This is a genomic window from Micromonospora inositola, assembly GCF_900090285.1.
Classification (GTDB): Bacteria; Actinomycetota; Actinomycetes; order Mycobacteriales; family Micromonosporaceae; genus Micromonospora; species Micromonospora inositola.
The window spans coordinates 4265693-4322320 of record NZ_LT607754.1 but is presented as its reverse complement, the minus strand read 5'-3'; the positions used below and the strand labels follow the sequence as shown (position 1 = coordinate 4322320).

Sequence of the window (56628 nt, the reverse complement as noted above, 5' to 3'; positions counted from 1 at the left end):
GATTCGGTTTCTGCCCGCGCATATTCGCCAGGAGCAGTACCGGCGGCAGCGATTGACTGCTTGAGCGCGGCGTATCGAGCGGCATCTTCTGGGTGCTCACGCAGGTAGTCACGCAGTATTCGCTGATTACGCGTCGGCCAGCTGGCCAGCGTGACCACATGCAAGATGTGAGTCCTGACGCCGTCCGTCGCGCGAACGCATAGCAGCCGGTCCAGCATACCGTTGAGGTGAGGGCGGTAGCCGAGCCCACCCAGCGATTCTTCATGCTGCTCGACGATGCCGAGGTCCTCCACCGCGGCCATCAGATCGACGATCGGCTTCGCCCGCCAAGTCGAGCCGATGTGTTCGACCTCGTGGGCCACTTCGGACAGGACTTCCCGCACTTCTGCGATGGCGGCGGCGGCGAGGGCTGGCCAGGTGGGGTCGTACGGAACGATCTGGACAACCTGCTTGTCGCTGAGCTGCACAGGGAAAGTATGCGACGGCTTTCCCTGTCGCCCTGGGCTGCCGTAGTCCGGGACCCCGTCTCCGCCGATCGCGCGGACGGGACTCGCCCTCTGCAAGCCACACGATCCGCGGCACGACAGGGCCGCGCTAGGCCGCCTCGACGAGTCTGGCGAGGTTCGCCAGGGCAATGCGCGTACCCGTCTCGTTGTCTTCGGCCGGGATCGCGTCGGGAATGCCGTCATGAACGACGACGACTTCGGTGCCGCCGTCCACGTCGGTGAGCGTCGTGGTCATGGTCATCGCGCCGCGGAGCGCGGGATCGTCGGTCTCGAACTCGACGACCTCGACCACCTGCTGGTCGGGCACGATCTTGACGAAGTGGCCGTGGTAGCTGTCGGTGTGTGCCGTCGACTTGCCGGTGTTGTCCGCCGCCTCGTAGGTGAGCGAGACGCGCAACGAGCCGCCCTCCCGCGCGTCGAACTCGTGCACGTGGCCGCTCATGCCGGTGGGCACCCGCCACTTGGCCACCGCGGCCGGGTCCAGCAGTGCCCGATAGACGGCCGAGCGCGGTGCCTTGACGAGTTGGGATACCTGGGTCGAGTACATCGAGTAAATCTAGTGTCCGGCGCTCGGGATGGCATCGAGGCGCACTCACATCGGAACCCGTCGTCGTTTCCGCAGGCTGGGAAATCGACCGCTGGGCGGTCGCCGCCCGCGGCGCCAACACCTGACCACAAACGCGGGATGCGTCGGAGGCCGTGCGGTGCGTACAGTTCCGGGTCGGACTTGGGGTGGGCCGGGTAGATCCGGCGCAGGGAACGGGATGAGACAGCGGCGGCATGACGACGGACAACATTACGGAAACCGGTCAATACGGCATTGACCGCGGCCGGCTGGAGACCTGTCTCAGCGTCTTTGAGGCGTTGGAGGACCTGCCTCCCGATCATCCCGACGTGGTGCGGGTGCAGCGGGCCACCGCGAAGCTCTACAAGGTGATCAAGCAGCGGCGACGCGAGGAACGGCGGGATGCCATCGCGGCGGCCGACCGCGCGGTGACGGCGGCCACCGCCACCGGCGCCCCGGGCCGGATCGACGACGAGACCCAGGGCATCCCGCTCGCCTCCCCCACCGTGGGTGCCACGGCCGGCTTCCTGCACAATCCGCGCGGCTGCTACGTCTGCAAGCAGCGCTACCGCGAGGTGGACGCCTTCTACCATCAGCTCTGCCCGCCCTGCGCCGCGCTCAACCGGGAGCGCCGGAACGCCCGCACCGACCTGACCGGCCGGCGCGCGCTGCTCACCGGCGGCCGGGCGAAGATCGGCATGTACATCGCGCTGCGACTGCTGCGCGACGGCGCGCACACCACGGTGACCACGCGGTTTCCGCACGACGCGGTCCGCCGATTCGCCGCGATGCCGGACAGCGGGGACTGGCTGCACCGCCTACGGATCGTCGGGATCGACCTGCGCGACCCTGCCCAGGTGATCGCCCTCGCTGACTCGGTCAGCGGCCAGGGACCACTCGACATCCTGATCAACAACGCGGCGCAGACCGTCCGCCGCACGCCCGGGGCGTACGCGCAGCTCGTCGCCGCGGAGGCGGCGGCCCTGCCGGACGGCCCGCTGCCGGAGATGATCACGTTCGCCAAACCGGCCGGCCGGGGCGACCCGGCGGGCAGCCTGATCGCCTCGCCGCAGTCGGCCGCGATCACCCCGCACGCGCTCACCGCGCTGGCGCTGACCAGCGGCTCCGCCTCGCCGGAACGAATCGCGGCAGCCACCGCCATCGACGCCGGTGGTCTGGTGCCGGACCTCGACCCGGTCAACAGCTGGGTGCAGCGGGTGCACGAGGTGAACCCGGTCGAGCTGCTCGAAGTGCAGCTGTGCAACGTGACCGCGCCGTTCGTGCTGGTCAGCAGGCTGCGACCGGCGATGGCCGCAGCGACCGCCCGTCGCAAGTACGTGGTGAACGTGTCGGCGATGGAGGGCCAGTTCGCCCGCGGCTACAAGGGGCCGGGGCACCCGCACACCAACATGGCCAAGGCCGCGCTGAACATGCTGACCCGGACCAGTGCCCAGGAGATGCTGGCCGACGGCATCCTGATGACCAGCGTCGACACCGGCTGGATCACCGACGAGCGGCCCCACCCGACGAAGATGCGGCTGGCGGACGCCGGCTTCCACGCCCCGCTGGACTTGGTCGACGGCGCGGCCCGGGTCTACGACCCGATCGTCCGCGGCGAACAGGGCGAAGACCTGTACGGCTGCTTCCTGAAGGACTACGCGCCCTGCGCCTGGTGATCAGCGCGCCCACCCCGCCGACGACGCCAATGACGCCTCGGACGACTCACACCCATCGGGTTTGAGACAATCAACAGGCACGCACGCGAGGCCTGAACCACTCAACGCCGCGAGTCAACCAAGCCCGGGGCAGTCCCCCACTCGACGAGGAGGAGGTGCGTATGCCACTCGACCATGACCCGTGGCCGACGCTGGAGGAGTTGCTGCGCGAGGAGGGCGAGCTGGAGCTTCCGGCCCTGTCGGAGTCGGACGCGTACGAGTTGGGGATGCTGGCCGTCGCCGCAGCGAGGGAGCAGCGGCTACCGATCTCGGTCGGGGTGTGGCGGGCCGGGCGCCAGTTGTTCCACTGCGGCCTACCGGGCTCGACGCTGGACAACGACGGGTGGCTGCGTCGCAAGGGACGGGTGGTGATGCGGTTCGAGCACTCGTCGCTGTACATGGCACGGCTCTGCCAGGACAAGCAGGTGACGCTGGTGGAGAGGTTCGGACTGCCGGCCTCAAGGTACGCGGCCGCCGGGGGTGCGGTGCCACTGCGCGTTCGCGCCACCGGCGTGGTGGGATGGTTCGGCGTTTCCGGGCTTCCGCAACTGGAAGACCACCGCTTCGTCGTTGATACGCTTCGCGCGATCTCGCGATAGTCCTGCGCCGGTGCCGTAGCCGACGCCGACCCAGACCGGCACTCATGAGCCGCCGACGATGCAGGACCTGACGCCACCCGCGTTGTCCCACCACATCGGCGGCTTACTCACGCAGATCAGCCCCGCCCTGGGCGGGCCGTGATCACGGCCCGCCCAGGGCGGTTTGCTACCCCCGACTCAGTTCGGGCCGGTGATCGTGAAGGGCAGCGCGACCCGGGTCGCCGAATCGGCGCCGGCCAGCGTGATGCTGGTCGAGCCCGGCTTCGCCGTCCCTGGAACGCTGATGGTCGCGTCGGAGACGACGCCGTCACCATTCGCGCGCACCGTGCTGGAGGCGAGGCCGGCACCGAAGCTGATCGTGACCGCCTCGTTCGGCGCGAACCCAGAGCCGTTGACGACAACTGACGTACCGCGCGGTCCGGAGGTGGTCGACACAATCACCTGCGGTTGGTACGTCGGCACTGCCGGCTGCCCGGTCACCTGAACGGTTGCCGTCGCCGGTGTCCGCGAGGACGCGCCGGCGGCGGTGACGGCGTACCGGCCGGGCCGCGTGTCACGGGACGCCGCGATGGACGCGTGTACCGCTCCCGAGGCGGACGCCACGACCGTCACGCTCCGCGCCGGGCTGGTACCGAGCTTGACGGTCACCTGCTCGCCGGCGGCGAATCCGCTGCCGTTGACGGTGATCGTGTCACCGGCGGCGACGGTGCCGGACGCGGACACCGCGATCGTCGGCTGGAGTCCGCCACGCGCCACGGTCACGGTGAAGGTCTCAGTGCTGCTCGACAGGGTGTCCCATGCGGTGACGTGCACCGTGTACGTGCCCTCCTGCGCGTAGGTGTGCTGTCCGCTCATCGCACCGGCCGGGCCGACCGTGACGTCGTCCGGAACCGTGCCGTCACCCCATTGCACGCGCGCGTGGTAGCCCGTCGTGTCGGGAACGCCGCCGGTCACCGAGCCGAGATCCGCCGAGAAGGCCTGCCCGGCGGTGGCCGTCTGGTCCTTCGGCGGGGTGGTCGCCAGCGCGGCGGCCGGCGTGCCGTCGTCGGCGATGGCGAACACGTGGATCCGGCCCGCCGAGCCGGGGTCGCCGGTCTGCGTCGGCAGGGTCACCGAGATGAGCGTCTTGCCGGCCGGGATCTGGTACGGCGTGGTGGCGAACAGGAACGGCTGTGCGCTGTCCCGGCTCGTGCCGAGGAGACGGTACGCGGCCTTGGCGACGACGATGTTGCCGTAGGACGGGGTGCCGTTGGCGTTGCCACCCAGCGTCCAGTCACTCATCTGGATCGGGATGCCGGCGGTGCTGCCGTCGCTGAACGTCGCCGTGCCGGTGGTGCTCTGGTCGCCCTGCGTGCCGGCGCCGATGAACGAGATGCTCTTGGCGTCGGGCGGAAGGTTGAGAACCACCGCCCTACCGTTGCCGGTCGCGTCGTCCGGCTGCCCCGCCGGGATCGCCGGCAGCGTGAAGTGCAGCGCCGTTCCGGGTACCTGGTGCTGCTGGCCCTGGGTCACGCCGGCCGCCGCGAGGGCCGCACGCGAGTACGCCCACGACTTGGCGTCGCAGTTCGCCGCGAGGGCGCCTTCGTCGCCGATGCAGACGGTGTCGAATGCGGCGGCGAGGCTTGAACTCGGCGCGTAGGCCACGTCGACGCCGACCGTTGCCGCGCTCTGGCTGGTGCCGTCGGTCACCGTGACGCCGGCCTGGTAGTAACCCGGCTTGGCGTAGGTGTGCGAGCCGCTGACGCCGAATACGGCGCGCGAGCTCACGGACAGGGTGCCTGCGGTGGCCGGCGAGCCGTCACCCCAGTCGATCGTGGCCTGGTAGCCGGTGGCGGTGCCCCCGGTGACGGTGGCCAGCGCCACCGACACGGCGGCACCGGAGGTGGCGTGCACGCCGCTCGCGGCGGTGACCGCGACGGCGCCGCCACCAAGCAGGACGTCGCCGCCGGCGAGCAACTCGATCTCGGCGAGGTTCGTCTGCGCGGCGCCGGCCGTCTTCGTCACGGCCAGGCGGAACTGCGCGAACTGCCCAGGATGGCTGATCCTGAACGGCCGGGTCTGGTCGCGCCACGGGAACGCCTCGCCGCTGCGGGAATCGACGGTGGTCCAGGTGATCCCATCGTTGGAGCCCTGCAACCGCCAATCCGTCGGATCGCCCGCGCTCGCCCCGGAGGTGAGGGTGTAGTAGGTCGGCGTCTGCTTGCCGCCGCGGAACACCCAGGTTATCTGCGGCGTCCCGGCGGCGAAGGTCAGCTGGGTGGTCGAGGAGTCGTCGAACAGCTTGGCGGCGTCCTGCCCGCCGTTCGCGGTGGCGGTGCCGAGACCGGGGCCGGTGGTGTCCTGCAACGGCTCGGGCACGGAGTCGCCCTTGGTCAGTGACGGCGGTGCGTCGTTAGCGCCGGTGCCCCAGGACGACGGATTCGGGCCCATCTGGAAGTCGATGGTGCCGCCACGGGCGAGGACCGACGAGTCGATGGACACCCCGCGCTGCGACTTTCCGTTGACCTCCACGCTCTGCACGTAGACGTTCTTGATGCTGTTGTTCGCCGCGTTGACGACGATGTCGCCGCTCTGCCGGTGGACGGTCATCCTGCTGAACTGCGGTGAGCCGATGGCCCAGTTGGACAAGCCGGCCTGCAGCGGATAGATGCCCAGCGAGCTGAGGATGTACCACGCCGACAGCTCGCCGTTGTCCTCGTCGCCCAGGTAGCCCTGGCCGATCTCGCTGCCGACGTAGAGGCGCTGCAGGATCTCCCGCACGATCGCCTGCGTCCTGGCCGGCGCGCCGGCATAGTCGTACATGTAGGGGATGTGGTGCGACGGCTGGTTGCTCATGCCGAGCTGGCCCATGCGCACCGCACGCGCCTCGAGCATCTCGTGGATCGTTCCGCCGTACCCGCCCGGATGGTCGGCGTTCTCCGGGGTGGCGAAGAACTCGTCGAGCTTCTGCTCCAGCGCCTTCCGGCCGCCGTACAGGTTGGCCAGCCCCTGGCCGTCCTGCTGCGCGGTGAATGCGTAGTTCCACCCGTCGGTCTCGGTGTAGACGCCACCCCAGTCCAGCGGGTTGCTGACGAGGAAGTTGCCGGCGGCGTCGCGTCCCTGGAAGAACCTGGTGTTCGCGTCGAAGAGGTTGACGTAGTTGCGGGCACGCTGGAGGAAGTACCTTGACTCCTCCTTGAGCCGGTCGCGCTCCGATTTCGGCGTGGCCGGGTCCTTGGCCAGGGCGGCACCCATGTTGCCGATGCCGTAGTCGTTGATGAAGCCTTCCAGCGCCCAGGACACCGACTCGCCGGTGGAGGTCGGCGTGTAGCCGAGGAACAGCGAGGTCTCGATGCCCTTGCGGCCGACCTCGCTGCGCCCGGACGCCACGGTCGCGTCCTTGACCGCCGCGTCGTACGCGCCGAGCGGGTCGGGCAGCTCGACGCCGTTGAGGTAGGCCTCGGCCATCGCGACGTCCGCGCTGGTGCCGGTCATCAGGTCGGCGTAGCCGGGTGACGACCAGCGGGCGATCCACCCGCCGTCGCGGTACTGCTGGACGAACCCGTCGGCGATCCTGGCCGCGATGTCGGGGTACAACAGCGAGTACGCGGGCCACACGGTGCGGTAGGTGTCCCAGAACCCGTTGTTGACGTAGATCTGCCCGTCGACGATCTTCGCGCCGGTGTGCGTGGCGGTCGACGTGCCGGTCGGCGCCGACACCGGGCTCGCGTACTGCCAGTGCGGGGCGGTGGCGGTGCCGGTGTTCTCCGACTGCGAGTTCGGATACAGGTTCAGCCGGTACAGGTTCGAGTACAGCGTCACCAGCTGCGTCTCGGTCGCACCCTGAACGTCGATCCGGCCGAGCCGGTCCTCCCATGCCGCGGTGGCGGCCGCCTGGACCTGGTCGAGGCTGTTGCCGGTGACCTCCAGGTCGAGATTCCGGTGTGCCTGGTCGACCGAGATGAATGACGTCGCGATGCGCAGCGTGACCTGCCGGTTTTCGGAGGTGTCGAAGGTGGCGGACGTGGCGGCGGACGTCCTCGGCGCCCGGTCGAAGGTGCCGGACACGAACATCCGGCTGCGACCGGCCGACAGGCCGCTTCCGTTGTCGACCCAGCCGCTGAACATGCCGTCCGTACCGATGGCGAACGTGCCGTTGTAGAAGACGAGGCTTCCGGTGGCCTGCCCGGACGGGAAGGTGAATCGCATGATCCCGCCGTGGTCGGTGGGCGACATCTGCGCGATCAGGCCGTTCTGCAGTGTGACCTGGTAGAAGTCCGGCCGCGCGAGCTCGTCGTCGTGGCTGAAGGCGAGTGCCCGACCGCTGGGCGCTCCGGTGAGCGATCCGCCGGCCGGCACCGGCATGACAGACATCTGGTTGCGATCGCCCATCCACGGGCTGGGCTCGTGCGAGATCGCAAGTCCCTGCAGCGTGGGCAGATTGGCCGCGTTGTTGTTCCGCTGGTAGTCGTACTCCCACGAGTTCGAGGTGGCGTTGGTGACGGGCGTGAAGAAGTTGAAGCCGTTCGGCATCGCCGAAATCGGCAGGTTGTTGCCGCGCGAGAAAGAGCCCGATGCGTTGGTCCCGCGCCGGGTATCGACGTAATTGTTCAGGCTGGAGCCGTCGATCGGTGTCGGAGCGCCCGCCAGGGTGATGTCGTCGAGCCAACCCTGGAAGCGGGTCGAGGCCGCCGCCTCGGGATCGTCGTAGGCGAGCAGGATGCGGTCGATCGTCCTGCCGTTCGCGACCGCCCCGACCTCAGACTGCACCGCGTTCCACTGATCGGCGTAGAGCACCTTCGACGCGCCCTGCCCGGCGGCCGTCAGCGGGTATCCGTGCTGGTCCACCGGCGAAAGCTGGCTGAGGTAGTTGCCGTCGGTGAAGTGCAGGTCGACGGCCGCGTAGGTGGACGGATACCGGCTGTCCTGGCCGGTGAACTCAGGGAAGATCTTGTAGGACAACCGGGTCTTTGGCCCGACCGGGATGTCGACCTCGAACACCTTGTTGGTCGCGTACGAACGACCGTCGTCCACGGCGCCGCCCGAGTATCGCAGCGAAGCCAGCCCGGTGAATCCGGCCCTGGGCTTCATGTTGTGGCCACTGACCGGACCGGTGCCGACGACACTGACCATCGGGGTGGCCGGCGGCTTGGCGTTCGAGCCGTCGCTGATGTCCCAGTCGGCGAGCTGGACGAGCGAGTCTCCGGAATTCGCGGAGATGTTCAGGCGGTAGTAGCCGTAGGCGGTCGTGTTGGTGAAGCTGTAGGTGTTCGTGGCGAACCGCCCGCTGAAGCTCTGCCCTGTCTGACGGTTCAGGTCGGTCCACGTGCTGCCGTCGTTGGACCCCTGCACCGTGAAGTCCCTGGGGTCACGGGTCGGGGCGTCGTTCGCGGAGGTCAGCGCGTACCGCACCACCGTCGCCGGCTTGGCCAGCTGGTAGGTCACCCAGCCGGTCGGGTTGAACGCCAGCCACTTGGTGGAGGGGCTGCCGTCCTTGAGGTTCGCGGCGGTTTCGTTCGGCGGGTTCTCGGCGCTCGCGGTCACCGCGTTGACCAGACCCAGCAGGCTGCCGGGCAGTCCGGTGGGGCTCGAGCCGCTCAGGTTGGCCTGGACCGGCTTACCGCTCGCGTCGACCTCGACGGTGCTCGCGGCGGGCTGCGGGTCGGCCGACTCGAACGAGGAGCTGAAATTGCCGGGCGGCGCGGGCGCGGCGCTGGCCGGAGCTGCGGCGACGAGCAGTCCCGCCGGCAGCAGGACCGCAGCTGTCGCGGCGACCAGTCGGGCGGACAAGGGGCGCGCAAGGGGCGGGTACGACATGGGGGCAGGGGCCTTTCGACTCGATCCGGTCGAGTGCGTCGAACGTTTGGGCTGAGAAGATGGTGGGGTTGCTGCGGTCGATCGATCGCGATGGAGCGCGAGTGTGCTTAACGGCGCTCAGGCCGGGCGAGCCGTCCGTCGGCGTGGGCGTCAACGCCGTCATCGGCCGGGACGACCTGCTGGCTCGCCTGTCCTGCTCCGTTGGCCGCTTTGGGGGTGATGTCGAACAGGTGTAGCGCACCACCGTCCGAGGTGGTCGACAGCACCACTTGTGCGACCGTCTCGCCCCGGCCGGCCGGTAACGTCGCCGGAAACACGCGGGCCTCGTCGACGCAGTCACGGCGCCACCCGGCAGGACGCTTGCACCCGTAGTGCCGAACCGCCGATCTCGGCCATGCACTCTCCTTCGGAGGTCGCACCCCGCACCCTGACATCGTTGTCAACAGGACCGTGACCCACGAAGGCAGGAGCCGTGGACAGTCGCTGATGGTTCCGGGCAAACCACGGCCGTGTCAATGGGTTCACCAGCGGGCTTCCCCCTGACGGCGCCGGGAGCCCCAGGCGCTTCTACCACTCGCTGATGTCCGCGCCAACGGAGTGCCGGTGACGTGATCTCAGCGAGGAACGCCGGCGGGACAAGCGACCCAGGGCGTCGCCTGGTTCAGGGCCGAGCGCGCTCGTCATCCGGACAATCCCACCGCGCACGACCTGGCCGACCGCGCCAACGACTACCAGGAGATCGCGGAGGCCGCCCGCCTGGGCATCCCGATCGTCTTCACGTCAAACCCGCGCAACCACATCAGCACCAACCTGGAATTCGGAATCGTCGAGGCGACCGGCCAGTTCTCCACCTGGCCCGGCACCCTCGGCCTGGCCGCCGCGGACGACCCGGCGCTGGTGCGGGCCCAGGAGATCGCCGACTCTCCCGAACCGCAGGCGAAGGCCGACGAGGCACACCGCCGGTCCATCGTGCTCATGCGCAACGACCGGAAGACGCTGCCGCTGGCCGATGCCGACGTCGCCACGACCCGGCTGTACGTCGAGGTTGTCACCGGGAACAACGCCGACGTGCAGACCGAGGCGCTGAAGGACGTCATCAGCGAGACTGACCCGTCCGTACGGGTCGTGGACAATCTCGAGGATGCCACGGCGGCCCTGGTGTGGGTGCGGCCGAGCACCTACGAGATCTCCGACACCGAGGGCGTCTCGGTGGAACTCGACGAGAAGACGGGCGTGGACGTGGCGCGGGTCAAGTTGATCGAAGCCACGGTCCCGACGATCCTCGCGATCAACATGGTCAACCCGTGGGTGATCAACGAGATCGAGCCGGCTGCCGCGGCGGTCGTGGCCACGTTCAACGTCAAGGCCGAGGCTCTGGTGGACGTGCTCCGCGGCCGTAGTCCTTCGTCACCCGTCCTGGTGATGGGCGCTGCGGTGCTCAGCGTGCTCGCGGTGCTCGTGACGAGGAGACCCGCGACCAGACCCTTGCCGACGTGTCCCCCGAGCCGCGCTCGGACGAGCCGCTGGCGAAGGTCTGAACGTTCCCATCCCGACGAGCCGTGGTCTGCCGACCACGGCCCGTCGGCGTTAGCTCTGTCCGTCGTGAGCACCGATCGGCATCCCTCGTCGACACCCGTCCGTACTGGGCGAGGCGGTGTCGGTGCTGTTCGCGTTCACCGCCGAAGACCACGGCGTCAGCCTCGCCGAGCTGGCACGCCGCACCGGCCTCGCCAAAGGCACCCTGCACCGCGTCGTAGGTGACCTCGTCGATGCGCGCCTGCTGGACCGGACCGACCAGGGCTACCGCCTGAGCAGCCAGGTGTTCCAGCTGGGCATGCGCGCCTCGGTCGAACGGGGCCCGCTCGAGGTGGCGACGCCATTCATGGAAGACCTCTACGAACGCACCCACGCCGCCCTGCCGGGCGACCAGCCTACGGGCGCCGCGTCGTTCCGGTGTCGTCGGGCTCGCCACCCGGAGTGAGGATTGCGGTCACCGCCGCGCCGCGATCGAGCAGGGCCTTGCGGTTCACCACGGCCACCACGACCGCCGTCGCGACGAACAGCCACATGTCCCACGGTTGGGCATCGGGCCAGACCGGGTTGTTCATCTGCGCGTGGAACAGGAACGACACCAGCAGGCTTCCCCGTGCGGCGTTGAACATCGGCGTGAGGACGACACCGATCGCCACGACGCCGAAGAAGAACGGCCAGAACGCCCACGCGGACTGCTTTGTCCCACTCAGCAGGAACGACGGCGTGTGCCAGACCGCCACCACCAGGCCGAGCAGAAGCCCGGCCCACAGCGGCGAGAACCGCCGCTGGAGCAGCGGCAGCGCCACGCCCCGCCAGCCAAGCTCCTCGATGGGGCCGATGAAGAGCATCGGCAGCAGGGCCGGCAGCCACGGCGTACCACGGTGAGAAGGGGAACGGGTCGGCCAGGTTGCCCGTGATCGCCGCTCCGGCGTAGAACACCGCAGGCATGCCGACGAGCAGCACGAGCCACCACGACAGCGACATCCGCCACAAGGTGAAGCGACGGAAGAAGGCGCCCAGGCCCGATAGCCCGTAGTGGCGCGCCGAGGCTGGACGTTCTACCCGCAGCACACGGTCGGGTTCTGGCGCCGGCGCCGCTGCCTGGAGACGCTGGTACACCGCTGCCAGTTGCTTCCGACCGGGCTCCCCCGTTGGGCCAGGCCTCAGCGTTGACTGGTGCAGGGTCCCGAGCGGGCCGTCCCGCCAGCAACCGATAACCGCGGCTGCAGGCCGGTGAAGGCGGCGACCAGACCGGGCGTACGGCTTGTCGGCCACGCCGACGGGCTCTGTCGCATCGAGCGTGGGCAGGATCGAGGGCTGCTCTACCCCCGCCGCATTCCCCACGTGACCGAGAAACGACGCTCCGTGCCGGGGGTTTTCATCGTTGTGCCGCGCCGGTACGGTGCCCGGATGCGACATGTCGGAACCTTGATCGCCGCGATCGTCATCGGTCCGCTAGCCTGGATCCTTCTCGCCATCGGCCAGGACCGCTCAGTCCAGGCTTTCACCACGGCGCAGAGCAGCGGCGCCTTCAACACGGGTGACTTCGTACGGACCGCGCTGCTACTGGCAGCGGCTGGAGTCCTGCTCGGGCTCATCGCCACACTGCGATTCTCCCCGCTCGGCGCCGTGCTGACCGGCCTCGTGTACGCGAGCAGTTATCTCGCCATGCTGACCCGCCCAGCATGGCTGCTGCGGCTCCTCGGCCACAAGCTGACGGTGGCCGGCCAGCACGCCGACCTGGCCACCCCGGTGCGGACCGGCACGACGCTGCTGATCGGTGCCGCGATGCTGGTCGCCGTGCTCAGCGCGCAGCGCTGGCGGCGCTGGCCAAATCCAGCCGCCGAGGCACCCGAAATGGCAGCTCTGGAGAGTCCTTCTTCGCCTTTCGCTTCAGCACAGGACCGCCCACTCGGTGCCGAAGGGCTCGGCCTCACGGCAGGCCAGACCCGCCAGCCCGACGCGACCACCGTGAACGACACCGGACCGCAGCGGACCGGGGTCGGTGCCGGTCACTGGGCGAACACGCTGCGAAACAACTCCGAGGCGCGGCGCTAATCGCACAGCACCGCCGGCTGCCCGGATGAACAGCCTCGCTGCGGGCTCTCATCGCCGCTGCGGGTGGCGCACCCACCCGCAGCGGCGATCCTCCGCCGTGGGGAAGCGGCGCTGACACCAGTGCCCCTGGATGATTCTGCTCGCGACTTCGGGCACCACCTGTTGGTCGGTTTCGACTCCAACTGCCGCAGCTTCGCATGATCAATGTCGGTGAGTTCTGGCACCGCTTGTCGATCATGGTTCGGTCGTGGAGTGTTCGCCGCGGGCGCGGTTTGGGCCATGCGGTTTGGCCGTCGCCGGTCGGGCTAGGTGTCGAAGGCTCGGACCGTGCGGAGCAGGAAGCCGAGCAGAACGAGCTCCCGGCCGCCCGTCTCCGCGGCCACGTCGATCTCCTCGACCTCCGTGTCGACCCACTCCGGCTCGGGGAACCCCGCCCGCAGCAACTCCTCGGTCACGCCCCAGCCATGGCCCGCCTCCAGCGACACCGCCAGTACGAAGACGGTCGCGCCCGGCGCGGCGAGGCCCGGCAGTAGCGCGAGGTAATCGTCCACCTCGCCACCGCCGCGGCGGCTGAGGCTGTGCAGCAGACCGGAGTCGAACACCGAGTCGAACGGCGCCGACGGCAACGACAGGTCCGTGGCATCCTGGACCTCGAAGTGCACCGTCAGGCCCTCGCCGGCGGCTTTGGCGCGGGCCATGTCGATCGCCACGCGCGAGATGTCGATCGCCGTTACCTCGTAGCCGCGGCGGGCGAGGGCGATCGCGAGATCACCTGTGCCGCAGCCGACGTCGAGCACCTTCGGGCCCTTCACCCCGTCGTCGAGCACCTCCGCGAGTGCCGGCTGTGGACCGCCGATGTCCCAGGGCGGCCCGCCCGAGTCGGCAGTGTCGCGGTAGAGCTCGTCGTAGTCGTTGCCATCGGGCTCGTCGCCGTCGACCTCGACGTTGCGTTCGCTCACCGCAAACCCCCTGGACAGCCAGCTCGCCGGCATGAACCTGAGCTCGACCCGCACGGTCACACTGTCGGCATAACACGTGTAGGAGGCGATCCTACGTCGCGGATGGTGAAGCAGCCTGCCGCCTTGGTCTCCGACGCCCGCCGGTGGTGTCGAAACTGACTGACACGAGACATCAGCGAGTCTGTGGCCGCCGTCGCGCCGACCGGCCACGCCGCGCGAGCGGGGGCCGCGCCGGCCGGGTCCGTTGCCGGGTTTGAACGGTGACGCCGGGCGCCGAACTGTCCCTAGTGGTCGGTCGGCCCGGCGGTCGCCGCCTGGCGCAACGCGTCGAGCAGCCCGCGCAGCGCCGGCTGGACCGGTGACGACTCGCGCACGGCCGCGTAGATCGCCCGGACCGGCACCGGGTTGCGGACCTTGCGGACGACCACGCCGGGATGGCGGCCACCCAGCCCCAGCTGTGGCACCAGGCTGACGCCGAGACCGGCGGCGACGAACCCCTGCGCGGTGGCGTAGTCCTCGCTCTGAACCACGGTCCGTGGGCTGAAGCCGGCCGAGTCGCAGGCGTCGAGGATGGCGTCCAGGCAGGGGCCCGGCCATTCGCTGCCAACCCACGGCTCGTCGGCGAGGTCGGCCAGGTCGAGGACCCGCTTGCCTGCCAGCCGGTGTCCGGCGGGCAGCACGGCGCGGTAGCCGTCGTCGAGCAGGTGCACGAACCGGATGCCGTCGGTGGGCAGCCGGTCCGGCGGCCGGACCACCAGGGCCAGGTCGGCCCGACCCTCCTTCACCTCCGGCAGCGGGTCCTCGGGATCGGCCAGCTTGAGCTCGACCCGTACGCCCGGGTGTTCCTGGCGCAGCCGGGCGAGGGCGGGGGCGACGAGGCTGGCTCCGGCGGTGGCGAAGTAGGAGAACGTGACCCGCCCGGTCCGCCCGGCGCGCAGGTCGGCGAGCGCGGTTTCCGCCTCGGCGACGTGTTTGCCGATCCGGGCGGCGTACTCGGCGAGCAGCCGGCCGGCGTCCGTGGGCCGGACCCCCCGGCCGGTCCGCTCCAGCAGGGCGATCCCGGCCTCCTTCTCCAGCGCCGCCATCTGCTGGCTGACGGCGGAGGCGGTGTAGCCGAGCTCCCGCGCCGCCGCGGTGACCGAACCGCTGGTGACCACCGTCCGCAGCAACTGCATGCGCCGCACATCAAGCATGTAGCACAGCTTAACGCTGCCTCCAGATCTTTTCGCTTGTCTTACAGCCGCCGGCCGCGACACGGTAGGGAGCAACCCCACCCGTACGGAGGATCACGTGCAGAGCGGCGCAGGTCGAACCCTCATCCGGATGGCCGTCCTCGCCCTGCTGTGGGGATCGGGCTTCCTCTGGATCAAGATCGCCCTGACCGGTGGCCTGACCCCGCTGCAGATCACGGTGATCCGCTGCGTGCTCGGCGCCGCCGTACTCCTGGTGCTGGCCGGTTCGGCCGGCCAGCGGCTGCCGCGCGACCGCCGGACCTGGGGCCACCTCGGGGTGGCCGCCCTGTTCTGCAACACCCTGCCGTTCTTCCTGTTCAGCGTCGGCGAGCAGACCGTCGACTCCGGGGTGGCCGGCGTGCTCAACGCCACCACGCCGCTCTGGTCCCTGCTGATCGGCCTCGCCCTCGGTACGGACCGCGGCCTGCGCCCGCTGCGCCTGACCGGCCTCCTGCTCGGCTTCGCCGGCACGTTGCTCATCTTCGCCCCCTGGCAACAGAGCGGACTGACCAGTTGGGGCGCCCTGGCGCTGCTCGCCGCGGCCGCCAGCTACGCCATCGCCTTCGCCTACATGGCCCGCCATCTCACCGGGCCGGGAAGCGCCCGGTTCGCCCTCTCCGCAGCCCAGTTGCTCGCCGCGACCGGGCTGACCACGCTCGCCCTCCCGGTGGCCCCGGCGCCGGTCGACCCCACCGCGGTCGCGGTGCTCGCCGTCGTCGTGTTGGGCGTCTTCGGCACCGGCGTCACGTTCTACCTGAACTACCTGCTCATCGCCGACGAGGGCCCGACGAGCGCCGCCACGGTCGGCTACCTGCTGCCGGTGGTCTCGGTGACCCTGGGCGCGATCGTCCTGGGCGAGTCGTTGGACGCCCGGGTCATCGCGGGCATGGCCGTGGTCCTCGTCGGCGTCGGCCTGACCCGCGGCCGGCCGCACCGCCCGGACCCGACCACCACCGCCGACACCGCCACCGCCACCGCCACTGCCGCCCGGCGGACGCACGGCGGCGCCCACTCCAGCACCGAATGAACGGAACATGAAAGCCAACTCCCCATGGCGGAGCGCCGATTTCCGCACCCTCGACGCGGGCGGTCACCACGACCACCCCCGACTCCCGCCGACAGAGATCGACAGGGCACGCGACTGCGAGTTGGAGTGGTCAAGCACGCTCGACCACCGATACGTCAAATCACGCAGATATCCTGGGAACCTTTTCACCAACGGTTCAGCGCGGCGGCCAACTGGGCCAGGGCGACATGGGCGGCGTCGAACAGGGCCAGTTTCCGCGGGAAGTTGTGGATGAGCCCCTGGTACCGGGCTGCGGTGACGGGAACGCCGGCCGCCAGCAGCCTGGCCGCGTACCGTTCACCCTCGGCGGACAACAGGTCGAGTTCGGCGGTGATGACCACGGCGGGGGGCAGGCCGGTGAGGTCGGCCCGCAGTGGGTCCAGATCCGGCTGTGTACGGTCCACGCCGGGTGGGGCGAACGCGTCCCAGAAGAACCGCATCTCCTCCCGGTCCAGGCCGTACTCGTCCAGGGCCGGATAGTCGGCCGCGGGGTCGATGACCGGGCAGATGAGGATCTGTCCCGCAAGACGGATCCCCGCATCCCGGGCGCGCCGAGCGGTCACCGCCGCAAGGTGCCCTCCCACGGAGTCACCGGCCACCGCTATCCGGCCCGGGTCGAGGCCGTGCCGAGCCGCCCCGGGCCCGCGCAGCCAGGTGAGCGCGCGCGTCATGTCGTCCACCGCAGCCGGGTACGGATACTCGGGGGCGAGCCGGTAGTCCACGGAGAGCACGGCCCAGCCCGACGCGGCCGCCAGGTGCCGGCACAGCCCGTCGTGGGTGTCCACGCTGCCCATCACCCAGCCGCCGCCGTGCGCATAGAGGACGACCGGCATTGCGTCGTGATCGGCGTCGCGGTAGAGGCGGGCGGGCACGCCGCCGGCGTCGAAAGTCACCACGGACCGGATCGCCGGTGCGCTGCCCACCTCGGCCGGAGTCGCCCGGACCATGCTGAGCCGTGCCGCCGGCAGGGTCGCCCGGGTGAGCGGGACACGCTGCTGGACTTGCATCGCCGCCCGCGCCTGCGGGTGCAGCCGGCTGGGGTCCACCCCCTCATTATCACCTGCTCGACGGATGGCTACGTTGCCGACACGGCGGTGACGGATCGGCGGAGAGGCGGCTACGGTGTGGACCGTGGATGAGCTTCTACCGGCACTGCCGGAGGACTGGGAGCGCTGCCTTGCGGTGGCCGCACACCCTGACGACATCGAGTACGGCGCGGCCTCGGCGATCGCCCGCTGGACCGCACAGGGCAAACAGGTTACCTACCTGCTGGCCACCCGGGGCGAGGCAGGAATCGACGCCATGCACCCGGACCAGGCCGCGCCGTTGCGCGAGGAGGAGCAGCGCGCCGGGGCCCGGGAGGTCGGCGTGGACGTCGTGGAGTTCCTCGACCACCGCGACGGGGTCGTCGAGTACGGTTCAGACCTGCGCCGCGACATCGTGCGGGCGATCCGCCGGCACCGGCCCGACGTCATCGTCTCGGGCGCCTTCACCGTCCGCATGGTGGGCGGCATGACCAACCAGGCCGACCACCGGGCGGTGGGGCTGGCTACGCTGGACGCCGCCCGCGACGCGGGCAACCGGTGGATCTTCCCAGAACTGGTGGACGAGGGGCTACCACCCTGGGGCGGCGTGCGCTACGTCTGCTTCGCCGGCGCCGAGCGCCCCACGCACGGCGTGGACGTCACCGGCGAGCCGTTGCAGCGCGGTATCGCCTCGCTAGCCGCTCACGCTGAGTAGACCAACGGCCTGGGCGTGGCCGGCCCCGAACCCGGGCCGTTCCTTACCTGGGCGGCCCGCCAGGGCGGGCCGGCGCTGGGCGTGGAGGCGGCAGTCCTGTTCGACGTGCACGCCCTCGCCTTCGAGGGCCCACCACCCTGGCTGTGAGCCCTGCCAGGACTCCCTCCGGTGAGCGTGTCGGGCGACCGCGAGCTGACGCTGCGCCCGCCGGAAATAGCATCCGTCCTGATTGGAGCTCGCGAGGCCCGGCGGGGGCGCGAGGGTCGCGACTACTGTCGCCGGGACCGTCGTACGGCCAGGGCCTGTGTCGAAGTCGGTCACAGCCACTCGTTGATCGCGGCGATGTGAACCGTGGCCTCGTAGCGCACGGCAAGCTTGTCGAACCGCCGCGCTTGCGTTTGAGTCGGTTGATGCCGCACCCCACGGCATGACGCTGCTTGTACCGCTGCGGGTCGAAGGCCGGGGGTCGGCCGCCCTTGGAGCCGAGTTTGCGCCGGTTGGCGTCCTGGTCGGCCTTGGCTGGGATGTCGCGGCGATTCCGCGTCGGCGCAGGTAGCGGCGGTTGGCTCGGGACGTGTAAGCCCTGTCCGCCAGGACCCGGTCCGGGCGGGTGCGGGGCACGGGCGGTACTTCGTACGGGCTCGGTGCGTCCAGGCGTTGTCCAAGTCTGGTTCGATGCTGGCTACTCCGTGCACGCGGACTTGCCGACGCCTTGTCGTAATCACGATCCAACCGGCGGCGATGTTCGCGGTCGCAAGTGTCTGATGGCCCGGTGGGCTCTGCGATCCGGCCATCGAGATGGTGCCGGTCGAAATATCGACGGCTATCGGCGGGGCATCGGCGCGGGGGCTGCCCGGTCGTCTCCCGTTCCATGAACGTTCAGCCAGCTGTCCCTGCCCGCGTTGTCTGCCGTCCCTAGGTTGCTTAGGGCTACGAAAGAAGGGGCTCATGGACGCACTCCTCGCAATCCGGGCTCGCGGGATCACCAAGTCTTTCGGCGACGTCGTCGCACTCGACGGCATCGATCTGGATGTGACCCAAGGGCAGATCCACGGGTTGGTCGGGCCAAACGGCGCCGGCAAGACGACATTGCTCGGCCTCCTGCTGGGCCTGGCCGTCGCCGACAGCGGCCACCTCGAGATATTGGGTACGCCGATCGCGCGGGCGCTCGCCGCTCCCGACGGAGTCGCCGGCTTCGTTGACGGTCCCGGCCTCTACCCCTCGCTCACCGCCAGGCAGAACCTCGCCGCCCTGGCCGCTCTCCGCGGCCACGGCGCGCGGACAACGGGGATCGACGACGTGCTCGACCAGGTCGGGCTCACCGACGTCGCCGACGACCGGGCTAGCGGCTTCTCCCTCGGCATGCGTCAGCGGCTCGGGCTCGCCGCCGCCCTCTTCACCAAGCCCCGGCTGCTCGTGCTCGACGAACCTTCCAACGGCCTCGACCCGGCCGGCAAAAGACACGTACACAGTGTCCTCACCCGGCTCGCGACCGACGGAACCAGCGTCGTGCTCTCAAGCCACCGCATGGACGACCTCGAGGCACTGTGCTCCGAGGTCACCATCCTCGCCACCGGACGGGTCGTCTTCTCCGGCTCACTGAGCAAGCTGGCCGCCGAGGACCGTGAACTCGACTACCGGCTACGGACCTCCGACCCTCAGGCCACCCGCCGGCTGGCTGCCGACACGGCCGGCATCCACGTCGACGACGACGCCGGGGCACGGCACGACACCGAGGTGCTCGTCGTGCGCGCGCTGGTGCCCGCCCTCGACGAACTGGTGGTGCGGCTCGTGCACGCGGGCATCGCGGTGCGCGAGCTCGCACCCGTGATGTCGCCGCTCGAGGCTGCGTTCCTCGCCCTAACCGAGCAGCAGGAGGCCATCCGATGACCGCGGCCATCGCCAACACCCACGCTGCCGGTACCCGCCGCGTCTCGGTGGCGCGCGGCTACCGCTTCGAGCTGGTCAAGCTGGTCTCGCAATGGCGGATCCGCTTGCTGGTCCTCGCCTGCTGGATCGCGCCGGCGCTCTTCGTCGCCGCCGTGAGCCAGCAGAGCTCGCTGCCCGTCGACACCCTCTTCGGTCGCTGGATGCACGCCACGGGGTGGGCCGGACCGCTCGTGATGCTCGGTTTCGCGGGCACCTGGGCCCTCCCGCTGCTGACCTCGGTGGTCGCTGGCGACGTGTTCGCCTCCGAGGACCGGCTCGGCACCTGGCGCCACCTGCTCGTGACGGTCCGGTCGCCTCGCCGGATCTTCGCCGCGAAGGCATTGTCCAGCCTCACCGTCATCCTGCTGCTCGTGGCCGGGCTGGCCTGTTCCAGCGCGGCCGGCGGGGTCGTGGCGGTCGGCAACCAGCCGCTGGTCGGCCTCGACGGCCACCTGCTGACGCCGGCGGACGCCGCCGGGAAGGTCCTGCTCGCCTGGGTCTGCGTAATCGCCCCGACCCTGGCCCTCGCCGCGATCGGACTACTCGGGTCCGTCGCGCTGGGGCGGTCCCCGATGGGACTGCTGCTGCCCGCGCTCGTCGCGCTCGCGATGCAGCTCGCCCAGATGCTGCCGCTCCCCGTCGCCGTACGCCTCGCCCTGCCCGGCTACGCCTTCATCTCCTGGAACGGTCTGTTCACCAGCCCGGCACAGCTCGGCCCGCTCCTGATCGGCATCGTGGTCAGCCTGGTGTGGGCCGGGACCGCGACAGCGCTGGCTTACCTGCTTTTCCTGCGGCGCGACTTCACCAACCTGACCTACGACGGCTCAGGGCGCCGCGCGGTCACTGCCGGAGTCCTGCCGCTCGTCGGGCTGGTCGCCGTGACGGTCGCGGTCGTCGCCGCGGCGACCCCGGCCACGGGCTCCGGGATCGAGCAGGACAGGGTGCAGCGCTCGGTCGCCACGGCATTCGCCCACCTCTACCGCATGCAGACCAGGCAGCTCAACCGCCCCGACGTCACCGAAGCGCAGCTGAAGGCCACGGCGGCGTGCAACAAGGGCGGCGGCAAGCTCGCCGCCCAGGGGCCGGGCAACGACTGGCGTTGCGTCATCTCCTGGCATCTCCCCGACGTCGAGGCCGCAGGGACGGCCATCTACCAGCTCGACGTCACCGCAGACGGGCGGTTCGTGGCCGATGGCGACGGACCGAAGGAAGTGAACGGCTACTTCCTGGTGCGGACCCCGACCGGGGACGCACCGAACCCGCTCTGGCAGTTCGACGGCAACGTCGAACTGCTCCCCACCACGAAGGGATAGCTCAATGCAGGTAACACGCCGCCGTCGGCGTGTCGGGAAGGACCATTCCGGCCTTCTCGGTCGACGCATCGGCCACCGGATGCCCCTTGTAGCGGCAGGCACCGCCGCTGTCGTCGTCGTCGCGGGCCCCGGCATCGGTTTCGCCCAGACGCACCAGTTCGGCACCGATCAGGTCGGCCAGACCACCGACCAGGGCCTGGTCGTGTCCGGCGACCAGTACATCAACCCGATCGGCGAGCGCCTCGTCATCAACAACGGCAAGATCATGTCGTCCGCAGTCAGCCCGGACGGCACCCACGTCGCGGCCTCCATCACCGACGGTGGAATGGCGCTCGCCATCGTGGACCTGAAGAACTGGAAGATTCAACAGCTCGTCGGCAACAACGCGGCGGCGAATCTGCGCATCAGCGGCAACGACGTGGGCCAGGAAGGCCCCACGTACTCGCCCGACGGTTCGCAGCTGTGGCTGGGCCAGGCCGACGGCTACCGCAAGTTCACCGTGAGCCCGGACGGCACCCTCGCCAACCCGACGTTCATCCGGATCCCGCAGGACGGGCCCAAGCGCGCGCTGGCGGGCGAGGCCGTGTTCTCACCCGACGGCTCCACCGTGTACTCCGCCGTCAACGGCCAGAACCGGGTGGTCGCCATCAACGCGGCAACCGGGGCCATCCAGCAGAGCTGGGCCGTGGGCAACGCCCCGCGTGACATGATCACGGTCGGGACCAAGCTCTACGTCAGCAACGAGGGCGGGCGTCCGGCGAAGCCCGGCGAGCCGACGATCAACTCGTACAACACGCAGGTGCTGGCCGACCAGGTGACCGCTGCCACCCTCAGCGGCACGGTCAGCGTCATCGACCTGGCGAACCCGACCGCCGCCCCCTCGAGCATCGACGTCGGTCTGCACCCGACCGCCCTGTACGCCAAGAACGGGGCGCTGTTCGTCACCAACACCGCCACCAACGACGTGTCGGTCATCGACACGGCGAGCGACAAGGTGGTCCAGACCATCGCCACCCAGCCGTGGCCGGAGGCGACGGTGGGCTACGAGCCCGACGCGGTGACGCTCACCGACGACGGTCACCTGCTGGTGACGCTCGGCCGCGCCAACGCGGTCGCCGTCTACCGGTACACGACCCCGCTGGAGCCGGTCAGCTACGTCGGCCTGCTCCCGACGGACTACTTCCCCGCGGAGATCACCACCGTCGGCAACGACGTGCTGGTCTCCAACACCCGTGGTATCGACGCCCGCCGCCCCAACAACCCCGCCGGGCACGGCACCCACGACACGACGTCGAGCCTTACGCGGTTCACGCTGCCGAGCGACGATGTCATCAAGTCCGAGACCGGCAAGGTGTTCAGCCAGAACGGCTGGCACGGCGGCTCGGTCACGCTGACCCAGGGTAAGGGCGACGCGAAGCCGGTGCCGGTCCCGCTGAAGCTCGGCGACCCCTCGACGATCAAGCACGTCTTCCTGATCGTCAAGGAGAACCGGACCTACGACCAGGTCTTCGGTGACGACCCGCGTGGCAACGGCGACCCGTCGTTGGCGCAGTTCGGCGAGAACGTGACGCCGAACCAGCACGCGATGGCTCGACAGTTCGGGCTGTACGACAACACGTACGACATCGGCACGAACTCCGCCGAGGGCCACAACTGGCTGATGCAGGCCGACGACCCGGAGTACACCGAGTCCTCGGCCGGTGAGTACATCCGCAGCTACGACACCGAGGACGACGCTCTCGGCCACCAGCGGACCGGCTTCATCTGGACCGGTGCGCAGGCGGCGGGGAAGACCGTGCGGGACTTCGGCGAGTTCCACCAGTTCCTGACCAAGCCGGCCGGCGCGAGCTGGCAGAACCTGTACTGCGACACCAAGAACATGGCGGCGACCGGGCAGGACACCGCCTACTCCATGGTCTCGTCCTCGCCGATCCCGTCGCTCAACAACGTGTCCGTGCCCGGCTTCCCGAAGTTCGACACCGGTGTCCCGGACATCTACCGGCACGAGATCTGGAACCGTGACTTCGAGAAGAACGGGCCGGCGAACCTGAACATGTTCTGGCTCTCCAGCGACCACACCGGTGGCCCGCCGAACGCGGCCGCTCAGGTCGCGGACAACGACCTCGCGGTCGGCAAGATCGTCGACACGATCTCGCACAGCCCGTACTGGAAGGACTCGGCGATCTTCGTTGTCGAGGACGATTCCCAAGCCGGCCTCGACCACGTCGACGGCCACCGTGCCCCGATCCAGATCATCAGCCCCTGGGCCAGGCACGACGTCGTCGACAGCCGCTACTACACGCAGATCACGATGATCCGGACCATCGAGCAGATCCTCGGGATCCACCCGATGAACCAGAAGGACAGCGCGGCCAGCCCGATGCGTGGGGCGTTCACCCAGAACGCGGACTTCACGCCGTTCACCGCGCTGCCCAACCGGACCTCGCTGACCGCGGGTCTGAAGACCCCGCCTGCCTGCGGCCTGGACACCCCCGCGCCGCAGAACCCCCTCGCCGCGGCCGCGCCGTCGGCGACGGTGCCGGCGGACAAGCAGCAGGTGGCGGCGAAGTGGGACGAGTGGAAGTCGCACCAGCGGCTGACCGGGCCCGACGCCAAGCCCGACTTCGCGAACCCCGCGCAGATGAACCACTTCACGTGGTACCAGACGCACGAGTGGACGAAGCCGTACCCCGGCGAGGACAAGATCTTCGCGCCGGAGGACGTGCCGGGCGCCTACATCCCGTCGTCGGAGTCCGACGGCTGACGTAGGCTGATCGCCTCATGGGGCCCCTGACCGGCGTCACCGCTGGCCAGGGGCCTCTTCTGCCCCCTGTGTGGCAAATGCAGGATTCCGACCATCGATGTCCGCCCCGAGCGGAGGACTGCCCACGGCGCCGTTGCGTTGTGGGATCGGAAGCCACGTTAAGCCCGTGCCGGGTGGGCGGTCAGATCGCTTGGGCGAGTTCGGCAAACGCCGCTGCGGCCCGTAGAACGGGCGGGGCGTACACGCCGTGGATCACCGAGATACGCGGCACCAGAACGATGTCCTCGCCTTCAGCCAGGTCTCCGAACTGTGGTCGGAGTGGAGAGCCACAGAAACCGGGGCCGGCATCGTGCCCGAAGTCGAGTTGTCTGCTCTCGCTACTCGCCGCGGAGGCCTGGCACCTTCACGACGATAAACTCGCTGTCGTCCGCGCGGCCGGGGTTGCGCCCCGCGTTGGGGAAGTTGTTGTCACAGCCGAGAAGTAGCTGGTTGCCTGCGATCTGATGGATAGCCTCGATCGACTCGCACGTCACGCGGTACGGGTTGCCCAGTCCGACGTCGCCGCTGTGGACGGGGGGCAGGGAAACCAGGTCCGGGTCGGGCACGGCCGCCAGGTCGACAGCCTCCGTCTTCACCAGGGACCCGCCCGCATCGATGTCGGCGAGGTTGACGACGTACACCTTGCGGAACAGCGCGTTCAGCCCAAGACCACCGTCGCGCTCGACCACCGCAAGGTGGTGCCGGTCGAGGGCCGCCAGGTCCGACACGAAGTAGCCCGGCTGCTCGGTCCGATACAGCCAGACCCGCCCTGTGAAAGCCTCCTCGCGCACGCTGAACTCGAAGACGTAACGCCGCGTGGTGCCGAGTTCGGCCACCGTGGCGCCCTCCAGAGCCGGGTACAGATACCTGCCGTCCGGGCTGATGGCCATGGCCTCGAAGCCGCGGCTGTTCGGCTGAGTTGCCGCCGCTCCCCTGAGGTGAGGGTTGTTGGGCGACTGCAGACCGCCAGGCGCCGCGAAGGGCGGGTCGAGCAGTTTGCCGGTGGCGTCGAAGTGTAGGAGCCACGGCCCGAACTCGTCGCCGACCCATAAATCCCCGTCAGCGCCGCTCTGGAGGGACTCGGGATCGATGTCGCCGCCGGTCAGTGGCCGGTCGGTCGTGCCCTCGTTGACAATAGTGAAGCCGATCAGGCGGTCGGGGTCACGGAACTGGATGAACTCGGCCAGATCGACGTCGACTTCCCCGCTGCCATCCTTGGCGGTCTTGAAGTCCGGCTGGATGTAGTAGGCGCGGATCAGGAAGTCCTTCGAGTTCGCCTTGGCACCGAACCCGTTGTCCGGCATGGCGAGGTACTCCCCTGGGTGTCGGCCGGCGACAATCGCCGAGAATCCCTCGACCGGCTGCGACCGCAGCGGGAATGTGATCCCATTGACGGTTCCGGGAGGTAGGAGGGTCCCGGAGGGCGGGCCGGGGGCGTACGTCTCGACCGGTAGCACGGCGCGACCGAGCAGCGTCGGTTGTGACCTTCCGTTGTCATCGCCGTATGCGCCGGCGGAAGGGACCGCCACCGTCGTTGCGAGCGCGGCGGCGATGAATGTGGATAGTCGCCTGATCATCATCGGCTCCTCTACACGGCAATGAACCGCTAGTGAGAACGCGCAGAGACGGTGTCCCGGGTACGCGTTGCCGAGGTCCGACGCTCACACGGGACCGACTCGTCCTTCAGCTTGGTCCAGATGGGACCGCCTAACAATCCCCTCAACGACGCCATTGCATGGACGAAAGTGGCGCCGTTGCGTTGAGCGTTGGCAAGATCGAGGCAGGCTTGACCGGTGAAGCCATCAACACGTCCTCGCACCTGGCTGCCACCGAAGTCGGCGTTCGCCGGGTTCCGGTTCCCAGCCGAGGTGATCGTGGTCGCGGTGCGGTCGTATCTGCGGTTCAACCTGTCCTACCGTGACGTTGAAGAGCTGACAGGTCATCGACGTGCTCCTCTCGACCCGCCGCGACGCCGACGCGGCCCGCAGGTTCTTCCACCGGGCCCTGTCGACGTTGAAGGCGACACCCAGCGAGGTCGTCACCGACGCCGCCGCCGTCTACCCCGGCGTGCTCGGCGAACTGATCCCGCAGGCGTGGCACCACGTCGAGCAGTACGCCAACAACCCGATCGAGGCCGATCACAGCCGGCTCAAACACCGGCTGCGATCGATGCGCGGTCTACGAACCGACAAGACAGCACAAGTGATCATCGCCGGACACGCCTTCATGCAGAACCTACGACGCGGACACTACGAACTCGCCGTCGACGCCCGGCCGACAACGCGGGCCGCCGCTGCGTTCACCGAACTCGCCCACACGATCTGACCGCCGACCCGACACAGGTTCAACGCGTCCAGCGATCCAGTAACGCAACTGTGAGTGTGAGGGTGCGGTTCTGAGATCGTAGGAGCCGTGCTCCCGCGGGCCACGGTCTGACCCGTAACGCAACCGGCTCAGTCGATGCCTTTGCGCTGATCTGTCGACTGTGGCTCGCGGGAGGGCCTGCTGTCACCGGACCGGTAGAGCGTGTCCCGATAGGGGCCTTGCTGCAACAAGGGCACCATCACAGTTCTGACCGCCCTGCCGGCCCGGCGATGGCCATCCGCCGTCCCAAGCCACCAGGAGACAAACGGTCCATGCCCAGCATGCCGAACACCGCCCCGGACAGTCAGCCCGACCCGACCGGCGAGGAGGTCATCCTCGGCGTCGACACCCACAAGGACGCCCACGTCGCCGCAGTGACCACCCCGCTCGGCGTCCAGGTCGCCTCTGCCAGCTTCCCGACCACCGCCGCCGGCTACCGCGACCTGCTGGCCTGGGCACGTGGTTTCGGCGACCTCCGCCGCGCCGGTGTCGAGGGAACCGGCTCTTTCGGCGCGGGCCTGGCCCGCTACCTGCGTGACCAGCGTCTGACCGTGATCGAGGTCAACCGCCCCGACCGCGCGGCGCGCCGCCGCCACGGCAAGACCGACACCGTCGACGCGATGGCCGCCGCCCTGGCGGTGCTGTCCGGCCGGGCCGCCGCCACCGCAAAGACCGCCCGACGGGCCGGTGGAGATGCTGCGCATGTTCCGCCTGGCCAGAGCCTCCGCGGTGAAATCCCGCACCCAGGCGGTCAACCAGCTCAAGGCCGTCATCGTCACCGCCGCCACAACGCTACGCGACACCTTGACCGGCCTGTCCGACACAGCGTTGATCCGCCACTGCGCCACCCTGCCCGACACCGCCCCGACCGACGTGGCCACCGCCACCGTCTACACCCTGCGCCGCCTGGCCCAGCGTATCCAGACACTCACCGCCGAGGAACGTGAACTCCAGCGCCAGATCACCGCCGTGCTGAACTCGTACGCGCCACAGCTGTTGCACCGTCACGGGATCGGCCCCGACAGCGCCTCCGCGCTGCTGATCACCGCAGGGGACAACCCCGACCGGATGCACAGCCAGGCATCCTTCGCCGCGCTATGCGGCGTCAACCCGATCGAGGCGTCCTCGGGCAAGACCCGCCGGCGCCGACTCAACCGCGGCGGCGACCGCCGTGCCAACGCCGCCCTCTACCGCATCGCCCTGACCCGATCACGGGGTGACCAACGCACCCAGGACTACCTCGACCGACGCAGCAGTCAAGGCCTCACCCGCCGCGAAGCCATGCGATGTCTCAAGCGGTACATCGCCCGCGAGATCTACCACCTGCTCCGCCAGCTCGATCCCGTAGATCCGACCCCACGAACCGCTTGACAGAACATAGGGGCATCGGCGCCGATGAGCGCTCTCAGCGCCAGATGCGTGCACGTGACCTTGGTCGACGCCGGGCCGGAGTGTCGACCAAAACAAGCGGACCCGACCTGACGTGGCATTAGGTCAACTTTCGCGCAGCCTCTGGCGGCTACCCACCCGGCCCCCTTGGCCGGGGATGCCGGTTGAGTACTGATCTGTGGAGGCCGGGACACGCACGCCCGCCACGAGACGGCGTACGACCTCGGGATCGCCGATGATGACGGCGCCGGCCGCTACGAGTCCGGCCAGGTCGTCGGCGCCGAAGGCGGCTAAGAGGGCATCCGTCGCGGTGACCAGGACGGCGCCCGGCTCCTCGGGCGGCTCGTGGGCGACCTCGGCGCCGGCCGATGTGAGGCGCACGCCGAACACGCCGGCAGGACCGTGGTCGCGCAGTTCGATCCGGAGCGTCGCCTCGGGCCGCTCCGGCGTCGGCACGAAGAAGGTGCGGATGCTCAGCATGGCGCTGTCCACGCTCACGAAGAGGTGTTCCGCGGTCGGCGGGGCGGCCAGCGCCCAGGTGCCAAGCGCGACCACGATCGGCTCGAGGCCGCGACCCCACGTGGTCAGCTCGTAGACCCGCACATTGCCTGGCGGAGGCAGCTGCCGACGGCGTACGACGCCCGCGTCGGCCAGCTCGCGCAGCCGGTCGGACAGCGCGTTCGGGCTGGCGGTCGGGAGCGCCTGCTGGAGGTCGGTGAACCGTTTCGGCCCGAGCAGCAGCTCGCGCACCACGAGCAGCGACCACCGCTCACCCACGATGTCGAGGCCGCGCGCGACGCCGCAGGCCTGCCGATAGCCCCGCTGGACCGGCATGGAACACCTCCCTTTCGTACTTGCTCGATCCTAGCAGGCACTATTAGCCTCATAGCCACCGACACGAGGAGGCACCCATGTCCACGCCAGCGACACCCCCGCTCACCGACCGCGAGACCTGGCAGAAGCAGCTCGCCGAGCTCCGGCTCCGCGAGAAGGCACACACCCGTGAGGGTGACGCCATCGCCGCGGCCCGCCGGCGGCTGCCGATGGTCGAGGTCGACCCGACCACCCATCTGGTCGGTGCCGACGGCCCGGTGCCCCTGCTCAACGTCTTCGAGGGGAGGACCCAGCTGTTCGCGTCGTACCACATGTGGCACCCGGGCGGGCCGGCCGCCGACCAGTGCGAGGGCTGCACGTTCTTCACCGGCCAGGTGCTCGAGCTGTCCTACCTGCACTCGCGCGACGTCACGTTCGCGGTCTTCTGCCAGGGGCCGTTCGAGGAGACGTCGCGCTACCGCGACTTCATGGGCTGGCAGGCGCCCTGGTACTCGGTGCCCGCGGAGTCACTCGACTCCCTCGTCGCCGGGCGCGCGTTCGGGATGAAGGCGTGCTACCTGCGCCAGGGCGACCGGGTGTTCGAGACCTACTGGACCACCGGGCGGGGATGCGAGGCGATGGCGCCGTCGTACGGCCTGCTCGACATGACCGTCTACGGTCGCCAGGAGGACTGGGAGGTCTCGCCGGAAGGCTGGCCGCAGCGCTTCCGAACCGACGGCGACCAGTTCCGGCTCGACGGGCGGCCCACATCGCAGTGGTCGCGCCTCGCCGCCGGCCGTGACGACGACCTGGGCGCCACCGGGCCCGCCGGCAGCGAGCACCAGTGCTGCCACTGAGGTTCGGCGCCTGCCGATCGGATGAAATCACCCGCCGAGTGCGCCGCTCTACCGAGCTGAAGGCCCCGCACGTGCGCCCCATCGCTATTGGCCCCGGCCCATCGGTAAGGGCGCGCGGATGCTCCGCCCCCTATCGTCGGGGCACAGCGACACGTCGCTCATGCGCGGGCGACGTCTCCTACGATGATCGGCATTGACCCTCTGCGATGGTTGCTGACGGTGGCGTTCGGAGGGGCGGCCGTCTTTCACCTGCTCCGGTGCCTGCGCCCACCCGCGGCGTGGCTCTCTCCGGTGGCGGAGCATCGACTCTCCGAGATGTTGCACCTGGTCACGGGCCTGTCGATGATCGCGATGATCTGGCCGTGGGGCGCGGCGGTCCCGGCAGCTGCCTGGATTGTCGTTTTCATGATGTCGGCGGGGTGGTTCATGGTGCGGGCGGTGTGGACCTCGCGACGTCGTGCGGTCCCGGTGTTCTTCGCCACCGCGACGGGGACCATGGTGTGGATGGGTGCCTCGATGCCGGGGCACGCCTCCGCCGGCGGTCACGGCGGCATGGACATGGCCGGGATGGGTCATGCGCCGGTCGGGTGTGCCGGATGGGTCAGTGCGCTGCTCGGGGGCTACCTGGTGCTCGCCGCATTCTGGTGGGTTGGCCGCGGGATGCGCACTGGTGGTCTGTCCACGGCGACGACGGACGTGCTGGCGTGCCCGCAGGACTGGTCGGCGGTGTGCCACGGTGTGATGAGCGCGGGGATGGGCATCGCCCTGCTGGCGATGGCGTGAACGACGGGCGCCAGGCGGGACGCTTGTCTTCGGCACGACCGTGCGCCGGCTTGATCCGGTTGTCGTGACGCTGCATAGCGCGCGGTCGGCGGCAGATCCGGATGCCCAATGCGCCGATTCAGAGTGCGTGTGTGTCGCTCGTGTGCCGTCTGGTCAGGCTGACACTGAGGTGGAAGGCCAGTCGCCCGGACGCGAAGTCCCGCAGTCCCGGTTGAGCTTAGGAAACCGGGCCGCGGGTGAGCCTGCGCAGGGCCTGTTCGGAGGGGCTGCCGGGATCGGCATGGTAGATCACCAGGGTCTGGCTGGTGCCGCTTATCTGCAGCTTCTCGTACCGGAGTCGCAGCTCGCCGACGCGGGGGTGGCGCAGGGTCCGGACGCCGCCGCCCGACCGGACCCCGACGTCGTAGCGGTCCCACAACCGGCGGAACCGGTCGCTACCGGACGACAGCTCCGCGACCAGCTCGGTCAGCGGCGGGTCGTCCGCGTCCACCGCCACCAGGGCTCGCAGGCTGGCCACGGCATTCGCCTCGATGTTCTCGGTGACCGGATAGTCCCGCAGGGACGCCGGGTCGAGGAAAATCGCCCGCAGCACGTTCACCCCCGCGGCGAACAGTGGGGACAGGGCGGTGGCCGCCGAGTTGGCGTACAGCACGTCGGCGTAGCGGCCCTGCACGAACGCGGGCGTGTCGGGCCAGGAGTCGACGAGCTGCCGGATGCCCACCGGCACCCGCTCGGGCTGCCGGGGCGGGCGGGGCGGCGCGGAGCGAGCCAGCCCGTGCAGGTGGGCGGTGGCGTCGCCGTCCAGCCGCAGCGCCCGGGCCAGCGCGTCGAGCACCTGGGCCGAAGGGTGCCGGTCCCGGCCCTGCTCCAGCCGCAGGTAGTAGTCGGCGCTGATCCGGGCGAGCAGCGCCACCTCCTCCCGGCGCAGCCCGGGCACCCGGCGCCGCCCGTGCGGGGGCAGCCCCACGTCGTCCGGACCGACCACTTCGCGCCGGGCGCGCAGGTAGTCGCCGAGCGGACCGGCCTTGCCCATCCGCCCATCGTAGGGGTCGACCGGGCGCGCCCAGCCTGGTCCTACCACTACCAGGAAAACCGGGACTCCGGATAGCGCCGCCGGGAAGCGGCACGGTGGTGGAGACGAAAACGACCAACAGAGATCGGAGTGACATGACCGAGCTGATTACCACCCCGTTCGGGTTCTCCTCGACCGCCACCGAGGTGATCAAGGACGTCGACTTTGCCGGCCGACGCGCGATCATCACCGGCGGCGCAGCCGGCATCGGCGTGGAGACCGCGCGGGCGCTGGCCCGCGCCGGCGCCGAGGTGGTGCTGGCGGTGCGCCGGGTCGGCGCGGGGGAGCAGGCCGCGGCCGACATCACCGCCAGCACCGGAAACCCTGGGGTCACAGTCCGCGAGCTGGACGTGGCCGACCTGGATTCGGTACGCCGTTTCGTGGCCCGCTGGGACCAGTCGCTGCACATCCTGGTCAACAACGCCGGGATCATGGCGCTGCCCGAGCTGGAGCGCACCCGGCAAGGTTGGGAGTTGCAGTTCGCCACCAACTACCTCGGGCACTTCGCGCTGACCGTCGGACTGCACGAGGCCCTGGCCGCTGCGCGCGGCGCCCGGGTGGTCTCGGTGGCCTCCACCGGGCACCTGTTCTCGCCGGTGGTCTTCGACGACCTGCACTACGCCTTCCGGCCCTACGACCCGCTGACCTCGTACGCCCAGTCGAAGACCGCGGATGTCCTGCTGGCCGTGGAGGCGGACCGGCGCTGGTCGGGGGAGGGCATCCGGGCGAACGCTCTGAACCCGGGCGCGATCGCGACCGGGCTGCAGAAGCACACCGGCGGGCTGAAGACGCCGCCGGAGCGGCGCAAGACCCCGCAGCAGGGGGCCGCGACCTCGGTGCTGCTGGCGGCGTCGCCGCTGCTGGACGGCGTCGGCGGCCGGTATTTCGACGACTGCGCCGAGGCGCCCGTGGTCACCGCGCGGCCCGCGGACTTCCGGGGCGTGGCCGCGTACGCGCTGGACCCGGGCAACGCCGAGCGGCTCTGGGACGAGTCGCTGAAGCTGATCGGCTGAACCGGACACCGCGCACGAAAGGAGACGACAATGACCGCAGCGGGGTTCATCGGCCTGGGCGACCAGGGCGCCCCGATGGCGCGCGCCGTCGCCGGCGGCGGCTACGATCTGCACGTGTGGGCGCGCCGGCCGGCGTCGCTGGAGGCGCTGACCGGAACCACGTACACCGGGCACGACAGCGTGGCCGAACTGGCCGCAGCCGTGGACGTGCTGCTGCTCTGCTTGCGGGACGACGCCGACATCGCCGATCTGCTCGAACACCGGCGGCTGCTGGACGGGTTGCGGCCGGGCAGCGTGGTGGTCAACCACGGCACCGGCGACCCGGGCGCCAACGTCGCACTCGGCGAGCGGTTCGCCGCGCACGGGGTGGCCTACCTGGACGCCCCGGTCAGCGGCGGCGGGCCCGGCGCTCGGGGGCGGACGCTGACCACGTTCGTCGGCGGCGACCCCGAGGCGTTCCAGCGGTGCCGGCCGGTTTTCGAGACGTTCTCCCGCACGGTCGTGCACCTCGGGCCGGTGGGCACCGGGCAGTTGACGAAGCTGCTGAACAACGCGATGACCATGAGCAACCTGAAGAACGCGGCCGACATGTTACGCATCGCCAGCGCCCTGAAGCTGGACATCAAGGCGCTGGTCCGGGCGATCTCGGTGAGCAGCGGCGCCAGCTTCGTGCTGAGCGCGCTGGCCACCGAGATCACCCTGGACATCGCCGGGCACCTACAGGGCCTGATGCGCAAGGACCTCGCGCACTTCGCCGACGCGGTGCGGGCACGGGGGATCGACCCCGACGAGCTTCGCGACCGGGGCCTGGCCGGCGCGGAGAGCCTGGTCGAGGCGGTAGACATCGTCGCCGGCCGCGCGGCCGGGACGGCGTAGTCCGCGCGGGGACGGTGGCGCGGCACCGTCGGGTACGGCGCCGCGTCGTCCCTGGTGGTCCGCTCGAAGGCGGCTGGCAGCCGAACCAACATTGCGGACTGCTTCCCGACCCTGACGAGGGGGTGCGGAAGTTCGCGGCCCGCGGTCTCGCGAATCTGATCAGCGAGTAGTCGCACACGCTATTCGGCAACTCCGGTTGGCGATTCGCCGCGCGGATCGCGGCAGATCCGGATGTCGGCCGGCTACCGGTGAGAGGCGTGCAATAGTCGCGGGCGTGCCGTTTCCTCTCGAGGCGCTCTCGGCTGCTGTCTCGGCCCGAGCCGAGACCTGGGCGCGGCTGGAGATGCGCTGGCACACGCGCTCGGTCGAACCGAATCACGGCAAGCCCGTCGTGAGCACCGAGCTCGAGTCTTCGGCGTGGCTTGCTGAGATCATGATCTGGGGCACCGGCGAGGCAGAGCTGGCAACGGTCCGCTTGGCCGACGACAGGGTGGTCAACAAACACTACGAGCTTGCTGGCCGCAGCGATCTCGAAGCACTCCTCAATGACCTGATCGATCTGCTCGTCGACGACAGGATTCCCGCCGCCGCAGTCGTTGCCCAGTGGCCGGGAACGCCAGCCTGACACTCCGCACGGCGGCAGATCCGTGCACCTGACCTCGGTCAGGCGCCCCCTCAGACATACATCACCTGTCACAATCAGCGGCTTTCCAGTGCGTCGGCCTGGCGGCGCAGCTCTGCCGCAATGTCGTTCCAATCGGGACCGTGCATGTACAGGCTGTCGGCCGCCTCGCGCATGAGCGCCGGCTCGTTCGGCCGCTGCAGGAGCACAAGCCGGTAAGCGAGATTGCGGACCCAGACCGGCAGAAGGCCGTCGACCAGGTTCGGGCAGAGTTCCCGCAGCATCGCGAGGATGGCATCCACGTCCGCGAAGGTCAGCTCTTCGACGAAGTAGTGCTCATGGTGGTCCGGACCACACTGCGACGCAGGCCGGTACTCGTCGCCGTAGAGACACCGGGCGTGCTCGGTCAGGGTGCTGTGCATGACCGCAGAGCCTACGGCTACTCAATCTGCTCTCCGGGAGGTCCGGCGCTTCCGCAGACGCCTCGGGGCATCCATGGTTCCTGATCCCAGGAACACAACGCGGCATCACGGCACGGTGCCGCGACATGATCAAATGCACGGATCTCGGCACGGTCGGGTCTTCGATGCCAAACCACTCCTGACGGACCGTGACGCCCGATCGGCGGCATGTGCGGATGTCCTACCGCGGGCTGTAGCCACGCCGGCGCTTGATCGGCCCTCGGTCCGCGCCCGTGGGGCATACTTTCTCAGTCATGACCTTCAACGTCACTGCAGACGCCTATGACCGGTTCATGGGTCGGTTCTCCGAGCCGTTGGCCGCGCGGTTCGCGGAACTGGCCCAGGTACAGGCGGGCCAGCGGGCGCTAGACGTCGGATGCGGACCGGGAGGACTGACCGCACAGCTGGTGGACCGTCTGGGCGCAGACGCCGTCTCGGCGGTCGACCCATCCGCCTCGTTCGTTGCAGCCGTCCGCGTGCGCTTGCCCGGGGTCGACGTGCGCTCGGCCGTGGCTGAACGTCTTCCTTTTCCTGACGACAGCTTCGACCTCGCCCTCGCCCAGTTGGTCGTGCACTTCATGGCCGATCCGGTGTCCGGGCTGTCGGAGATGACCCGGGTCACCCGTCCCGGCGGCTTGGTCGCCGCCTGCGTGTGGGATCACGCTGGAGGCAGCGGTCCGCATGCCACGTTCTGGCGGGCTGTGCACGACATCGATCCACATGTGCGCGACGAGTCGGAGCTGGCTGGGGCTCGCGAAGGTCACCTGGCCGAGCTTTGCGAAGCAGCACGACTGACGGACATCGAGCCCATGTCGCTGACCGTCACTGTCCGGTTCGCCACATTGGACGACTGGTGGGAGCCGTTTACGCTCGGCGTCGGACCGGCCGGTGCCTATGTCGCGCGGTTGGACGAGGCGCAACGCGATTGCCTGCGCAGCCGATGTGTGCGGCTCCTGCCACCGCCACCGTTCGAGATCGCTGCTTCAGCCTGGTGCGTGCGGGCTCGCGCCTGACCGCGGCCCAGCGCGGGGTCGCTCACTCCCAGCCACTTGTGTCACCGCCGCTCAGTCACCGGCATGACCGCGCGACTCGCGGCATGAGCGCGCACCGGTACCCGTACGCGTGCCGGGCAAACGGTTACGGCGTTCGCGAGGACTCGACCGGGCGGCTGCTGGCGTTGTATGAGTTCTTGGCGGCGACCACGGCCGCCTGGATGTGCTCGGGGTCGACGCCGTGTACGTTGAGCGGCGGGTGCACACGCCGGACAAGTTCGGCCTCGATGGTCGCCGGCTCCGCATCCTCCGCCCAGGTCAAGCGCAGGTGCGCGTACATCCACGCGGTCAGCCGCGCCTCATCCTCAGGGACCAGGACAACACGATCGGTCCAGGTCGTTCGGTATCCCTCGGGCACAAGAAGCCCGGCCAATGTACGGCGCAGAGTCGAGCTGCCCGAACGCCTCAGATGGTTGCGCAGGATCCGGCCCCGCAGGCTGGTCGCCCGTCCGAGATACAGCAGCCGTAGCGACGGGACGCTTTCATTCGGCGGCCCGGGGAGGTCGGGAAAGATCGAAGGACCAGCCCACCAGGCGTAGACACCGCTGCCACGGCTGAGCCGCTTGACGGCGACATCGAGTCCGACCGGCACGCCGGAGAGCAGCCGCAGGGCTTCTGCGACCCGGGCTCCGTCGGTTGGGACGTCGTCGGGTCGCGTTCCGGGAATGGTCATCGAGACCATCCTAGACGTCCCGGGCGATTCGTGGCCGGGGCTGCAAGGACACCGGATGCTCCACGCAAGATTCGGCAGCGCCCCGATCAGCGGCCACGGACACTGACAGACCGATCAGCAGGCCGCGCCCGGTCGGCGGCAGATCCGTTCGTTTGTGCTCAGGAGAGCCATAAGAGCCGACCCGCCCGCCCCGCGAGGTAACTTGTGCATCGGCCGGCGACCTCCGCCGAGCAAGCGACGCGCTTCCCGGACCGCACCCGACAGGCTCAGCGCGGATTGCGGGCCGCGATCCACCCGTCCCGGTACGGGGCCAGGAACCCGATCAGGGCGGCGAGCATCGCGTCCGGAGCCTGCTCGGCGACCCAGTGTGCGCAGTCGGGCAGGACCACGGTTTGCACGTCGTCCGCGACGAGGTCCATCCACTTGCCGACCTGTTCGCCGAAGCTTTCCGCTCCGCCGATCGCCAGGACGGGCATCGTCAGCCGCCGGGTCTTGCGCTGCTCGTTCTGCGCCTGGCTCACCGGGAAAGCGCGGTAGAGCTCGAAGCTGCCGCGCAGCGCCTCCGGGTCGGCCGCGAGGAGGTCGACGTAGTACTTGACGGCGTCGGTGGACAGCATCTTCTTTCCAGCCGCGGCCGAAAACTTCGCGCCTAAGAAGATGTCCTCCCGCCCGCTGACGAGCTTCTCGTTGACCTCTGGAAGTGCGTTGAACGGGATGTGCCACAGGCGTTCGTTGAGCGGCGCGGGAAGGAACAGTGGCGGCGTGGGAGACACGCCCGGAAGAGGGGCTTCCCCGAGGGCCAGGCGGTCGACCCGGTCGGGGTGATCAGCGGCCAGGGCGTAGCCGATGAGCAGTCCGGTGTCGCAGCCGACCATGGCGAACCGCTGGTGGCCGAGCGCGTCCATCAACGCCACAAGGTCGTTTGCGACGGTTGCGGTGTCGTAGCCGTCCCGGGGCTTGTCGGACAGCCCCACACCACGCTGATCGACCGCGATCACCTCGAAGTTCTCGGCCAGCGCCGGCATCATCAGCCGCCATGCGTACCAGGTCTGGGGCCAGCCGTGTACCAGCAGCAGCGGCGGCCCGTCGCCTCCGATGACCGCGTGCAGGCGCACTGCCCCGGCGCCGACGTACCGGCTGGTGAACGTGTCCGTGAACCCGTCCGGCAGGTTCGGAGCCTGCGAGACGGAGCCGGGGCCCTCCGCGGCGAACAGGCCGGTGGACGATGCGCTCATGTGGGGATCCCCTCTCACCGCAGATCACGGCACTGGAGTGCCACTTCCGTCACGCCCTCTCTTGGGTGACGCTGCCACAACGCCGACGGCCATGGACGTGGTTGCCGTTGACCTTCCTCTGTTCGGCTGACAGCCGGCGGGGCTGCGACGCAAAAGGACCACTGCTCCGTCACGTCAACCCCACCGAATACTCGGCGGAGTGCGACTCATCATGTGGAACCGACGTGTTGGCCACCGATGTAGCCAGCACGATCGTTGCCACGCGCGCATCTCGTGACCATGACGCGGGATCGGTCGCATCGTGCGCCGCCAGCACGCCCCACGTCGAGATCGCCGCGAGCGCCAAGCCCAAGGAAGCAAACCTCTCCAATCGTCCGGTCACCCACTCATAGTCGCTGACGGGCGCACAGTACTGCGGCCATGATCACCAACCATGTGCCGCGCACTCAATTCGGCAGATCCGGTTGCTCACCGACGAAGGTCAGCGCCCGGACTGCGGCAAATCAGTACACGTGCTTCTTAGGGCGCGTCTCATTTGGATGGTCGTTGGCCTGGGGGCATGATTTGCTCCCGTGGACGAGGCCATGATCCGCACCTGGGCGCCGGATGATCTCTGGGAGATAGCGGCGCCGTTGATCCCGCCCGCGCCGGTTCGTCGGCAGGGTGGTGGTCGCCGGCGGGTGGATGACCGGGCGGTGCTGGCCGCGATCGTGTACGTGACCCAGGCGGGTTGTTCCTGGTGGAAGCTGCCTGAGGCGTCGTTCGGTGTCACCAGGGCCACCGCGCACCGCAGGTTCACCGAGTGGACCGCGGCCGGGTTCTGGCTCCGGCTGCACGAGGCGACCCTGGACCGGCTCGGCGCCGACCGGCGGATCGACTGGTCGAGGGCGGTGGTCGACTCGATCAGTGTGCGGGCGGAAAAAGGGGCGATCTGACTGGCCCAAACCCGGTCGACCGCGGCAAACCAGGCAGCAAACTCCACGTCATCTGCGACCGGAAGGGGCTGCCCCTGGCCGTGCTGGTCACCGCCGCGAACGTCCACGACAGCCAACTGCTGCTGCCCATGCTCGACAGCGTCCCGGCGATCCGCACACCCAACGGGCGCCGCCGGTGGCGGCCAGACAAGTTGCACGCCGACAAGGCGTACGACGCCCGCGAGCTGCGCCGCGAGGTCCGGCGACGGGGGATCAAGGTACGCATCGCCCGTAAGGGCATCGAGTCCTCCACGCGTCTGGGCCGGCACCGCTGGGTCGTTGAAGCCTGCATGTCCTGGCTGATGCGCTACCGGCGCCTCGTTCGCCGCTATGACCGCAAGGGCGATCACTTCGAAGCCTTTGCCACGATCGCCAGCACCCTGATCTGCTACCGCCGCCTCACCAAATGAGACGCGTCCTTACGATGTCGTGCGCAATTGGGTAGGGCCGTGAGCTGCGGTGATTCGTCTTCAGCTACCAGGTGATCATCCGGTCGGACACCAGCCCGGCGACGGCGTCGATGGTCTCGGGCAACAGTTCACGGCGGCCGGTGAAGCGTTGGAGTTGCCGCCACCACTTCAGTTCGGCGATGGCGTGCTCGACGGGAATCCGTTGTGATGACTGCTGTCTGCGTTCGGCTTCCCACGCGGTCTGACGTGCCGGTGGTGCGCCGGGGCGTAGCTTCAGCGGCGGAGCTACGACCTGGCCGGGGTGGGTCTTGGCCAGACCTTGGTAGCCGGCGTCGACCAGCACTGTCACCTGCGGGTAGGCGTCCAGCAGGGCATCAATGCCCTCGACGCGGGCGGCGGTGGTGTCGTGCATCCGGCCTGGCCGGTGTCCGCCGCACCACAGCGTCGCCCCGTACTCATCGGCCACGACGGTCGCCTTGATCGTGTTCTGCTTGACCTTGCCGGACACGAACGCCTTGCGGCCGGGCCGGCCGACGCGAGGGCGGCGGACGCGGATCTCTGTGGCATCCAACCGCAGCGTCACACCTTCGGCAGCGGCGTAGGCGAACACGTCGGCCAGAGTCCGCAGGCGGACTCCGTTCGGGCGGGCGAATCCTCGACCGGCCAGTAACGGCCGGACCTGACCGATCGCCCGGGTCACGGTCGAACGGTCCACCCTGAATGCCACCGCCAGAGCTTCGTGCGGCACACCCAAACGCAGATGAGCCAACGTGATCACCAGCCGGTCCGTGAACCGAAGCGTCAACCGCCGACCGGCACCGGGAGCCCGCCGCCGGTGGCCGCCGCGACGGGCATGCAACCGACCCTCTCGCCCAGCCAGCCACACCAGCCGCAGCTCGTCCCGCAGGAGGTGCAGATGCCGGCGGGAGATTCCCGTGAACGCGGGATGGCTGAACACACGACGAGCCCACCGGATCGACACCAAAAGATCATCACCTACGGTGGATTCCCGTCAACGACCGTCCTATTGCGCACGAGATCGTTAGTGAGGAGTGCTGCAACGTCAGGCGAGTTGCCCATGGTTTCCTTGCGCGAGCACGGCCGAGCCTCAGCCAACGTTGAGAAGCAGAACCTCGTCCCGTTGGAGTCTGGACAACGCGTCGTGGAGCAGTTCCAGGCCATCCATCGCCGCTATCCCGGCCTCCTCGAATCCGAGACGTTCCTTCTCGAAGTAGGCCCGGATCTGGTCTTCGCGATGCGCCTCGGGAGCGAGCTTGTCCAGGTACTTCTTGTGCACGGAAGTGAGAAGGAGTGTCTCGCCATAGACCCTGTTGATGGCCGACGACTCGGCCTTGAGATCCGAGCGCCGCAGCCGTACGCCGCGGCGCTGCAGATACGCCAGCAGCGCCAGCATGCAGTTTCCCGACCACTCGTATCCAGGCCGCACGGGGCGTGCATGCTCAACCAGTACCTCGAAGAATGCAGCGTTCCGGTCGAAGCCCGCGCTGGAACGGGTCAGGCGAGCCCACCACGACGTCCGGCCGGCCAGATCGGCCAGTTCCACCGCCCGCTCTCGATCGAGCACGTACAGGGATGCGATCGCAGACACCTCAGAGGCCTCCCCACATCGCGGTCCGGTACGACAGCATAGTGACGCACGCTCATCGGCATGAGCGGTCACGCGTGCGGCTGTGTGCGGGCGGGCCTTACCTTGCTCGGCCTCGCCCACCCGGTCGACCTTGACGGGGTCATGCGGTTCACGGCTACGAGTGGGTGTTCGACCGGCCAGCCCTGGAATGGCGGCCGTCCAGGCGGATCGTCCACGGGTCGATCCTGTCGATCCGCAGGTGGGTGCCGCTCCACGGATCCCGGCCGAGTACCGCCCGGACGGCTTGCTCGGACTCCGCCTCCATAGCCAGCACCACACGCACGTCGTCGAGCGGACCGCCCAATACGATGATTCCTTCGTCGGCCAGCAGGTCCATGTACGACGCGTGGGCGAGCCAGTCGGTCTGTTCTTCCATCGGCCTCGCAAGATCCCAATGCGGGCCGGCGTGCGACAGGTGAACGAGATACATGGCCTCGTCCTACCACCGTGGTCCCACACTTTCGTTGTGAGCTAGTGGGGTCCGGCGGTGTGATGCTCGTAGGGCGTTCATCTGGCGGTCGGCGGCGTGGCTGTCCGTGGCGGCGCCGGTCTGTGATGGGATGCCGGTGCGTAGCGGGGTCTCGCGGATGAGCCAGGAGGCTGCGAACGCGGTCACCGCGAGGGCGGCGGCGCCGAGGAGGATGCCGTGCAGGCCGCTGCTGACGGCTTCGCGAACGGCGTCGGCCATCGGAGCCGGCAGGTTCGGCAGCCGCTCGGGTGTGAACTCGCCGCCCCGCTCCAGTTGGCTGGTTGTGTCCTGGCCGAGGCGCGCGGTCAGGTCCGCCTGCATCCGGGACGCGTACAGGGTCCCTAGCAGGGCGATGCCCAGCGATCCGCCGATGGTGCGCAGCAGGGTGAGTGTTCCGCTGGCGGCACCCATGTCGCGCGAGTCGGCGCTGTTCATCGTGATCAGCGTGGTGCTCTGCATCACCAGGCCCATTCCTACCCCAATGACGAGGGTGAGTGCCGAGGCCGCCGCCGCGGCGGTGTCCGCGTCGAGCAGCAGCAGGGCGAGAGCCCCCGCGATCATCAGCGCGCCGCCGAGGATCGGATAGAGGCGGTAGCGACCGTTGCGGCTGATGAGCTGGCCGGTGGCCAGTTGCGCACCGAGCATGCCGAACATCAGCGGCAGCAGCAGCATGCCGGCGGCCGCTGGCGAGGCGCCTTGGACGAACTGCATGTACTGCGGCAGGTAGTTGGTCACGCTGACCATGGCGGCGCCGACCAGGAAGCTGAGGATCTGGGCGAGGGTGAAGTTGCGGTCGGAGAACAGCCTGGGCGGGATGACCGGTTCGACGGTTCGGCGTTCGACGGCGGTGAATCCGACCAGGGCGAGTACGGCGACTGTGGCCAGGGCGAGGACCTGCGGTGAGGGCCAGGGGTAGGTGGTGCCGCCCCAGGTGGCCAGCAGGGTCAGGGCCACGATGGCGACGGTGAGCAGGGCCGCGCCGCCGTAGTCGATGCGGGGTTTGACGCGTTCGGCGGGCGGGAGACGGATCCGGGTGGCGATGATCAGGACCGCCAGGGCGCCGATGGGCAGGTTGACGTAGAAGGTCCAGCGCCAGCTCAGGTAGTCGGTGAGCAGGCCGCCCACGAGGGGCCCGCCGACGTAGGCGATCGGCATGATGATGCCGATCATCGACTGCAGCCGGCCGCTTTCGCGGGGCGGCACGAGCACGCCGATGATGGCCAGCGCGCCGACCATGAGCCCGCCCGCGCCGAGACCTTGCACGGCGCGGAAGGCGATGAGCTGGCTCATGTCCTGCGACAGGCCGGCCAGTCCCGAGCCGAGCAGGAAGAGCGTGATCGCGGTGATGAAGGTTGCCTTGCGGCCGAGTAGGTCGCCGAGCTTGCCCCAGATCGGGGTGGTGGCCGCGCCGGCGAGCATGTAGGCGGTCACCACCCAGGCCAGGTGGTCCAGGCCGCCGAGGTCGCCTGCGATCGTGGGCAGCGCGGTACCCACGATCAGGCCGTCCAGCATGGCCAGGAACATGCCGAGCAGCAGGCCGAACACGCCCACGTAGAGAGATCGAGTCATGCGTGTCACGCCGCGTACGGCCGGAGGGCCTTGGCATCGCGCAGCGCGTGCGCCCACCAGGCGAGCCGATCCAGCATCACTTTGGCGGCGGCCCCGGCGGCCGGATCGACTGCCTTGCCGTGGCCGTCGAACTGCTCCCAGACGCGCTGGAAGCCGACGCTGTCGCGGATGGTGACCGCGTGCAGCTCGGCCAGCACCAGGCGCAGCTGCTCGACCGCGCGCAACCCGGCGGAGAAGGCCCCGTAGGAGACGAAGCCAACCGGCTTGGCGTGCCACTCGGTGGTGTGCCAGTCGATGGCGTTCTTCAAGATGGCGGGGAAGCTGTGGTTGTACTCCGGCGTGACGATGACGAAGGCGTCGGCCGCCGCCATGCGCGGCGACACCGCGGCCAACAGGTCCCTGGCCTCGTGGGACGCCGGCGGCTGGCCGAGGACCGGAAAGACGGTGGGCAGCGGCGTCTCGACCAGGTCGATGAGGTCGGCTTCCATATCGCCGCGCTGGGCGACCTGGTCGAGGATCCAGGTGCCCACGGCCGGGCCGAAGCGGCCGTCCCGGGTGCTGCCGAGGATGACGGCGATCTTGAGTTGGTTGTCCTTCATGAGGGGATAACTCCTCCGCTGTGTACAACGTATTGGCGAGATACAACGTACACACACGCTGTGTACGTTGTCTACTCGGGATACGCTGTATCCCGACCAGGTGAAGGGAGCCGTATCCATGGCCACCGAGAAAGACAATCCGGGCGAACCGCTGTGGGCGCGCCTGGAACGTCCGGCCCCCGCTCCGCGCCAGACCCTCTCGCCGCAGCGCATCGCCACCGCCGCGGTGAAGATCGCCGACGCGGAGGGCCTGGACGCCGTCACCATGCGCCGCCTGGCCACCGAGCTCGGCGTCGCGCCCATGGCGCCTTACCGCTATGTGTCGGGCAAGGATGACCTCCTGGAACTGATGGTCAACCATGTCTACGACGACCTGCGCCTGCCCGGGAACCTCGGCTGGCGCGAGACGATGCGCGCCCTGGCTCTCCAGACCCGCAAGCTGATGCTGCGACACGTGTGGCTGGCTCAGTTGCCCCCAACGGCCATGCTCTCGCTTACCCCCAACCGCATGGCCATCGCCGAGAAGGCTCTGTCGGCCCTGGACGGCCTGGGCCTGGACGCCGACGCGATGATGAGCGTGTTCCGTGCCGTCGACGCCTACGTACACGGCGCCATGACCTACGAGATCGCCGTGCAGAACCTCATGCGCCAGCAGGGCTGGTCCGACGGCGGCAAGCTGCGCAGCGAGCTAGCACCGCAGATGATCTGGCACATGCAGACCGGGCGCTACCCCACCTTCCAGCACTACCTGGGCACAGCCACCCGCAAGGACGACGCCCGCTGGCAGTTCGAGACCGGCCTCGACTACGCCCTGGACGGCATCGCCGCCGGCCTGGACATCTAAGAAGATCTGGGGGATGCACGCCATCGGACACGGAGGGCGATCACGGCTACGCGCCTCGCGCCAGGCCGACCGGACACTGGCCGACGTGACCGGCGAGGATTTCGGCCAGGCGCTGACCGACAACAGAAGCCGAATGAGCGGCCATCACCGCCGCGGCAACGGCCCTCGAAGCCGAGCTGTCCTTCCCGCTGAGCCGACTCATCGGCGAAACGCTCGACGTGCAGCGGCACCGGGCAGCTCCGGGATGAAAGGTCTGGCCGCGGGCGGTCAGCCGGATAAGCGCCACAACCCGCAAAGCGGCCCACACCGTAGACGTCAGCCAACATACTCATCTCGGCAAAGTCGGACGTTACGGGAGCGGGGCTCAACGCGCGCATCGCGGATGAGGATGTTCCTGTGCCGAGAAGCGGCGGCTGCAGAGTCTCGTCACCGGGCGGGGCGCAGGGGCGCGGTGGCCTGATCGGACACTGCGGCTGCGTCGCGTGACGGGTTGACCGCCCGCGCCCGCCGGCCGGCCGGACGGCCGCCCGACCCAGTGGTCCGGGCGGGCGTCCGGCGCTGTGGCGGTGTCACTCGCAGAACACCTGCACCTTGGCGTCGGGCTGGTCGACGTCGACGGTGAGCTCATCGAGCTGCTCGATGAGCTCCTCGATGTGCTGCGGCTTGAGCTGGGTGAGGTCGATCGGTACCCCCGACTCGTGCAGCTTCGTGTTCACCTGGGTGAGCGCCTGCGGAGGGATAAGGCTCGTGAGCCGGACCCCGGCGCGCAGCAGCTGTAGCGGGACCCGGACGTTGACCCGGCTTGGCCCGTCGCCGCCGGAGTCGTCCTCCGAGTTCACCACCACGCGCAGGTACTTGGGTCGGGGTTTCGGGCGGGGCGCGGCTCCCGGCGGCGACTCGGGCTGTTCTCGTTCGAGGGCGTCGATCAGCCGCTCGGCCTCGTCCGCGGTGATCTTGTCCTCGGCCAGCATCTCCAGGACCTGGCGGCGCTGCTCGTTCATTGTTGCTCCCCTCTGCCTCATCTGACGCTTACCAGCACGGCCGTTCGGCCGTCCTCAATCTCGAACCGGGTGCCGGGCAGCGCGCACAGCAGTTGCCCGGTGCCGCGCAGCGCGCCCACCAGGCTGACCCGGAAGACGAGGCAGGCGACCAGTCCGGCCAGCACGACGAGTAGCAGCAGCGGTGACAGCACCAGCAGTACCGGCAGGACAGGGACGTACAGCCGCAGCCAGCGGCCGTCGGGACGGCGTTGGCGGTACGTCACCAGCCGCGGGATCATCGGGACCTCTCCAGCTCGGCCAGCGCCTCCTGGACGCTGATCTCCCCCCGCCGCAGGCGGTCGACGACGTCGGCGCCGGTGGGCGCCGGGTCGGTGTCGACGAAGTCGAGGTGCTCGGCGATCCGGTTCAGCCGGGACTTGATCGTCGGGTAGCTCACCCCGAAGATCCGTTCCATCTCCTTGATCGAACCGTGCGACCGTACGAACGCGGCAACGAACACCTGGTCGTCGACGCTGAGCTGGGCCAGCTGCGGCGGCTCGAACCGACCCTCGACCACGACGCCGCTGCCGGCGAGGCGGACCCGCTCGACCACGAACGGCTGTCCGTGCGTCAGGTCCGTCAGTTCCTGCCAGTCCACCGATCTTCAATGGCCCGGACCGCCCGACTCCCGTCGTCCACGATCCGCCGTGTCCCCATGGTGGCCAGCAGTGCAGTCGTCCCAGCCAGCATGTCGTCGACGTACCCGCGGCCCGGCGGGCGGGCAGTACGCCGACAAAGCCCACGATCCCGTGCTGCGCATTCGCCGAAGGCCCGACGTACACCCGCCGGGTCGTCGCCGCGGCGCACGTCAGACTCCATACGACAGCCGGCACCGGCCAGGCGTGGAGCAGCGAAGCCTGACCTCTTCGGTGTTCGCTGGGAGGTCACGCCGGCCCGCTCGCCCACATCACCGCACGTCCCAGCAATCCGCGCGGCCCGGCTTCGTTAAGCACTTCGGGCGCGGTGACCACTTCGCCGGCCTGCACCCAATCTGCACCCACCTGCAAGCCATGATCACCGGCAAGGTCCTTACCGCTTTGACCTGCGGATACTCCCCTGCCAGGCGACATAGAATGCTGTCGACCGCTGCTCAATACGGCCGAGCACTCCGTGTGAAGCAGGACGCTGCACCCACTTTGCCTGCGAAAACGCAACACGCCAGGTCGGGGCGTATGCCGTTGAGCGCCGTTCGGTGCCGTTGAGCTCAGTTCAACGGCGTTCAGTGCACCCAACTGCTCCCAACGTGCTCCCCCAATCCCGGCCCCGCAATGGACCCACACGGTCAGCCGGGACAGTCTGCCTAACGCAGGGCCGTTCGCCCCGCGACACGAAGCGAGCGACCCCCACGGTGGGTACGGACAGTGACGAGCGCACTCGCGGGCGCCGCGCTTTGTCAGCGGCAGATCCGGATGTGGACTGCGAGCACGATCAGCCTCCCGCCATGATCCTTGAGATCGGACAGAAGCTCCTCGAAATAGCGTGGCCTTGCGGCTAACCTTGCGGCCGTGATGGGACATGACGTGCGGTACCGGCTGGAGCAGGAGCACGATCACGCGGCGGTACGGGAGGTTCACGCTCGCGCGTTCGGCCATCCGGACCGAGTGCCGGGCCTGGTTGACGAGCTGCGGACCGCCCCGGCGCCGTTGGCGCCGGTGTCGCTGGTGGCCACCGTCAACGACGCCGAAGACGATCGGGTCGTCGGGCATGTGATGCTCAGCGGATGCCGGCTGGATGCGCCGGAGCGTTTGGTGGCCGTGTACTCGCTGTCGCCGCTGGGCGTCCTGCCGGAGTTCCAGCGATCTGGGATCGGTACCGCGCTGATCGGTCACGCCCTGGCCGCCGCCGACGCCCAGGACGTGCCGCTGGTGTTCTTGGAGGGTGCGCCCGGCTACTACGGTGCACGGGGCTTCGACGACGCCGAGCGGCTGGGCTTCCGACCGCCCACGCTGCGGAACGCGCCAGGCGCGTTCCAAGTGGCCCGGCTGTCAGCGTACGAGGACTGGATGCACGGCGCGTTCGTCTACTCCGACGTCTTCTGGGCACACGACTGCGTCGGCCTGCGCGGCGAACGGCTGCGCGCGTTCCAACAAGCCGGGGGCCGGTGACCCATGATGGCCAGCGGGCCGGTGATCTGCGATCAACGCCGCGCAGCGACGCGGGTCGCCGCGCTTTCCTCATTGGACACTTGACACCCGGATCTCGGCATGGGCGCTATCGGATCGGCGGACGTGTTGAACCCGTCCCGGGGTCCTCGGTCAGATCGCTTGGGGCGAGTTCGGTGAACGCCGCGGCCACCCGCGAAGCCGGCGAGGCATCGACGGCGAATTCGTAGTGTCCGCGTCGGAGGTTCTGCATGAACATGTGTCCGGCGACGATCACTTGTGCTGCCTTGTCCGTTCGTAGCCCCGCGCATCGGTCTCAACCGCTGTCTGAACTGGCTGTGATCAGCCTCGATCGGGTTGTTCGCGTACTGCTCGACGTGGTGCCACGCCTGTGGGATCAGCTCGTCGAGCACGGCGCGATAGACCGCGGCGGCGTCGGTGACCACCTCGGTGGGCGTCACCCTCAACGCCGACAACGCTCGCCGGAAGAACCGCCGGGCCGCGCCCGCGTCGCGGCGGGCACGTCGATGACCTGCCCGTACTGGTCGACCGCCCGGTACACGCAGCGCCACACCCCCTTCACCTTGACGTACGTCTCATCAACGTGCCACCTGTCGCCTGGTGGGTGCCGGCAGAAGCGGGCGGCGCCGGCCAGCAGCGGGGTGAACCGCTGCACCCATCGGTAGACCGTGACGTGGTCGACCTCGCACCCCCGGGCGTTGATCTCCGCCGCATCGACGCGCTCGTCCGACATGTCGGTCTGGTGACTGCTTCGGCCGCCGCATGCCTGATTGGTGGTGATCCCGGTCACCTCCGCCGTCCGGCCATTGGCGGTCGCGCATGGCGGGCGGCAGGGTCGGGGCCGGCGTTGTCGCGCCAGCTCAGTCGTCCCAGTAGGTCAGGAGCGTTCGTTGCCCGCCCACCGGCGTCCCCGCCCACCCCGTTCGGCCGCGCTGCCCGTCGCGACCGGAGCCCTCGCCGCCCTGCTGGTCGGCGGAGCGGGTCTCGGCTTCGCGCTGATCGGAGACGCCGAGGCTGACTCCGGCGACGCCGTGTCGGCGCGGGCCGCCGGCGCGCCGGACCTGCGGCCGGCACCGGCCACTCCCACGCCGGATCTCCCGGCCACGCCCAGTGCGCACGTCGTCTCCGGTCCGTCTCCCGCCGACGTCGCCCCACCGACCGTTCCGGTGGCCCAGACCGAGTCGCTGCCCAAGCCGACCGCCGACACGGCGACTCCGCGCTCGGCGACCGGCGCCCCGAAGCCGACGGCCACGAGCCCGGCCACCAGGCCACCGACCGCGAAGCCGACGGTGCGTCCGACGCCCGGATCGACCGGCGCCCCCTCGTTGCCGCCGCCCACCGCCACTCCCAGCCCGTCCGGCAGCCCCACCCCGGCCCCGTCCACACCTGGTCCGACTCCGTCGGGCGGCACGCCGGGGCCGAGCAGCCCTGCGCCCAGCGGCTCCGCGTCCACCGACCCCGCGTCGCCACCGGCAAGCCCCACAGGTACGGCGACGTCGGTCACCTCCTGACGGTCGCCGCCGTCGGAGCAGGCCGGCGCACATGCGCTTACGAGGTACTCCGGCCGTGAAGTCGCGGCGTCCCGGATGGCATCACCAAACCCTGGGACCAGCAAGCCACAACATGCCCGGCCCCGCCGCGTCCTCGCCGCCGTGCGCAACGATCGGCGCCGGCCGTCGCCAGTGTCCGCCCCGGCTCAACCTGGCGCACACCATGCACATCTGTTCGGCCCTGAGCGCGGAAGGCGATCCGAGCCAATGGGCCGTCGAGCCTGTGGCCCATCGGGAGTCGCTGCGCAGGCAGCTCACTGTCGACGGCGGTGAGACCGTCCATGACGCGTCGCCAGTCCGCGCTCCTGGGTTGCGGTGACGTTGTCGTACTCGGTCTGATGGCGGCGAATTTCGGCATGGTGGTCGGACGACCAGGCCGCCAGGGCCAGGACGGTGGACAGGAGCGAGGTGCCGAGTTCGGTGAGGGCGTACTCGACGCGGGGCGGGACTTCGGGGTAGGAGGTCCGGGTGACGAGCCCAGTGCGCTGCAGGTGCTTCAAGGTCAGCGTGAGCATGCGCTGAGAGATGCCGGGGATCGCGTCGCCCAGGTCCGAGTAGCGGATGGGGCCATCGGCGAGCGTACCGATGATCAAAACGCTCCACTTGTCGCCGACAAGGTCCAGGACCTCGCGGATGAAGTCGGCGTCTTCGTACTGCGGGCTGATGGACCACCGGCTCCACCAGGCCCTGGACCGGTTCCCGTACGGCGACCAGGTGCAGGTGATCCACCGGTCGTCCGGGGGCCGGCCCCAAGGTCAGCCGGCGGGATCGACAAGGACGCCGGGGTTGAGGATCCAGGACGGGTCGAGCGCGCTCTTGGCGGCGCGCAATGCGCGCGCGACCGGATCCGGACGCTGCCGGTCGTACCACGGTCGGTGGTCGCGGCCGACGGCGTGGTGGTGGGTGATGGTGCCGCCGGCGGCGAGCAGCGCGTCGGAGACGGCATGCTTGATCTGGTCCCACTGGGCGAGGGTGGCGCCCCAGCGGCCGGTGGCGTACACGCCGAAGTAGGGGGCGGGGCCGTCCGGGTAGACATGGGTGAAGCGGCAGGTGACCACACCGGTCGCGGCGACGGCGCGGAGCGCGTCGCCGGCCACGTCGAGCACGGCGGCGCGCAAGGCGGGGAATCGGTCCCAGGTGCAGGCGGTCTCGAACGTCTCCACGATCATCGACCGGGCGGCGAGCGCGTCGCGCTGGTACGGCATCCGCAGGAACGCTGACCGCCAGGCGTCGGCTGCGGCGGTCCGCTGCCGTGGGCCGGACGAGTCGTCGTCGCGGGGCGGCTCCGGCAGGGTTCCCCCGTGGTCGCGGCACAGCTCGACGGCGCGGTCCAGCCATGGTGTGACCGGATGGTCGGCGGACTCGAATCCCAGGACGAGCACGCCGCCGGTGGTGGCGGCGCCGGCGTTGAGGAGCGCCTCCGCCGGGTCGAGCAGCCGGCAGTTGCTCGGGTGCAGCGCGGACTGGGCGATGGCCCGGGTGGCGGCGACCGCCCCGTCGTAGTCGGTGAAGTGCACCGAGGCGCCTGCCCGCCAGCGCGGCCGGTCCTGCAGCCGCATCCACGCCTCGGTGATGACGCCGAGCACGCCCTCCGAGCCGAGGAACAGCCGATCCGGGGACGGCCCGGCGCCGGAGCCGGGCAGCCGGCGCGACTGGCTGGTGCCCGCCGGGGTGACCACCCGCAACGACTCCACCAGGTCGTCGATGTGGGTTAGGACGGTGGCGTAGTGACCGCCGGCGCGGGTGGCCAACCAGCCGCCCAGGGTGGAGAACTCGAACGACTGCGGGAAGTGCCGCAACGTGAGGTCGTGCCGCCGGAGCTGGTCCTCCAGCGCCGGGCCGAACACGCCGGCCTGGATGCGGGCCGCCCGGCTGGTCGGGTCCACCTCCAGCACCCGGTCGAGGCGCCCGAGGTCGAGACTGACCGCCGCGGGATACGCGTCGTCCAGCCGCGGCTCGACTCCGCCGACCACTGACGAGCCGCCGCCGTAGGGGATCACCGCGATGTCCCGGCCCGCGCACCAGTCCAGGACGTCGACGACGTCCTGCTCGGTCGCCGGCCGGACCACCAGGTCCGGCGGGTCGTGGACGTCCCCCTGCAGGTTGCGGACGACGTCCCGGAACGCCTTGCCGTGGGTGTGCGCCGCCCGGTCGGCCGGGTCCGTCGAGCACAGCCGGGCGAGTGACGTCGGCGGATCGACCCGCGGCGGGCGCAGGCCGAGTTCGGCCACCGGCGGCGCGACATGCTCGGTCAGGTCGACGCCGGGCAGCAGGGCACGCACCCGGTCGGCCAACGACGTGGCCTCCGCGCCGGTCACTGCGTCCTCGACGTGCCCCCAGCCCCACCACGAACGGTGTTTCCCGGCCATGCGGCCTCCCCGCCGTCCACCATCGCCAGATCGACTCGCCGGTAACGTACTCGACGGCCGGCACCCCGTCGATGCCGTCGTGGTACGCGCGGACTGCTGCGCCGCGAAACGGTATGGGGGCTGGCCTTCCCGACGGTCACCGCCCACCGGGTGCGGTACCGCACGGACCGCGGCCTGGGCGAGGAGCGACCAGCGCGGGCCAGTTTACGATCGACCTGACCCGACTGACCTTCGGCCCCAGCGACGCTGTATCGGACATCGCCGGCTGGCTGCTCCGCCAGGGATTCGTGCCGGCCGCGGCCGACACCGGCACGACGGCGGCCCACGTTCGGCAACCGCCACCTCAGCCAGACCTCCAATCGGCCCCTCGGCAGCTTACCGGCGCATCGGAGTCCGTCCGGACGGAGGATTCATCGATGTCCAGCCTTTTCGCATGCTGGCGAGACGACTACCCGCGTCTATGGCCACTCCCCGAGCGGCTGTGCCCACCAGGGGGGGTTGGAGGGTCGCAATGAAGCGCTCCACCGTGTTCCTGTCAGCGTTACTCCTGATGATCTTCGGGCTCGTCGCACCCTCGGCGGCACAGCCGTCGCAGGCTGAGCTCGACATGTACACCGTGCGGGCCGAGCCCGCGCAGGCCGCTCAGCTCGTCCAGGAGGGTCTCGACGTCGCGGCCACCCGGCTCGTCGGGGAAGACGTCGAGTTGGACGTGGTCCTGAGCGACGCCGAGCGTGCCCGGCTCGGCGACCGAGGCCTACGCGTCGCGCCCAAGCGCAACAAGGACGGCAAGACCCAGCGCCAGCTCGCCGCCGAGCAGGCGGCCAGCGGATACAACGTGTGGCGGTCCTGGGACGAGCCGGGCGGCATCCGCGACGAGCTGTACGACCTCGCGAAGCGGAACCCGCAGCTGGTCAAGCTTGAGGTGCTCGGGCACACGTACCAGGGACGCGAGCTCATCGCGCTTAAGGTGACGCAAGCGGCCAAGGAGGTTCCCGACGCCTCGCGCCCGGCCGTGCTGTACAGCTCGAACCAGCACGCCCGCGAGTGGATCAGCGTCGAGGTCAACCGTCGCCTGCTGAGGTGGTACATCGACCGCTGGCGGGCCAACGACAAGGACATCAAGGACCTGCTGAAGAGCACCGAGCTGTGGTTCGTCATCTCCGCCAACCCGGACGGATACCAGTACACGTTCGACAACGAACGGCTGTGGCGCAAGAACCTGCGCGACAACAACAACGACGGTCAAATCGCCGTCGGCGACGGTGTCGACCCGAACCGCAACTTCAACTCGCGCTTCAAGTACGACGAGGAGGGCTCCTCGTCCATCTCCGCCGGGGAGACCTACCGCGGGCCGAGCCCCGCCTCCGAGCCCGAGACCCAGGCGATGCAGGGCCTGCTCGACCGGATCAAGCCCAAGTTCCAGTCCAACTTCCACTCCTTCGGGCCGTACATCCTCTACCCGCAGGGCTGGCAGATCGGCACGCCCGAGGCCGACAACCCGATCTACACCGCGCTCGCCGGCACCGACGCCCGCCCGGCGATCCCGGGCTTCGACCCCGGCATCAGCTCGGATGAGCTGTAGGTGACCAACGGCGAGACGACCGACTACGCCGACACGGCCAACGGCACGGTCGCCTTCACTCCGGAACTGAACGAGGGGTGCCCCGGCTGTGGCTTCGTCTTCCCGGATGACGAGGCACTGATCCAGGCCGAGTTCGAGAAGACCCTCCCGTTCGATCTCGCGCTGGCCGGCTCGGCCACCCGCCCGGCGGACCCGGTGTCGCCGGTCGGCATGACGGTCAAGCCGTTCTACCTCGACCAGACCGAGGTCGACCCGGAGAACGGCGCCCTGGCGATGTTCGACTTCACCTTCGACGTCTCCTACGGCGACCCGCAGGAGGTACGGGTGCTCGCCAAGCGCAGCCTCGGCGCCGTGACCGTCAAGTTCCAGATCAACCGCGGTACGGTGCACAGCGCCCCTACGTCGGAGTGGACCGGTGGACAGCGCTACGGAGTCGGGAACTCGAACTACTACCGGGTCATGCGCGGACAGGTGACCGGCACCAACCCGGGCGACACGGTGAAGGTGTGGTTCGAGGGTGGCGGGGCCGCCAGCGACTCGTTCACCTACCGGGCGCTCGCCGAGAGCACAAACCGCGTGCTGGTCATGGCGGCCGAGGACTACACGGGCGCCTCGCCCGCCCAGACCCCCGGCCCGCACTTCCTGTCGTACTACACCGACGCCCTGGCGGCGAACGGGATCGGGTACGACGTGTACGACGTCGACGCTCGAGGGCGTACCGCGCCGGACGCGCTAGGCGTACTCAGCCACTACGACGCGGTCATCTGGTACACGGGCAACGACATCATCACGCGCGAGCCAGGCTGGGGTGCGGGCAATGCCTCCCGGCTGGCGATGGAGGAATTGCTGCAGGTGCGTGACTATCTCAACGAAGACGGCCGCGTGCTCTACACCGGCAAGTACGCCGGTCACCAGTACGCGCCGGGCCACGGCACCCAGCGTTACGACCCGTTCGAGAACAAGATGTGCTCCGACCCGGCCATCCTGCGACGGTGCCGCGCGCTCGGCGGCTCGGGCGACGGCCTCAACGACGTGATCGAATACTGGTTCGGCGCCGGGGCCATCAACGAGGACGCCGGTGCGAACCCGGCCGGCGGGCTGTACGACGTGGCCGGCATCGACACCCCGTTCAACGGCCTCGACTGGGGCTTCAACGGCCCCGGCAGCGCCACCAACCAGGATCACAGCGCCTCGTTCCTGACCACGAGCGGGCTGCTTCCGGTCGCCGACTTCCCGCAGTTCCGCAGTTGGCCGGCGGCCAGGTACGACCGGCCCGGTGGGCCCTTCGACCCGCACACCGGTGACAACTACGCCTACTCGCAGATCGCCGACGTCTCGTACAAGCGGCTTACCCGGACGCTCACCGTTCCGGCCGGGGGTGCCACGTTGTCCTTCTGGACGTCGTACAACACGGAGGCGGAGTGGGACCACGTGCTGGTCGAGGCCCACACGGCCGGACAGAACGACTGGACGACGTTGCCCGACCTCAACGGCCATACCAACCAGGAGACCGGGCAGTCGTGCCCGGCCGGCTGGCGCGACCTGCACCCGCACCTCGACCACTACCAGACGCTCAACACCGACGGCACGTGCAGCCCGACCGGTACGACCGGCGCATGGCACGCCGCCTCCGGTGTCTCCGGTGGCTGGCAGCAGTGGCGGGTCGACCTAGGGCAGTTCGCAGGCAGTCAGGTCGAGGTCTCGATCGCGTACGTGAGCGACTGGACCACGCAGGGCCTGGGCGTGTTCGTCGACGACGTCGAGGTGTCCACGGGCGAGGGCAGCACATCGTTCGAGGACGGGCTCGGCGGCTGGGCGGCAACCGGACCGCCGGCGGGCAGCGCGTCGAACACTAACAACTTCGTCCGAACGACGGCGGCGGGCTTCCCCGAAGGCGCCGTGGTCGCCACCGATGCCACGCTCTACTTCGGCTTCGGCTTCGAGGGGATCACCGATGTGGCCACCCGGAACTCGGTAATGGGCAGGGCCATGGGGTATCTGCTGCGGTGAGAACAACGGCTGACGGCGGCCGATGAGAGTCATCGGCCGCCGTCAGCCGTCGAACCCGGGGAACAACCGCAGTCCGAAACATACCGACTGGTAAACGGTGGCCGCGAAATGACGGGCGTTGGCTGATGGTCAAGCCACTGCAGGGCCGCCGGTCATGATCGCAGGGACAGTGCCGTGCCGCCTACGACTGGACCGTGCCCCTTCTCAGGCCCGGGCGCCGGGTAACTTCGGCGGCGGCAGCGGCAGCTCGACGGCGGCCACCTCCCCGACCCGCACGGCGGAGTGCGCCGGTGGCAGCTTGTCGGCTAGCGGCGAGCGGCTGTGCAACCGACCTCGGCCAGTCGGGTCCGGCCGCCTGGTCACCTCGCAGGTCACCATCCGGATCGGCGGAGGCGGCGCAGTCAACCGGCCGGCACCCCAACGCACCCAGAGCGGAATCCGCCCCGCGTCGGCCTCGGCCAGCAACTTCTCAAAAGTACGGCGGCGCGTGCCGTGGTCGACCTCGACGACGACCGGCGGCCCGTCCGGGCGGGCACAGGCCACGTCGAGCACCGACTGCTGCGCGGACATCGGCGGCGGCAGCGGAAGCACGCTGGACGCCCGCCGGTAGACCCGCCAGCCCCGCTCCCCCGCCCAGTCGACCACCACGTCGATCAGCCGGGCGGTGACCTGGTCTGTGGTCAGGTCGGTGAAGGTGAGCGCGTCGAGCCGGTCAGCCAGCGACACCGCCAGCCGCTCCCCGTCCTCGCCGACCGTCATCGCCGCAGGGTAACCGCGCGACCGGCCGTCCTCGCCAACGGGGTAGCGCGAGGACGGCCCACACTCCACGGAAATTCGGGTAGCGGCCACGGCGCGGACACCGCCGCACGCTGTAATCCGACAGCCAGCGAACTCGTACCGTGGGGTCGGCGCGGACAGCTTCGGCGGTGCGCTCGCGTAGCAGCTCACGCGACCTGGTTACAGCACCAAGAACGCCGATCCCAACCACAGGATCGAGGTCTACCGGGCGCGCAACCTGAGCCAGAATGGCCAGCCGGCCACGGCCGGGGCTGCGAATGCAACGACGACAGCAAATCTTCCGCTTACAGTTAGGTCCGCTTACAGTTAGGTTGGTCACTGGTCTTCCCCTCCGGAGGTTGGCATGCGCCATCGGTTCGGCCGGCGAGTCTGCATCACCGTCATCTCGGTTGGGGCGCTTCTGTCGTCTCCGGCAGTGCCGGCGGTGGCCGAAGGGGCGGTCCCCGCCAGTGCGGCGAATGGTAGTGGGCCCGGCTACTCGGACGACGCGACGCTCCGTGGCAAGATCATCAGCAGGCTTCAGCACATGACGGTGCAGGAGAAGGTTGGGCAGCTGTTCGTCGTCGAGGTGTACGGCCAGGATGCCAGCACAGTGTCTCCGACGATGGCGGCTCGAAACCGGGCGCTGTACGGTGTGGACACCCCGGCCCAGGTCATCGACAAGTACAAGCCGGGCGGGGTCATCTACTTCGACTCCAGGCGCGGGCCCGACAACGTGCAGGACCCGCGTCAGATCGCCACCCTGTCCAACGGGCTGCAGACGGCCGCCCTCAGCCAACGGCAACCGATCCCGCTGCTCATCTCCACCGACCAGGAGGGCGGCGCCGTCGTCTTCCGCCTCGTCGCACCGGCCACGGCGATGCCCGGCAACATGGCCCTCGGCGCGGGACGATCGGTGACGGACGCACACCGCTCGGCCGAGGTGATCGGCACCGAGTTGGCGGCCGTCGGGATCAACCAGAACTACGCACCGGTCGCCGACGTCAACGTTAACCCCGCCAACCCGGTCATCGGCGTACGGTCGGTCGGCGAGGACCCCGAATTGGTCTCCAACATGGTGGCTGCCCAGGTGAACGGCTACCACGACGGCGGCGTGGCCACGGTTGCCAAGCACTTCCCGGGGCACGGCGACACCGCCACGGACAGCCACTTCGGCCTGCCGGAGGTCACCCACACCCGCGAGCAGCTCGAGGCGATCGACCTGCCGCCGTTCCGGGCCGCGATCGCCCAAGGCGTCGACACGATCATGACCGCACACGTCGTACTCCGGTCGGTCGATCCCAGCGGCGCACCGGCGACGATGTCGCAGCCCATCCTCACCGGGCTGCTGCGCGAGGAGATGGGCTACGACGGGCTGATCGTCACCGACGCCCTCGACATGCAAGGGGCGACAAGCACGTACCCGCCGAACGTCGCGCCGGTCGAGGCGTTCAAGGCAGGCGCCGACCAGCTCGTGCTGGCGCCGCAGATGGACGTCGCCTACACCGCGGTGCTCGACGCCGTCGGCAGCGGTGAGATCTCCATGCGGCGCCTTGACGAGTCGGTCTACCGGATCCTGCGCCTGAAGATGACGAGGGGGCTGTTCAAGGATCCGTTCGTGAACGTCGAGCTGGCGGCCA

Annotated in this window: 53 protein-coding genes and 3 pseudogenes (2 of these 56 only partly in view); 26 read left to right on the top strand and 30 right to left on the bottom strand. The window is 69.5% G+C overall.

The window, feature by feature from the left end; all coding sequences use genetic code 11:
• Together GA0070613_RS20580 and GA0070613_RS20575 are read right to left on the bottom strand one after the other, a co-directional pair.
• Positions 1-467, bottom strand: partial view of a GrpB family protein gene (locus GA0070613_RS20580; protein WP_197698936.1) — the 5' portion only. 61 nt of this gene lie to the left of the window's left edge; 467 of the gene's 528 nt are visible here — the first part of the coding sequence; its start codon is at positions 465-467; its stop codon lies off the left edge, out of view.
• A 127-nt stretch (positions 468-594) separates the two neighbouring features.
• Positions 595-1053 carry an SRPBCC family protein gene (locus GA0070613_RS20575; protein ID WP_089013786.1) on the bottom strand — a complete coding sequence of 153 codons (459 nt, stop codon included), beginning with the start codon at positions 1051-1053 and terminating at the stop codon, positions 595-597.
• Positions 1054-1286: 233 nt separating this feature from the next.
• On the opposite strand from GA0070613_RS20575, the gene GA0070613_RS20570 reads away from it, so the two are divergent.
• On the top strand, positions 1287-2747 hold the full coding sequence (locus tag GA0070613_RS20570) for an SDR family oxidoreductase (protein WP_089013785.1): 1461 nt from the start codon (positions 1287-1289) through the stop codon (positions 2745-2747).
• 161 nt (positions 2748-2908) lie between these two features.
• Entirely contained in the window at positions 2909-3385 is a 477-nt protein-coding gene (locus GA0070613_RS20565) for a heme-degrading domain-containing protein (protein ID WP_089013784.1), read from the top strand.
• Positions 3386-3562: 177 nt separating this feature from the next.
• Here GA0070613_RS20565 and GA0070613_RS20560 read toward each other — a convergent pair whose 3' ends face one another.
• Together GA0070613_RS20560 and GA0070613_RS32210 are read right to left on the bottom strand one after the other, a co-directional pair.
• A complete protein-coding gene (locus GA0070613_RS20560) occupies positions 3563-9154 on the bottom strand; it encodes a GH92 family glycosyl hydrolase (protein WP_231929311.1) in 5592 nt (1863 codons plus the stop codon).
• Positions 9155-9288: 134 nt separating this feature from the next.
• Positions 9289-9450, bottom strand: coding sequence for a hypothetical protein (locus GA0070613_RS32210; protein ID WP_157746416.1), 162 nt, complete (start codon positions 9448-9450; stop codon positions 9289-9291).
• Positions 9451-10078: 628 nt separating this feature from the next.
• On the opposite strand from GA0070613_RS32210, the gene GA0070613_RS33060 reads away from it, so the two are divergent.
• Together GA0070613_RS33060 and GA0070613_RS20545 are read left to right on the top strand one after the other, a co-directional pair.
• A complete protein-coding gene (locus GA0070613_RS33060) occupies positions 10079-10942 on the top strand; it encodes a glycoside hydrolase family 3 protein (protein ID WP_197698935.1) in 864 nt (287 codons plus the stop codon).
• Positions 10842-11162, top strand: a complete 321-nt coding sequence (locus tag GA0070613_RS20545; RefSeq protein WP_197698934.1) for a helix-turn-helix domain-containing protein — start codon at positions 10842-10844, stop codon at positions 11160-11162. The genes GA0070613_RS33060 and GA0070613_RS20545 overlap by 101 nt, the downstream gene beginning before the upstream one ends.
• Here GA0070613_RS20545 and GA0070613_RS20540 read toward each other — a convergent pair.
• Positions 11113-11580, bottom strand: a complete 468-nt coding sequence (locus tag GA0070613_RS20540; protein WP_269459061.1) for a CPBP family intramembrane glutamic endopeptidase — start codon at positions 11578-11580, stop codon at positions 11113-11115. The genes GA0070613_RS20545 and GA0070613_RS20540 overlap by 50 nt on opposite strands.
• Positions 11581-12124: 544 nt before the next feature.
• On the opposite strand from GA0070613_RS20540, the gene GA0070613_RS20535 reads away from it, so the two are divergent.
• Complete coding sequence (locus GA0070613_RS20535; protein WP_157746415.1) at positions 12125-12772, top strand: hypothetical protein; 648 nt, start codon at positions 12125-12127, stop codon at positions 12770-12772.
• A 305-nt stretch (positions 12773-13077) separates the two neighbouring features.
• Here the strand turns inward: GA0070613_RS20535 and GA0070613_RS20530 are convergent, their stop codons facing one another.
• Together GA0070613_RS20530 and GA0070613_RS20525 are read right to left on the bottom strand one after the other, a co-directional pair.
• Positions 13078-13785: a class I SAM-dependent methyltransferase gene (locus GA0070613_RS20530; RefSeq protein WP_231929310.1), complete on the bottom strand. Its 708-nt coding sequence runs from the start codon at positions 13783-13785 to the stop codon at positions 13078-13080.
• A gap of 230 nt (positions 13786-14015) precedes the next feature.
• Entirely contained in the window at positions 14016-14924 is a 909-nt protein-coding gene (locus GA0070613_RS20525) for a LysR family transcriptional regulator (protein WP_089013777.1), read from the bottom strand.
• Between the two features lie 130 nt (positions 14925-15054).
• Here GA0070613_RS20525 and GA0070613_RS20520 point away from each other — a divergent pair, with 130 nt between their 5' ends.
• The gene (locus tag GA0070613_RS20520; RefSeq protein WP_089013776.1) at positions 15055-15990 is read left to right on the top strand and encodes a DMT family transporter; all 936 of its coding nucleotides are present in this window, start codon (positions 15055-15057) and stop codon (positions 15988-15990) included.
• 185 nt (positions 15991-16175) lie between these two features.
• Here the strand turns inward: GA0070613_RS20520 and GA0070613_RS20515 are convergent, their stop codons facing one another.
• The gene (locus tag GA0070613_RS20515) at positions 16176-17075 is read right to left on the bottom strand and encodes an alpha/beta hydrolase (RefSeq protein ID WP_231929309.1); all 900 of its coding nucleotides are present in this window, start codon (positions 17073-17075) and stop codon (positions 16176-16178) included.
• An 85-nt stretch (positions 17076-17160) separates the two neighbouring features.
• Between GA0070613_RS20515 and GA0070613_RS20510 the strand changes: the two genes are divergently transcribed.
• Together GA0070613_RS20510 and GA0070613_RS34020 are read left to right on the top strand one after the other, a co-directional pair.
• Positions 17161-17769: a PIG-L deacetylase family protein gene (locus tag GA0070613_RS20510; protein WP_089016081.1), complete on the top strand. Its 609-nt coding sequence runs from the start codon at positions 17161-17163 to the stop codon at positions 17767-17769.
• A gap of 15 nt (positions 17770-17784) precedes the next feature.
• Positions 17785-17916 carry a hypothetical protein gene (locus GA0070613_RS34020; protein ID WP_269459074.1) on the top strand — a complete coding sequence of 44 codons (132 nt, stop codon included), beginning with the start codon at positions 17785-17787 and terminating at the stop codon, positions 17914-17916.
• Positions 17917-18086: 170 nt separating this feature from the next.
• On the opposite strand, the pseudogene GA0070613_RS33570 reads toward GA0070613_RS34020, so the two are convergent.
• Positions 18087-18387 (bottom strand): annotated as a pseudogene (locus tag GA0070613_RS33570) (transposase); the annotation flags it as partial.
• Positions 18388-18717: 330 nt separating this feature from the next.
• On the opposite strand from GA0070613_RS33570, the gene GA0070613_RS20500 reads away from it, so the two are divergent.
• Entirely contained in the window at positions 18718-19659 is a 942-nt protein-coding gene (locus GA0070613_RS20500; protein WP_089013775.1) for an ABC transporter ATP-binding protein, read from the top strand.
• Complete coding sequence (locus GA0070613_RS20495) at positions 19656-21011, top strand: ABC transporter permease (RefSeq protein ID WP_089013774.1); 1356 nt, start codon at positions 19656-19658, stop codon at positions 21009-21011. The genes GA0070613_RS20500 and GA0070613_RS20495 overlap by 4 nt, the downstream gene beginning before the upstream one ends.
• Before the next feature lies 1 nt (position 21012).
• Here the strand turns inward: GA0070613_RS20495 and GA0070613_RS33565 are convergent, their stop codons facing one another.
• Positions 21013-21309, bottom strand: coding sequence for a hypothetical protein (locus GA0070613_RS33565; RefSeq protein WP_231929308.1), 297 nt, complete (start codon positions 21307-21309; stop codon positions 21013-21015).
• 27 nt (positions 21310-21336) lie between these two features.
• Between GA0070613_RS33565 and GA0070613_RS20490 the strand changes: the two genes are divergently transcribed.
• On the top strand, positions 21337-23775 hold the full coding sequence (locus tag GA0070613_RS20490; RefSeq protein WP_231929307.1) for a bifunctional YncE family protein/alkaline phosphatase family protein: 2439 nt from the start codon (positions 21337-21339) through the stop codon (positions 23773-23775).
• A gap of 377 nt (positions 23776-24152) precedes the next feature.
• On the opposite strand, the gene GA0070613_RS20485 is transcribed toward GA0070613_RS20490, so the two are convergent.
• Complete coding sequence (locus tag GA0070613_RS20485; protein ID WP_157746414.1) at positions 24153-25391, bottom strand: esterase-like activity of phytase family protein; 1239 nt, start codon at positions 25389-25391, stop codon at positions 24153-24155.
• A 246-nt stretch (positions 25392-25637) separates the two neighbouring features.
• Between GA0070613_RS20485 and GA0070613_RS20480 the strand changes: the two are divergent.
• The 3 genes and pseudogenes from GA0070613_RS20480 (at position 25638) to GA0070613_RS34475 (ending at position 27549) form a co-directional block, all read left to right on the top strand.
• Positions 25638-26139: pseudogene (locus GA0070613_RS20480) on the top strand (IS6 family transposase).
• 269 nt (positions 26140-26408) lie between these two features.
• Positions 26409-27125 carry an IS110 family transposase gene (locus GA0070613_RS34480; protein WP_408630955.1) on the top strand — a complete coding sequence of 239 codons (717 nt, stop codon included), beginning with the start codon at positions 26409-26411 and terminating at the stop codon, positions 27123-27125.
• The gene (locus tag GA0070613_RS34475) at positions 27052-27549 is read left to right on the top strand and encodes a transposase (RefSeq protein ID WP_408630954.1); all 498 of its coding nucleotides are present in this window, start codon (positions 27052-27054) and stop codon (positions 27547-27549) included. Before GA0070613_RS34480 ends, GA0070613_RS34475 begins: the two co-directional genes overlap by 74 nt.
• A 123-nt stretch (positions 27550-27672) precedes the next feature.
• Here the strand turns inward: GA0070613_RS34475 and GA0070613_RS20470 are convergent, their stop codons facing one another.
• Positions 27673-28401 (bottom strand): winged helix-turn-helix transcriptional regulator, encoded by a 729-nt coding sequence (locus tag GA0070613_RS20470; RefSeq protein WP_089013771.1) that lies wholly within the window; start codon positions 28399-28401, stop codon positions 27673-27675.
• 77 nt (positions 28402-28478) lie between these two features.
• On the opposite strand from GA0070613_RS20470, the gene GA0070613_RS20465 reads away from it, so the two are divergent.
• A complete protein-coding gene (locus GA0070613_RS20465; protein WP_089013770.1) occupies positions 28479-29237 on the top strand; it encodes a DUF899 family protein in 759 nt (252 codons plus the stop codon).
• Between the two features lie 183 nt (positions 29238-29420).
• Positions 29421-30020, top strand: a complete 600-nt coding sequence (locus GA0070613_RS20460; RefSeq protein WP_089013769.1) for a DUF5134 domain-containing protein — start codon at positions 29421-29423, stop codon at positions 30018-30020.
• 217 nt (positions 30021-30237) lie between these two features.
• On the opposite strand, the gene GA0070613_RS20455 is transcribed toward GA0070613_RS20460, so the two are convergent.
• On the bottom strand, positions 30238-31053 hold the full coding sequence (locus tag GA0070613_RS20455; RefSeq protein WP_089013768.1) for a helix-turn-helix transcriptional regulator: 816 nt from the start codon (positions 31051-31053) through the stop codon (positions 30238-30240).
• Positions 31054-31187: 134 nt separating this feature from the next.
• Here GA0070613_RS20455 and GA0070613_RS20450 point away from each other — a divergent pair, with 134 nt between their 5' ends.
• The 3 genes from GA0070613_RS20450 to GA0070613_RS20440 all read left to right on the top strand — a co-directional run bounded on the left by GA0070613_RS20450 (position 31188) and on the right by GA0070613_RS20440 (position 33606).
• Complete coding sequence (locus GA0070613_RS20450; RefSeq protein WP_089013767.1) at positions 31188-32105, top strand: SDR family NAD(P)-dependent oxidoreductase; 918 nt, start codon at positions 31188-31190, stop codon at positions 32103-32105.
• Between the two features lie 30 nt (positions 32106-32135).
• Positions 32136-32981 (top strand): NAD(P)-dependent oxidoreductase, encoded by an 846-nt coding sequence (locus GA0070613_RS20445; protein ID WP_089013766.1) that lies wholly within the window; start codon positions 32136-32138, stop codon positions 32979-32981.
• Between the two features lie 274 nt (positions 32982-33255).
• Positions 33256-33606 (top strand): hypothetical protein, encoded by a 351-nt coding sequence (locus GA0070613_RS20440; RefSeq protein ID WP_089013765.1) that lies wholly within the window; start codon positions 33256-33258, stop codon positions 33604-33606.
• A 74-nt stretch (positions 33607-33680) separates the two neighbouring features.
• Here GA0070613_RS20440 and GA0070613_RS20435 read toward each other — a convergent pair whose 3' ends face one another.
• Entirely contained in the window at positions 33681-34025 is a 345-nt protein-coding gene (locus tag GA0070613_RS20435) for a hypothetical protein (protein ID WP_089013764.1), read from the bottom strand.
• Positions 34026-34318: 293 nt separating this feature from the next.
• On the opposite strand from GA0070613_RS20435, the gene GA0070613_RS20430 reads away from it, so the two are divergent.
• Entirely contained in the window at positions 34319-35077 is a 759-nt protein-coding gene (locus GA0070613_RS20430; protein WP_089016080.1) for a class I SAM-dependent methyltransferase, read from the top strand.
• Positions 35078-35201: 124 nt separating this feature from the next.
• On the opposite strand, the gene GA0070613_RS20425 is transcribed toward GA0070613_RS20430, so the two are convergent.
• The 3 genes from GA0070613_RS20425 to GA0070613_RS32205 form a co-directional block, all read right to left on the bottom strand.
• A complete protein-coding gene (locus GA0070613_RS20425) occupies positions 35202-35789 on the bottom strand; it encodes a GIY-YIG nuclease family protein (RefSeq protein WP_231929306.1) in 588 nt (195 codons plus the stop codon).
• 266 nt (positions 35790-36055) lie between these two features.
• Positions 36056-36904 carry an alpha/beta fold hydrolase gene (locus tag GA0070613_RS20420; RefSeq protein WP_231929305.1) on the bottom strand — a complete coding sequence of 283 codons (849 nt, stop codon included), beginning with the start codon at positions 36902-36904 and terminating at the stop codon, positions 36056-36058.
• A 289-nt stretch (positions 36905-37193) separates the two neighbouring features.
• Positions 37194-37406, bottom strand: coding sequence for a hypothetical protein (locus GA0070613_RS32205; protein ID WP_157746412.1), 213 nt, complete (start codon positions 37404-37406; stop codon positions 37194-37196).
• A 202-nt stretch (positions 37407-37608) separates the two neighbouring features.
• On the opposite strand from GA0070613_RS32205, the gene GA0070613_RS20415 reads away from it, so the two are divergent.
• A protein-coding gene (locus GA0070613_RS20415) for an IS5 family transposase (protein WP_172876011.1) occupies positions 37609-38408 on the top strand; the annotation gives its coding sequence in 2 pieces (ribosomal slippage) (positions 37609-37954 and positions 37954-38408; 801 coding nt in all).
• Positions 38409-38472: 64 nt separating this feature from the next.
• Here the strand turns inward: GA0070613_RS20415 and GA0070613_RS20410 are convergent.
• The 5 genes from GA0070613_RS20410 to GA0070613_RS20390 form a co-directional block, all read right to left on the bottom strand.
• Positions 38473-39186 (bottom strand): transposase family protein, encoded by a 714-nt coding sequence (locus tag GA0070613_RS20410; protein WP_197698932.1) that lies wholly within the window; start codon positions 39184-39186, stop codon positions 38473-38475.
• Positions 39187-39516: 330 nt separating this feature from the next.
• On the bottom strand, positions 39517-40017 hold the full coding sequence (locus tag GA0070613_RS20405) for a hypothetical protein (RefSeq protein WP_089013761.1): 501 nt from the start codon (positions 40015-40017) through the stop codon (positions 39517-39519).
• A gap of 154 nt (positions 40018-40171) precedes the next feature.
• Positions 40172-40486: a YciI family protein gene (locus tag GA0070613_RS20400; RefSeq protein WP_089013760.1), complete on the bottom strand. Its 315-nt coding sequence runs from the start codon at positions 40484-40486 to the stop codon at positions 40172-40174.
• A gap of 9 nt (positions 40487-40495) precedes the next feature.
• On the bottom strand, positions 40496-42094 hold the full coding sequence (locus GA0070613_RS20395) for an MDR family MFS transporter (RefSeq protein WP_089013759.1): 1599 nt from the start codon (positions 42092-42094) through the stop codon (positions 40496-40498).
• 5 nt (positions 42095-42099) lie between these two features.
• A complete protein-coding gene (locus tag GA0070613_RS20390; RefSeq protein WP_089013758.1) occupies positions 42100-42693 on the bottom strand; it encodes an NADPH-dependent FMN reductase in 594 nt (197 codons plus the stop codon).
• A 118-nt stretch (positions 42694-42811) separates the two neighbouring features.
• Here GA0070613_RS20390 and GA0070613_RS20385 point away from each other — a divergent pair, with 118 nt between their 5' ends.
• Positions 42812-43537, top strand: coding sequence for a TetR/AcrR family transcriptional regulator C-terminal domain-containing protein (locus GA0070613_RS20385; protein ID WP_089013757.1), 726 nt, complete (start codon positions 42812-42814; stop codon positions 43535-43537).
• A gap of 569 nt (positions 43538-44106) precedes the next feature.
• Here the strand turns inward: GA0070613_RS20385 and GA0070613_RS20380 are convergent.
• The 3 genes from GA0070613_RS20380 to GA0070613_RS20370 are packed head-to-tail and all read right to left on the bottom strand — an operon-like array spanning position 44107 to position 45175.
• Positions 44107-44538: an SHOCT-like domain-containing protein gene (locus tag GA0070613_RS20380; RefSeq protein ID WP_089013756.1), complete on the bottom strand. Its 432-nt coding sequence runs from the start codon at positions 44536-44538 to the stop codon at positions 44107-44109.
• Between the two features lie 17 nt (positions 44539-44555).
• The gene (locus GA0070613_RS20375) at positions 44556-44816 is read right to left on the bottom strand and encodes a hypothetical protein (protein WP_089013755.1); all 261 of its coding nucleotides are present in this window, start codon (positions 44814-44816) and stop codon (positions 44556-44558) included.
• Positions 44813-45175 carry a DUF2089 domain-containing protein gene (locus tag GA0070613_RS20370; protein WP_089013754.1) on the bottom strand — a complete coding sequence of 121 codons (363 nt, stop codon included), beginning with the start codon at positions 45173-45175 and terminating at the stop codon, positions 44813-44815. Before GA0070613_RS20370 ends, GA0070613_RS20375 begins: the two co-directional genes overlap by 4 nt.
• Before the next feature lie 910 nt (positions 45176-46085).
• On the opposite strand from GA0070613_RS20370, the gene GA0070613_RS20365 reads away from it, so the two are divergent.
• Positions 46086-46682, top strand: a complete 597-nt coding sequence (locus tag GA0070613_RS20365; protein WP_089013753.1) for a GNAT family N-acetyltransferase — start codon at positions 46086-46088, stop codon at positions 46680-46682.
• A gap of 106 nt (positions 46683-46788) precedes the next feature.
• Here the strand turns inward: GA0070613_RS20365 and GA0070613_RS20360 are convergent.
• The 4 genes and pseudogenes from GA0070613_RS20360 to GA0070613_RS20340 all read right to left on the bottom strand — a co-directional run.
• A pseudogene (locus tag GA0070613_RS20360) lies at positions 46789-47415 on the bottom strand (IS6 family transposase); the annotation flags it as partial.
• A gap of 162 nt (positions 47416-47577) precedes the next feature.
• Positions 47578-48204: a hypothetical protein gene (locus GA0070613_RS20350; protein WP_089013750.1), complete on the bottom strand. Its 627-nt coding sequence runs from the start codon at positions 48202-48204 to the stop codon at positions 47578-47580.
• Positions 48205-48504: 300 nt separating this feature from the next.
• Positions 48505-48873 (bottom strand): winged helix-turn-helix transcriptional regulator, encoded by a 369-nt coding sequence (locus GA0070613_RS20345; protein WP_331716736.1) that lies wholly within the window; start codon positions 48871-48873, stop codon positions 48505-48507.
• 132 nt (positions 48874-49005) lie between these two features.
• On the bottom strand, positions 49006-50619 hold the full coding sequence (locus GA0070613_RS20340) for an FAD-binding oxidoreductase (protein ID WP_089013748.1): 1614 nt from the start codon (positions 50617-50619) through the stop codon (positions 49006-49008).
• A gap of 511 nt (positions 50620-51130) precedes the next feature.
• On the opposite strand from GA0070613_RS20340, the gene GA0070613_RS20335 reads away from it, so the two are divergent.
• Entirely contained in the window at positions 51131-52201 is a 1071-nt protein-coding gene (locus GA0070613_RS20335) for a M14 family zinc carboxypeptidase (RefSeq protein WP_157746410.1), read from the top strand.
• Positions 52202-54211, top strand: a complete 2010-nt coding sequence (locus GA0070613_RS20330) for a hypothetical protein (protein WP_089013746.1) — start codon at positions 52202-52204, stop codon at positions 54209-54211.
• 204 nt (positions 54212-54415) lie between these two features.
• On the opposite strand, the gene GA0070613_RS20325 is transcribed toward GA0070613_RS20330, so the two are convergent.
• Entirely contained in the window at positions 54416-54970 is a 555-nt protein-coding gene (locus GA0070613_RS20325) for a hypothetical protein (RefSeq protein WP_089013745.1), read from the bottom strand.
• A 382-nt stretch (positions 54971-55352) separates the two neighbouring features.
• Here GA0070613_RS20325 and GA0070613_RS20320 point away from each other — a divergent pair, with 382 nt between their 5' ends.
• On the top strand, positions 55353-56628 hold the 5' portion of the coding sequence (locus GA0070613_RS20320) for a glycoside hydrolase family 3 protein (RefSeq protein ID WP_089013744.1). It continues 602 nt past the right edge of the window; the window shows 1276 of its 1878 coding nt (coding positions 1-1276); its start codon is at positions 55353-55355; its stop codon lies beyond the right edge, outside the window.

Bases quoted from the DNA above. Each gene is read 5' to 3' on its own strand.
- GA0070613_RS20575 (WP_089013786.1), bottom strand. From the start codon at position 1,053: ATGTACTCGACCCAGGTATCCCAACTCGTCAAGGCACCGCGCTCGGCC.
- GA0070613_RS20570 (WP_089013785.1), top strand. From the start codon at position 1,287: ATGACGACGGACAACATTACGGAAACCGGTCAATACGGCATTGACCGC.
- GA0070613_RS20565 (WP_089013784.1), top strand. From the start codon at position 2,909: ATGCCACTCGACCATGACCCGTGGCCGACGCTGGAGGAGTTGCTGCGC.
- GA0070613_RS20535 (WP_157746415.1), top strand. From the start codon at position 12,125: ATGCGACATGTCGGAACCTTGATCGCCGCGATCGTCATCGGTCCGCTA.
- GA0070613_RS20525 (WP_089013777.1), bottom strand. From the start codon at position 14,924: ATGCTTGATGTGCGGCGCATGCAGTTGCTGCGGACGGTGGTCACCAGC.
- GA0070613_RS20520 (WP_089013776.1), top strand. From the start codon at position 15,055: ATGGCCGTCCTCGCCCTGCTGTGGGGATCGGGCTTCCTCTGGATCAAG.
- GA0070613_RS20500 (WP_089013775.1), top strand. From the start codon at position 18,718: ATGGACGCACTCCTCGCAATCCGGGCTCGCGGGATCACCAAGTCTTTC.
- GA0070613_RS20495 (WP_089013774.1), top strand. From the start codon at position 19,656: ATGACCGCGGCCATCGCCAACACCCACGCTGCCGGTACCCGCCGCGTC.
- GA0070613_RS20490 (WP_231929307.1), top strand. From the start codon at position 21,337: ATGGCGCTCGCCATCGTGGACCTGAAGAACTGGAAGATTCAACAGCTC.
- GA0070613_RS20485 (WP_157746414.1), bottom strand. From the start codon at position 25,391: ATGATCAGGCGACTATCCACATTCATCGCCGCCGCGCTCGCAACGACG.
- GA0070613_RS34480 (WP_408630955.1), top strand. From the start codon at position 26,409: ATGGCCATCCGCCGTCCCAAGCCACCAGGAGACAAACGGTCCATGCCC.
- GA0070613_RS20470 (WP_089013771.1), bottom strand. From the start codon at position 28,401: ATGCCGGTCCAGCGGGGCTATCGGCAGGCCTGCGGCGTCGCGCGCGGC.
- GA0070613_RS20465 (WP_089013770.1), top strand. From the start codon at position 28,479: ATGTCCACGCCAGCGACACCCCCGCTCACCGACCGCGAGACCTGGCAG.
- GA0070613_RS20460 (WP_089013769.1), top strand. From the start codon at position 29,421: ATGATCGGCATTGACCCTCTGCGATGGTTGCTGACGGTGGCGTTCGGA.
- GA0070613_RS20455 (WP_089013768.1), bottom strand. From the start codon at position 31,053: ATGGGCAAGGCCGGTCCGCTCGGCGACTACCTGCGCGCCCGGCGCGAA.
- GA0070613_RS20450 (WP_089013767.1), top strand. From the start codon at position 31,188: ATGACCGAGCTGATTACCACCCCGTTCGGGTTCTCCTCGACCGCCACC.
- GA0070613_RS20445 (WP_089013766.1), top strand. From the start codon at position 32,136: ATGACCGCAGCGGGGTTCATCGGCCTGGGCGACCAGGGCGCCCCGATG.
- GA0070613_RS20435 (WP_089013764.1), bottom strand. From the start codon at position 34,025: ATGCACAGCACCCTGACCGAGCACGCCCGGTGTCTCTACGGCGACGAG.
- GA0070613_RS20430 (WP_089016080.1), top strand. From the start codon at position 34,319: ATGACCTTCAACGTCACTGCAGACGCCTATGACCGGTTCATGGGTCGG.
- GA0070613_RS20425 (WP_231929306.1), bottom strand. From the start codon at position 35,789: ATGACCATTCCCGGAACGCGACCCGACGACGTCCCAACCGACGGAGCC.
- GA0070613_RS20400 (WP_089013760.1), bottom strand. From the start codon at position 40,486: ATGTATCTCGTTCACCTGTCGCACGCCGGCCCGCATTGGGATCTTGCG.
- GA0070613_RS20395 (WP_089013759.1), bottom strand. From the start codon at position 42,094: ATGACTCGATCTCTCTACGTGGGCGTGTTCGGCCTGCTGCTCGGCATG.
- GA0070613_RS20390 (WP_089013758.1), bottom strand. From the start codon at position 42,693: ATGAAGGACAACCAACTCAAGATCGCCGTCATCCTCGGCAGCACCCGG.
- GA0070613_RS20385 (WP_089013757.1), top strand. From the start codon at position 42,812: ATGGCCACCGAGAAAGACAATCCGGGCGAACCGCTGTGGGCGCGCCTG.
- GA0070613_RS20380 (WP_089013756.1), bottom strand. From the start codon at position 44,538: ATGAACGAGCAGCGCCGCCAGGTCCTGGAGATGCTGGCCGAGGACAAG.
- GA0070613_RS20375 (WP_089013755.1), bottom strand. From the start codon at position 44,816: ATGATCCCGCGGCTGGTGACGTACCGCCAACGCCGTCCCGACGGCCGC.
- GA0070613_RS20365 (WP_089013753.1), top strand. From the start codon at position 46,086: ATGGGACATGACGTGCGGTACCGGCTGGAGCAGGAGCACGATCACGCG.
- GA0070613_RS20340 (WP_089013748.1), bottom strand. From the start codon at position 50,619: ATGGCCGGGAAACACCGTTCGTGGTGGGGCTGGGGGCACGTCGAGGAC.
- GA0070613_RS20335 (WP_157746410.1), top strand. From the start codon at position 51,131: ATGAAGCGCTCCACCGTGTTCCTGTCAGCGTTACTCCTGATGATCTTC.
- GA0070613_RS20325 (WP_089013745.1), bottom strand. From the start codon at position 54,970: ATGACGGTCGGCGAGGACGGGGAGCGGCTGGCGGTGTCGCTGGCTGAC.